Origin of the sequence: Thiohalocapsa halophila, from assembly GCF_016583825.1 — a bacterium.
GTDB classification, from domain to species: domain Bacteria; phylum Pseudomonadota; class Gammaproteobacteria; order Chromatiales; family Chromatiaceae; genus Thiohalocapsa; species Thiohalocapsa halophila.
Window position 1 is genome coordinate 1 of record NZ_NRRV01000003.1, and the last position, 56,282, is coordinate 56,282.

The following is a 56,282-nucleotide window of genomic DNA, read 5'->3' on the forward strand; positions in this document are numbered from 1 at the left end:
GCCTGGCGGCGGGCCTCCTGCTCGGCGCGGCGGCGGGCTTCTTCCGCCGCGCGACGGGCGGCCTCTTCGGCCACCTTGCGGCGCACCTCATCCTCGGCGCGGCGGCGGGCTTCTGCTTCGGCCTCGCGTTGGCGCTCTAGCTCGGCCTGGCGTTGGCGCTCCATCTCAGCTTGCTGCTGGCGCTCCAGCTCGGCTTGCTGCTGGCGCTCTAGCTCGGCTTGCCGTTCCAACTCGGCCTGGCGCTGACGCGCCCGCTCCGCCGCCTGCGCCATGGCCGCCTCTCGGTTGGCGTCAGCGGTGCGCTCGCTCTGCGGCGGCTCAGGTGTCGGCGGCGGTGGGGGCTCGGACTCGGTTGCCGTCGGCTGCGGGCCTGCGGCAGTAGCGCGCAGCTCCTCGATGCGGCGCTCGATGTCCGGTGTCACCGTCATCTGCGCCTGCACCATGTTCTCGAAGGCGCCCAGCTCCTGACTGCGCACCAGCCAGTCGATGCCGAAGAACATCACGGCGGCGAGCGTCAGATGCAGGAGCAGCGACCACAGGAAGGCCTTCGGGTACTGAGTCCAGATCTGCCACATGGCTCCCGGTCAGCCCGGCCCGCGGGCCGCCTCAGCGCCGGGTGGCGGCTGGGTCACCAGACCGACACTCGGGGCGCCCGCCGCCTGCGCTGCCACCATGGCATCCACCACCAGGCCGTAGTCGATGGACTGGTCCGCGCGCACCATGATGGGGGTCATGGGGGCCTCGTCCAGCACGTCCACCAGGCGCTCGAAGAGCAGCTGCTGGTCCACCGGCAGCAGCTCGTTGTCGCCGAGGTCCAGATAGGCATCGCCGAACTGGTCGATGTGGATCACCACCGGCAGCGCCCCCTCGCCCGGCTGTGGGTCCGCGTCCGCCTGCGGCAGATCCACCTTCACGCCCTGAGTAATGAGCGGCGCCGTGACCATGAAGATCACCAGCAGCACCAGCATGACGTCGATGTAGGGGACGACATTGATCTCCGCCATGGGCTTGCGGCGCTGGCGGCGCTCCTTGCGCTTCATGCCGCCTGACCCGTGGTGGCCGAGGCGCCGCGGCCCTGGCGCTGCAGCAGCGTCGAAAACTCCTCCATGAACTCTTCATAGCGGTTGTTCAGCCGCTCCACCTGATTGGAGTAGCGGTTGTAGGCAACCACCGCCGGGATGGCCGCGAACAGACCGATGGCGGTTGCCACCAGGGCCTCGGAGATACCGGGCGCCACCAATGCCAGCGTCGCCTGCTGAACGTTACCCAGCGCATGGAAGGCGTGCATGATGCCCCAGACGGTGCCGAACAAACCGACGTAGGGGCTCACGGAGCCGACCGTCGCGAGAAAAGGCAGGTTGTTCTCCAATCGGTCCATCTCCCGGCTCAGGGCCACGCGCATGGAGCGCTCGGCGCCCATGATCACGGCCATGGTGTCGTCGGGGTCGTTCTTACGCAGCCGGGCGTATTCGCGAAAACCATTACGGAAGATGGCGGCGAGGCCGGTGAGCCCCTTGCCCTCTCCCTGGCCCAGCTCGCGGTACAAGGCGCTCAGGTCACCGCCGGACCAAAAGCGGCCCTCAAAGTCGTCGGCGGCATTGCGCGCCCGCTGCAGCACCCGGGAGCGCTCGAAAATGGCGGCCCAGGACAGCACGGAGGCGAGCACCAGCACCACCAGCACCAGCTGCACCATCAAGCTGGCTTGCAGCACCAGGTCCAGCAGTGACAGCTCAGCGCCCATGGGCAGTACTCTCCGACAGAATGGCGGTCATGATGTCCTCGGGGATGCGCGCCGGGCGCAGCCGCTCGGCGTCCAGGCAGGCGATGTTGACGGCGGCCCGGCAGCAGGGGTGATTGTCATCCTCGCGCAGCACGGCTTGAGCGAAGTCCAGACTGGCGCGCCCGCGGCCCGTGACCGCCGTCTCCACCAATAGCCGGTCGTTGAATCGGGCCGGATACAGAAAACCGATATCCATTCGGCGCACGGCGAAGAGCACACCCGATTCGTCGCGCAGGCGGTCCTGCTCGAAGCCCAGCGCGCGCAGCCATTCGGTGCGTGCTCGCTCCATGAAATGCAGATAGCGGGCGTGGTAGACGACGCCGCCGGCGTCGGTGTCTTCGTAGTACACCCGCACGCCGAGGCGGCCCTGGGGGAGCAGGCCTGGATCCGGTGCCATGGGCTGGAAATCACCGCGATAAACCTCCGTATGATAACGCAATGCTCCGTTAGCGCCAGCACCGCACAGCCGCACCAGGCAAGACAGGGGGCGGACGGTCGGGCAATCTCGGACAGCTTGCAATGCGCAGCCTGCGGTGCTGAGATTCGCGCGCCGTGGCTGCGCCAGCCCGATGGCGGGTGGCAGACCGGCAGTCGCAACCAGCATCGCCGCGCTTTTCACCTACGCCATGCAGCATGCCAACCGGCTCACCCGCGCCGCACGCCGCCACCACCGGCTGCTCTGCACGCTGGTGCTGCTGCTGGCGGCGACCGATCTCGCCGCCGCCGCTCCACCGGACCCCCTGACCCTGGCCCATGCGCTGGACTTTGCGGACGGCCATCCGCGGGTGGAGGCTGCGGACGCTTCCTGGCTGCCGCCGCGCCCGCAGCCCCTGCACCTGGCCTGTCACACCTTGGCCTTCGCCAATGCACGGCCTGCGGATGCCGAGCGGGACACGGCCTGGGGGCGGCTGCTGCCGCCGGCAGCGGCGCAGCGGCTGGAGATCATGCAGCGCTTCTTCGACGTGCTGCTGGCGGATCTCAGCTACATGCGCGACAACGAGGCCATGGCCGTCGCCTATATCCAGTTCGACCGCGCCGAGAATCGCCGGGATCTCGGCCAGTACTCACCGCTGTCGGTGGCGGAGCTGGAGGCCGCCTATCAGGTGATCCGCCGCCGCCGCGCGGCCAGCGATGCCGCCCGCCGCGTGACCCGCTCGCTGCTGGCACAAGCCCTGGGCACACCCGAAGACCTGCCGAAGAACCTGGTGGACGCGCCGCCGGCGACAGACGCGCCGCTGCCAGAGCTCACCACCGTGGTGGAAACGGCTCTCGCCGACAACCCCCGCGTCCGCGCGCTGCGCGACGGCGCCGACACCGCGCAGGCCACCCTGGTGACCATGGCCGTGCGCCAGCAGGCGCTGGAGCTGCTGGAGCGCCTGGAGCTTCTGGCCGTGGCCGCCGAGCAGACCCGGATCGAGGCCGACTGGCGCGACCTCAAGCTGGACCAAAGCCGCACCATGTACGAGATGGAAGTAACCGCCGACCTCGGCTTTTCCATGAGCCGACAGACCAAGGCCCGCCGCGAGCGCATGGCCGTGGAGCTCTGCCGCACCCTGACCCGCGCGCAGCTGGACGCCCTGCAGGGCAAGCCGGTCGGCGTTGTGGACGCCGCCGGCACGCCGGAGAACGGCCAGTGACAAGCGCGCGCAACAGCCTGCGCGCCGCCGCCCTTCGTACCCTGCTGGCGCTACTGCTCTCGGCGAGCGCGGCCGCGGCGCAGGAGCTGAGCGCCCGGCTCGAATGGGTCGACCGCGTCGAGATGCGGGCGGTGGCCAACGGCGTGGTGGACAAGGTCTTGGTGACCATGGGCGAGCACGTCGAGGCCGGCGACCTACTGTTGCGCATGGACCAGCGCGAGGCCAGGGCGAGCCTCCTGGAGACCCAGGCGCAACTCGCGCGGGGCGTCGTGGCACTGGACGACGCCCGCCGCGAGCTCGACCGCGCGCAGGAGCTCTTCGATCGCGGGCTCATTGCCACAGAGGAGCTCAAGGACGCCGAGCTCGGCCACGCCGCCGCGCTGGCGGAGCACGAGTCCGAGCGGGCCGCCGTCGCCGCCGCCGAGGTGATGCTCGAGCGCACCGAGCTGCGCGCTCCCTTCACGGGCATCGTCGTCGAGCGCAACGCCTACGACGGCGCCGTCATCTACACCAGCCTGCAGCAGGCACCGCTGGTGGCCGTCGCCCCCACCGACCGCATGCTCGCCCGGGCGCTGGTGACCTCCGAGGTGCTGCGGCGCTATCGCCCGGGGCAAGAAGCCGCCGTCATCATTCGCGGTGAGCGCCGGCCGGCTGCGGTCTACAGCCTCGGCGTCGAAGCAGTGCGCATCGACCCGGCCGGCGCCGTCTACGAGTTGGATGTCGTCTTCGATGCCCGCCCGGACGAGATCCTGCGACCGTCGGAATTCGTCAAAGTCGTCCTGCCCTAGCCTCTGGCGCTTCCACGCCCGACCGAGCCATCGCGGACGCCGCCTCCCGTCTGCGCTGCCCTGCTCCTTGTCGTTGCCGGTGTCGGGCTTCGCCGGCGCTCAACCCCTCTACGCACCGCAGCGGGGCACGATCAATGACAGGCGGCGTCACACAGCCGACGAGCGGACCAATAATTCAAGCGCCCGTTTGAAAAACTTGGAACAAATACCCGACAGCAGAGTCTGAATATTCAGGCGCTGATCGGCGCAGGTCCGTCGGGCTTTCCCCCTCCCGGCGGACCTTTTCCCGAGCAATCGGGAAACGTTACCCCGGTGGCCTCCCCCGAGCACCGGGGTTTCTTTTGTCTGGGCTCTATGGTTGCGCAAGCGCGGGCCTTAACCGTCATCGCCCGCCGGCGGCAGCTTGAAGCCGGCCACGGAGTGGCGCAGCTCCAGCGCCAGGGCGGCCAGGGCCTCCACGGCCTCGGCGGTGGCGCGGCTGCCGCGGGTGCTCTCCTGGGTGATGGCCTGGATGGACTTGACGGTTTCGTTGACCCGGACGGCCTCGCGGGACTCGTGCCCGGCGGAGTCGGCGATGCGCCGCGTCAGCTCGGCGATGTAGCTGGAGACGTTCTCGATCTCCCGCAGCGCGCTGCCGGCGTTCTCGGCGACCCCGGCGCCGCTGTCCACGCCGCTCATGCTCGCTTCCATGGAGCGCACCGCCTCGTTGGTATCGCGGCGGATGGTGCGCACGATGGCATCGATCTGCTTGGTGGCGTTGCCGGAGCGCTCGGCCAGGCGCTGCACCTCGTCCGCCACGACGGCGAAGCCGCGGCCCGCCTCGCCGGCCATGGCCGCCTGCATGGCGGCGTTCAGCGCCAGGATGTTGGTTTGATCGGCGATGTCGTCGATGAGCTCCACCATCTCGCCGATCTCTTGGGAGCTGTCGCCGAGGCGGCGGATGCGCTTGGACGTCTCCTGGATCCGGCCGCGGATCTCGCTCATGCCGGTGATGGTGTCGCGTACCGCCTGCGCGCCGCGGCCGGCGACGTCGACGGAGCGGTTGGCGACGGCGGCGGATTCGGCGGCGTCGCGGGCGATGGTGTCGATGGCGCCGGTCATGGAGCTGATGGCCTCGCTGGCCTGCGCGATCTGCCACGCCTGGGCGTCGCTGCCCTCGGCGAGCTGCTTGGCGACGCCGCGGGTGTGCTGCGCGGAATCGTCCAGCCGCGCCGAGGTGTGCTTGATGGTGGTCACCAACCCGCGCAGCGCCCTGACACCGTAATTGACCGTCTCCGCCACGGCGCCCGTGGCGTCCGCGGTGACCTTGGCCTCCACGGTGAGATCGCCGTCGGCGAGGCCGCTCATCTCGTCCAGCAGCGCGTCGATGGCGCGGCGGTTGGCGATGTTCTGTGCCTGCAAAGCGTGCACACGCCGGCGCGCTCGCAGCAGCTGCTGGAGGACTAGGAGCCCAAGCAAGACCAATGCCACGGCCGCGAAGGCCAGTGCCGATTCGATTCCGGCATCGAGGCCCGTCACAGTCACCGGACCCGGCTCGCCGTGCAGACCGGCGATGAGCTGGTCCAGCGACGCGCGCAGCGCCTGCGCGTCCTTCGCGGCGGCGTCGGCGGCGGCCAATGCCGGGCGCACCTGCGGCACCGACGCCACCATGCGCTCGGTATCGACGCGCAGGGAGCGATACAGCTGCCACGCCGTATTTACCGCTTCGCGTCGCTGATCAGCCTCCGGGGCATCCGCGGCCGGCTGCGCCCGGCGCAGGGCATCCAGGGCCACCTCCATCTCGTGGGCCGCCGCGGCGGCCTGCTCCAAAGCAGCCGCGGCGCCGTCGCCGCCGCGCTGGAGCGCCGACAGCGCAGCGTGCATGCGCTGCAGCCGCGCCATCTGCAAGCCGGCATCCAGCACCTGCTGCGCGGGCGCACCGGCGGCGACGAGGGAGTCCGCGACGCTCCGCAGGGCGCTGCCGAGCTCGCGGATACGGGCGCGCAGGGCGCCGGCGCGCTCGTAGAAGCCGAGCACCGCCGCGCGCGCGTCGAGCATGCGCTCGGCGTCGGCACTGAGCCTGATCCGGGCCGCGTCGGCAGACTCCGCTAGGGCCCGGATTTGCGCCCCAGGAGGGCCGGGGAGTGCTTTAACCCTCGACGTCAAGGTCTCGTGGTGCAGCGCCTGCAGCGCGGCGCGGTGCTCGCGCAGGCGCCGGAAGCCGGGCGCCTCGCCGCGCGCGGCAACGGCGGCGGCGTCGGCGACTTGCCCGGCGACGCGGCGCTCCTGACCGAGCGCGCGCAGGTCGCGCTCTAGCTGCGGGCCGCCGCGCTCACGCTCCAGCAGCTTGGTGATGGCCAATCCGACGGCCACCAGCATGCCAAGGACGAGCAGAACGGTGATAAGGTGCTGCGGCCAGCTCGCTGCCGCAACCGCGTCGCCCGCCAGCGGGTCGCCGCCGGTCGGCGGCGAGCGAGTGCCCCGATCACGCATCGCGGCGGTCACGCCCGGCGGCCCACCCTTGCGGCGCGCCAGCGGACCCGGTGAGCGCGCCTGCCGCGAATGCCGGCAGCGATTCCACGGCCGCCGGATCGACGAGTGCCAGGGTGCCGTCCTCGCAGTCGCAGGCACCGATGACCAGTGCCGACAGCGCCGGCGCGTACCGGGGCGCCGCCGCCGACGCCGGCAGTGTTCGCCGCAGCCCGAGGACGGCGTCCACCACCGCACCGAAGGTGGCGCTTGCGCCCGGCACGATCAGCGCGATGCCGCGGCGCTGAACGCCCGCGTAGTAGGCCAACAGGAGGCCGCGCAGATCATAGAGCGGCAGGAGCTCGCCGCGATGACTGGCGACCCCGAGCACCCAGCGCGCGGTGCCCGGCACGGTGGTCACGGCCCGCGGCAAGGGCCAGACACCGAGCAGACGCTCGACGGGGGTCAGCAGCCGATAGTCGCCGAGCCGGAACAGCAGTCCGTGCTGGCGCTGCGGCGGGGCGTCGGCGGCCCGCAGCGCCGCCGCGCGCTCGCCGCCGCGCTGCTCGAGCTCGCGCAGGTGTGCACTCAGGCGGTCCGCCGCCGCGACGCTGTTCTGGCTCATGGATCGAGGGGGACTCGGGAATACGCGGTGCGCCCATGGCCGCCAGTGCGCTAACCTCGGGCGCCGGCGCGAGGTCGGGGAAACCCTCACCACCGACGAGGACCTTAGCAAGGGCTGTCACGAGCCGCAATGCGCTTCCGGCCGCAGCGCGGCGCCGCCGCTGCGGGCTGAGTCGTCCCGACGCTTGGGTTAGACTGGGCGGATGAAACGAGAAGTCGGCGTCGTCATGGACCCCATCGGCTCCATCAAGATCGCGAAGGACAGCACCTTCGCGATGTTGCTGGCGGCCCAACGCCGGGGCTGGTCCCTGTGGTACATGGAGCTTGCGGACCTGTGCCTGCTCGACGGCGCGGCCCAGGCGCGTATGCACCCACTGGCGGTCACCGACGACGCGGCCGGCTGGTTCACCCTCGGCGAGCCGGAGCGCCGACCGCTGCATGCGTTGGACAGCGTGCTCATGCGCAAGGACCCGCCCTTCGACATGGAGTATGTCTACGCCACCTATCTGCTGGAGCTAGCGGAAGCGGCCGGCTGCCTGGTGGTGAACCAGCCGCGCACGCTGCGCGACGCCAACGAGAAGGTCTTCACGGCTCGCTTTCCGGACTGCGCGCCGCCGCTGACGGTCACCCGCAGCGCCGCTGTCCTGCGCGAGTTCATCGCCGGGCACCAGGACACCGTGCTGAAACCGCTGGACGCCATGGGCGGGCGCTCTATCTTTCGCGTGCGCACCGGCGACCCCAATACCGGCGTCATCATCGAGACCCTGACCGACTACGGCCGGCGCTTCTGCATGGCGCAGCGCTACATCCCCGAGATCACCCGCGGCGATCGGCGCGTGCTCATGGTCGACGGCGAGCCGGTGCCCTATGTGCTGGCGCGGATTCCGTCGGCGGACGATGCGCGCGGTAACCTCGCCGCCGGTGCCCGGGCCGAGCCCGCACCCATCAACGACCGCGAGCGCGCAATCGCCGGCCGGGTCGGACCCGAGCTGCGCGCCCGCGGCGTGCTCTTCGCGGGCCTCGACGTCATCGGCGACTACCTGACGGAAGTGAACATCACCAGTCCCACCTGCATCCGCGAAATCGACCGCGCCTACGGCACAGACATCGCCGGCGATCTGATGGCCTGCATCGAGGCACGACTCGGTGCGCGCTGAGCGCCCGCGCACCGGCCCCATGCTCCGCTCGGCCGTACCTCCCGCTGCGCCGGCGCCGCCGGGGCCATTGCTCGCCGCAGTGGCGCTGGCCCTGCTGGTGGGCTGCCGGGGCGCCGAGACGCCGGTCTACACCACCCAGTTCGTCGCCTTCGACGCCGCGGTGGACTTGAGCATCGTCGGCAAGCTGAAGGAAGACGCCCAGGAGGCTTCTGCCGAAGTCGAGCAGGACTTCCTGTTTCTGGACTATGCCACCGATGCCTGGGACCCCGGTCCCATGACCCGGGTCAATGAGCTGTTACCCAAGGGCGAGCCCTTCGCCGCACCGCCGTCGCTGCTGCCGCTGGTGCGACAGAGCCAAGCGCTGGCGCTGAAGACAAGGGACCTGTTCAACCCCGCCATCGGCCATCTGCTGCGCCTTTGGGGCTTCGACGCGCCGGAGCCCGAATGCCGCCCGCCGCCGGCGGCTGCCGCCATCGAGCGCCTGGTGGCCCAGGCGCCGACCATGGCGGACCTCTATCTCGACGGCATCATGCTGCAGAGCGACAGCGCCGCGGTGCGGCTGGACTTCGACGGCATCGAAATCGGTTATGCCATGGACCTCGCCATGAGCAACCTCCGCGAGCGCGGTATCCGCCATGCCATGCTCAACCGCAGCGGCGACGTGCGCACCATGGGCGACCGCGCCGGCCGGCCCTGGCGGGTGCCGGTGCGCCGCGGCAGCGGCGCCGGCGTGCTCGGCATCATCGACGTGGTGGGCGACATGGCCGTGTTCACCAGCAGTATCCATGCGCGCAACTTCATCTACGACGGCCAGACCTATCACGATGTCATTGACCCGCGCAGCGGCCGGCCCGCCGCAGGCCTGCAGGCCGTGACGGTCATGCACGAGGGCTCCGCCGCCGTCGCCGACGCTGCGGCCGATGCGCTGATGGTGGCTGGACTCAAGGCCTGGGGCGACATCGCCCAGCGGCTCGACTTGCGCTATGTACTGCTCATTGACGACGCCGGGACCGTGCACATGACGCCGGCCATGGCCGAGCGCCTCAAGCTCATCGACGAGCGCACCGACGTCGCCCTCCTACGCCTGGAGACGCCCACGGACACGGGCGACGCCGGCGCCTGAGCCCGCCATGCAGGGCCTCGCACCCAGCACGGCGCTTGGTCATGGAGACGGAAAGGCCGCCAGGCTGCGCGGCGCCATGCCCTGGGCCGTGGCCGCTGCTTTGGCCGTCCATGTGCTGGTGCTGCTCGGCATCGGTTTCGAGCTGCCCGAGCCGCCGCCGTCCCCGGTGCGCACCCTGGAGCTGATGACCGTCGAGCGGCTGGCGCGCGTCGCCGCCGAGCCCCCGCCGGATGTCGTGCGCGCACAAGTAGACCGGGCCGGCGAGACCGCGGTGCCGCTACCGGAGGTAGCCGCGGGCACGACCGCGGAGGCACCGCCGGAGGTGCCCGATCTCCCGCCGACAGCCCATGAAGAGCCTCCCGCCGCAGACACCGCGACAGCCGCTGACGCAGCAGAGCTTGCTGCCCAGCCGCAACCTCAGCAGACTCAGCCCACGGCATCCCAACGCGGGCCGCGGGCGCCGGGCGCCGACACACCGGCGGATACGGCGCCCACCCGGCAGCTGCTGGAGAACACCCCCGAGACCATGGCCGGCATCCTCTCTGGCCTCGGCGAGTCGGTGCCCCTGCCGGACCTGCAGGCCCCGGCACCCGAGCCCGCCAGCGCACCGGACGCCCGCACACCGGACGCCAGCGCCATCTTCGCCAGCCGCGGCGACGAAATCGCGGCGCTGAACGCCCGCATCAGCGCCCGCAACGCCGCCGCCGGCCGCGAGCGGCGCAAGGCCATCAGCACCAGCACCAAGGAGTACCGCTATGCGTCTTACATGGAGGCCTGGCGGCGCAAAGTGGAGCGCATCGGCAATCTGAACTACCCGCAGGAGGCAAAAGAAAAGGCCCTATTCGGCAGCCTGATCCTGCATGTGGCGGTGCGCGCCGACGGCAGCCTGGAGGGGGTGCGCGTGGTGCGCTCCTCGGGGCACAGGGTGCTGGACGACGCGGCCGTTAACATCGTCCGCCTCGCGGCGCCCTTCGCGCCCTTCCCGGACGACATCGAGGCCGAGACAGACGTGCTGGACATCACGCGCGTCTGGCAATTCCAGCGCAATCATCGGCTCGGCTGGAACGATTGACCCCACGCCGCCGCGCGCGCTTGCCAGCGAGCGGGCACCCCAGGATACTAGGACCATGAGCTTTGCCACTTCACTGACCAACCATTTCCTGATCGCGATGCCGGGCCTGAACGACCCGAACTTCTCGCGAACGGTCACCTATGTCTGCGAGCACACCGAGCAGGGGGCCATGGGCATCATCATCAACCGCCCCATGGACATCAAGCTCGGCGAAGTGCTGGAGCAGCTGGATATCGCCCCCAGCGTCGCCGGCGTCAGCGACGCCCAGGTCTTCCTCGGCGGGCCGGTGCAGACGGACCGGGGCTTCGTCATCCACCCCGGCCCGGCGGAGTACGACTCCACGCTGACGGTCACGCCGGATCTGCGCGTCACCACATCCAAAGACGTCCTGGAAGCCATCGCCGACGGTCAAGGGCCGGCGCAGTGCCTGGTAGCACTGGGCTATGCCGGCTGGGGCGGTGGTCAGCTTGAGGAGGAGCTCAGCGCCAACGCCTGGCTGAGCGGGCCGGCGAACGCCCAAATCCTGTTCTCGCGGCCCCCAGGAGAGCGCTGGCTTGCCGCCGCGCAGCTCCTCGGCATCGACATGAACCTACTGAGCGGCGAGGCGGGGCATGCTTGAGGCAGGGTCGAGGGTCGAGGGACTAGGGGCTAGGCGGTTGCGCCGCAGCACCGGCCGGAGCGCCTAGAGCCGCCCCGGGGCGGGATGCGTTGGGCACGCTGCTCGGCTTCGACTTCGGCACCCGCAAGATCGGCGTCGCCGTGGGCCAGACGGTCACCGGCACCGCCAGCCCGCTGACGACGCTGCGCCACCGCGGCAGCAAGCCCGATTGGACCGCCATCGAGGCTTTGATCCGCGAATGGCGCCCGGAGGCCGCGGTGCTGGGCCTGCCGTTCAACATGGACGACACCGAAGAAGAGACCCTGGCGGAACCGGTGCGCCGCTTCGCCCGCCAGCTGACGGGGCGCTTCGCCATGCCGGTGCACCTGGTGGACGAGCGCCTCACCACCATCGCCGCCGAGCGCGCCCTCGGCAGTGAAGGGCGCTTCCCGGGGCCCAATGCCGGCCGCGGCAAACGCCGGCAGCACGGCAGCCGGGACAGGGACGCACTCGACGCCTACGCCGCCAAGCTCATCCTGGAAACCTGGCTCACCGACACGCGCCCATGACCGCCACCGATTCTCCGGACACTCCCAGTCCCGGCCCCGCCACCAGCCTGTATCGGGACACGGCCGCCGTGGAGGCCGCCATCACCGACATGGCGCAGGCGCTGGATACCCTGCTCTCGGCGCGCGGCGCTCACGCGCCGCTGATGATCGGCATCCACACCGGCGGGGTCTGGGTGGCCGAGCGCCTGCACGCTCTGCTCGGGCTCACCGAGCCGCTGGGGCATCTGGATATCTCCTTCTACCGCGACGACTTCACCCGCATCGGCATGCACCCACGGGTGCGCCCGTCGCATCTGCCGGTGGCCGTGGACGACCGTCACATCGTGCTGGTGGACGACGTGCTCCAGTCCGGGCGCACCATCCGCGCGGCGCTGAACGTGCTCTTCGATTATGGTCGCCCGGCCTCGGTGCTGCTGGCGGTGCTCGCGGAGCGCAGCGGCCGCGAGCTGCCAGTCGAGCCCAATGTCGTGGGCCTACACGCGGATCTCGCGCCGGGGGAGCACCTGAAGCTCGCCGGTCCCGACCCACTGACGCTCTACCGCGGCAGCCCGCCACCGGGGGGCCGCAGCGTTGCGGAGGATGCCGCGCCGTGATCGCTCCGACCCCCACGCAGCAGGAGCAGGCCGCGGCGCTGCAATTGGACGCGCAGGGCAACCTCAAGCATTTCCTCACCCTGGACGGGCTGGAGCGCTCCCTGCTGACGGACATCCTGGACCGCGCCGAGGGCTTTCTCGGCGTCGCCCGGCAGGCGGTCAAGAAGGTGCCGCTGTGCCGCGGCAAGATCATCGCCAATCTCTTTTTCGAGACCAGCACCCGTACCCGCACCACCTTCGAGCTCGCGGCCAAGCGCCTGTCCGCGGACGTGCTGAACCTCAACATCAGCACCTCGGCCACCGCCAAGGGCGAGACCCTGCTGGACACCCTGCGCAACCTGGAGGCGATGCACGTGGACATGTTCGTCGTGCGCCATGCCGACAGCGGGGCCGCGCACTTCATCGCGACCCATGCGGCAGCGCCGGTGGCCGTGATCAACGCCGGAGACGGCTGCTATTCGCACCCCACCCAGGCCATGCTCGACATGTTCACCATCCGCGCCCACAAGGGCGGCTTCGAGGGGCTGACGGTGGCCATCATCGGCGACGTGCTGCACTCGCGGGTGGCGCGCTCGCAGATCACGGCGCTCAACACCCTGGGCGTCGCCGAGGTCCGCGCCATCGGCCCGAGTACCCTGGTGCCGGCGCGCTCGGAGGAGGCGCTCGGCGTGCGTGTCTTCCACGACCTGCGCGCCGGCCTGCGCGGCGTGGACGTCATCATCCTGCTGCGCCTCCAGCACGAGCGCATGGACGGCGGCTTCCTGCCGAGCGAGCACGAGTACTTTCATCTGTTCGGGCTCACCGACAAGCGCCTGGGCCTGGCGGCGCCCGATGCCATCGTCATGCATCCGGGGCCCATCAACCGCGGCGTGGAGATGGACTCCAGCGTCGCCGACGGCGAGCGCTCGGTGATCCTGGAGCAGGTGAGCAACGGCCTCGCCGTGCGCATGGCGGTGATGTCCATGTGCATCGGCACCCAGAACCTGTGGCTGCACGCCGCCGGGCAGCAGCCGCCGGCGGAGGTCGGCGATGTCTGACACGTCCGCCGCCGCCCATCCCATCAGCATTCGCGGAGGGCGGATCATCGACCCCGCCGCCGACATCGACGCCGTCATGGACCTGCACCTGGCGGGCGGCGCCATTGCCGGCCTGGGCGAGGCCCCGGCGGGCTTCGATGCGCAGCAGGTCATCGACGCCACCGGGCTCGTGGTCTGCCCCGGCCTGGTGGACGTGAGCGCCCGGCTGCGCCAACCCGGGCAGGAGCACAAGGCCACCGTCGCCAGCGAGACCCGCGCCGCCGCCGCCGCCGGCATCACCACCCTGTGCTGCCCGCCGGACACCCTGCCGCCGGTGGACACGCCGGCGGTGGCCCAGCTGATCCGCCAGCTCGCCGAAGAGCGCGGCCACGCCCGGGTGCTGCCGGCGGGGGCGCTCACCCGCGGGCTGGACGGTGAGCACATCAGCGAGATGGCGGCGCTCAAGCTCGCGGGCTGCCCGGTCATGAGCAACGCCGACCGCCCGGTGCGCAACACCCGGGTACTGCGCCGGGCGCTGGAGTACGCCAGCACCTACGGCCTCGGCACCTTCCTACACCCGGCGGACGCCTATTTGAGCGAAGGCGGCATGGTGCACGAGGGCCTGGTGGCCACCCAGCTGGGCTTGCCCGGCATTCCGGAGGCGGCGGAGGTGCTCGGCGTCGCCCGCGACCTGGCGCTGGCGGAGCAGACCGGCGCTCGGGTGCACTTCCGCGGCCTCTCCACGGCCAGGGCCACGGCCATGCTGGCGGAGGCCCGCAGCCGCGGCCTGCCAGTGAGCGCGGACGTCGCCGCCCACCAGCTCTGGCTCACCGAAGACGCCGTGGCCGGCTTCAACGCCGACGCGCACCTTATCCCGCCGCTTCGCACCGCCGCCGACCGAGACGCCCTGCGGGCAGCAGTGGCCGCCGGCGAGATCACCGCCATCTGCTCCGATCACCAGCCCCACGAGCCGGACGCCAAGCTGAGCCCGTTTCCGCAGACCGAGCCCGGCATGTCCGCGCTGGAGACCCTGCTGCCGCTGGTGCTCGGCCTAGTGCGCGACGAGGTGCTGGACCTGTGCGACGCTATCGCCTGCGTCACCGCCAACCCGGCGGCCATCCTCGACCGACCGCTGGGCCGTCTACAGCCGGGCGCCGTGGCCGATGTCTGCGTCTTCGACCCACACGCCCGCTGGGTGGTGGGCGAGGACACCCTGGTGAGCCGCGGCAAAAACACCCCGCTGCGCGGTATCGAGCTGACCGGCCGGGTGCGCTGGACCCTGCTCGCCGGCCGGGTGGTACACGAAGGCTGAGGGCCGGGCGTCAGGCCCTGCCACCCGAATCGCGGGCCTGCCTGCGCTGTGGCATTACGCTGCAACGCGACACTTGCTACTGCCGGCTCCGGCGCAAGCCGGGGGAGCACGGGGCTACCGGCCGGGCCGACCCCCAGCCGAGCCCGACGCAAGCGGCTGGCTCCGGGCACCCAAGACCCATGTTGCGGACGCGTCGGGCCTCCTGTCGTCGGCACCGACCTACGTGCCCCCCGTAGGTCGGCGCTGAGCGGCAGCGAAGCCCGGCCTCCTGCACTGAGCCCGCGGCGCGCGGGCACTGCCCGCAAAAAAAACCTCCCCGGCGGTCGCAAACCTGCTATTGTCCGCCGTGAGGATAAGCCGCGGCGGCCCCAAGCTGCCCGGCGTAAGGCATCTGCCAGTTTCGACGAGACCGCCCGGCCGGTTGCCGGCACCCGACCCCGAACAGGGTCAGGCCGCCATCGCAACCCAGCCCGCATACTCCCCCCGAGATCCGTAGCTCCCTGTCTCCTCGCGCCGCCACCAGCACCCCGCGTCACTACCCGAGCGGGGCGTCGGCAGCGGTCCGCGCCTGCGCTGGTGCGCGCGTTCGTTCGGCCCTTGAACGGCCGGGCCACGAGCACGCGCCAACGCAGTTGCGGCAACGTCACCCCAAGCATCACTTTCCGCGAGACACTTCCATGAACATCTACGTTGGCAACCTCCCCTACAGCGTCACCGACAGCGATCTGCGTGAGACCTTCACCCAGTACGGCAGCGTTGACCAGGTCAACCTGATCACCGACAAATTCAGCGGTGAATCCAAGGGCTTCGGCTTCGTCGAGATGGGCAACAACGCCGAGGCGGACGCCGCCATCAAGGCGCTGAACGGCACCGACTATCAGGGCCGCAATATCACCGTCAACCAGGCCAAGCCGAAGAGCGACCGCCCGCGCGGCGGCGGTGGCGGCGGCGGGCGCCGCTGGTGAGCCCTGAGCCCCTGAGCCTAGAGCCCCAGAGCCCAGAGCCCGAGACACCCTTGAGCAGACAGCACGGACAGCATCGGTGAGACCGCCGCGGGACTGATCCCGGTTACAGGCTCCCTGCTTCTCACGGCCTCGGGCCCTTGGATGGGCAATCAGCCCGGCCCCGGCAACCGACATCGCGTCGGCGCCCGGGGCCGGGCTTTTTTCGTGCCTGACGCACCCTCGCGAGCCTTCCAGCGCTGGTCCAGCGGGCTTGATGTTAACCGCGAGCGGCGCACGAGTGATTGCGACGGCCACCCAGGATCGCTCGGGCATCGACTCGCGGCGCTCCGGCGCGGAATTCCCGGACGGACCCTGAAAACTCGCCGTCTTTGGCCCGACTGGCGGGCGAAGTGCTCTCTCGGGTCGTCGCGGCAAGGATGCCGCTCCCACGGGTCCTGCTGGTTGTGGGAGCGCCATCCTTGGCGCGACTGCGGCATCGGGCGCTCACGGGTTTTCGCGGCAGGGATGCCGCTCCCAGGGACTGGGCTGCGTGCGCAGCGCCGCTCTGGCGTCAGAGCTTCAGCTTCTGGTCCTTCGATGGCGGCTCGGGCTGCTGTTGGTCGCTATCCGGTTGGGTAATTTCCGACGGCGGCGCCTCGGTGGTGTCTTGGATGAAGGTGCTGTCTTCCTCGGGCCTGTCGTCCACCAGCGTGATCTTGTCGGCGGCCTCCGCGAGCCTGCGGGCGGGGTCCTTGGAGCCCTTCAGCTTCACCATGAGCCGCAGCTCGTTGGCGGAGTCCGCGTGCTTGAGGGCCTCCTCGTAGCTGATCTGGCCGTCCTGCAGGAGCTGGAACAGCGCCTGGTCGAAGGTGATCATGCCCAGCTCGTTGGAGTTGGCCATGACCTCCCTGAGCTTGTGCACCTCGCCCTTGCGGATCAGAGCCGCCACCAGCGGGGTGTTGAGCAGGAGCTCCACGACGGCTTGGCGCCCGCGCCCGCTCTTATGCGGCAGCAGCTGCTGCGCGACGATGGCGCGCAGGTTCAGGGACAGGTCCATAAAGAGCTGGCGCTGTGACTCGTCCGGGAAGAAATTGATGATGCGGTCCAGCGCCTGGTAGGCGTTGGTGGCGTGCAGCGTGGCGAACACCAGGTGCCCGGTCTCGGCGAACGACAGGGCGTACTCCATGGTCTCTCGGGTGCGGATCTCGCCGATGAGAATGACGTCCGGCGCCTGGCGCAGGGTGTTGCGCAGGGCGACCTCGAAGGAGGCGGTGTCCACGCCGACTTCGCGCTGGGTAATGATGCAGCCGTCGTGCTCGTGGATGTACTCGATGGGGTCTTCGATGGTGATGATGTGCCCCGTGGTCATGCGGTTGCGGTAACCGATGAGGGCCGCGAGCGACGTGGACTTACCCGTGCCCGTGCCGCCGACGAAGATGACGATGCCGCGCGCCTGCATGCCGAGCTCGCGCAGAATGCCCGGCAGACGGAGCTCTTCGATGGTGGGAATGCGCGTCTCGATGCGCCGCAGCACCAGGCCGGCCTGATTGCGCTGCTTGAAGGCGCTGACCCGAAAGCGCCCGGCGCCGCGGGCGTTGATGGCAAACTGGCATTCGTTGGTCTCTTCGAACTCCGCGAACTGCTTGCTCGTCATCAGCTCCTGCGCCGCCTGCATGGTCTGCTCCGCCGTGAGCGTCTCCAGGCCCACCGGCCGGATGCTGCCGTCGATCTTGATGCTGGGCGGCCGGCCTGCGGTGAGGAACAGGTCCGAGCCCCGTTCGTCGTTCATCATGTTGAGCAGATTCTTCAGGTCCATGGCAGCCGGACGGACGCTTGGGTGTTGGCAATGGCGGCGGCGTCAGCAGACCGATGCAGCAGGGCCTACAGGAAGGTCTCTTTGCTCTGCGCCTTGAGTCGGGCGTCCTTTTTGGTCACGAGGCCGCGCTTCACAAGCTCTTTCAGGTTCTGATCCAGCGTCTGCATGCCGCTGGCCTGGCCGGTCTGAATGGCGGAGTACATCTGCGCGATCTTGTCCTCGCGGATCAGGTTCCGAATGGCGGGGTTGCAGATCATGATCTCGTGGGCGGCGACACGCCCGCCGCTGATCTTCTTGAGCAAGGTCTGCGAAATCACCGAGCGCAGGGACTCCGAGAGCATGGAGCGGACCATGGTCTTTTCGGCGGCTGGGAAAACGTCGACGATGCGGTCGATGGTCTTGGCGGCGGAGCTGGTATGCAGGGTGCCGAATACCAAGTGGCCGGTCTCGGCGGCGGTGAGCGCGAGCCGGATGGTCTCCAGGTCGCGCATCTCGCCCACCAGGATGATGTCCGGGTCCTGACGCAGCGCCGAGCGCAGCGCCTCGCTGAAGCCGAGGGTGTCCCGGTGCACCTCGCGCTGGTTGACCAGGCACTTCTTGCTGGTATGCACGAACTCGATGGGGTCCTCGATGGTGAGGATGTGCGAGTAGTGGTTGTCGTTCATGTAGTCCATCATCGCCGCCAGCGTGGTGGACTTGCCGGAGCCGGTGGGGCCCGTCACCAGCACGAGGCCGCGCGGCACATCCACGATGTCCCTGAAGATCTGCGGCGCGTCCAGCTCCTCCAGCGTCAGCACCTTGGACGGAATGGTGCGAAACACCGACGCGGCGCCGCGCTTTTGGTTGTAGGCGTTCACGCGAAAGCGCGCGACGCCGGGGATCTCGAACGAGAAGTCCGTCTCCAGGAACTCCTCGTAATCCTTGCGCTGCTTGTCGTTCATGATGTCGTAGATCAGCGCATGCACCGTGCGATGCTCCAGCGGCGGCACGTTGATACGGCGCATGTCGCCGTCGACGCGGATCATCGGCGGCAGGCCGGCGGACAGATGCAGGTCCGAGGCCTTGTTCTTGACACTGAAGGCGAGCAGTTCGGCGATGTCCACAGCGACCCCCGGTTGGCATCGGGCAGATCGACCGTCGCCGCGTGAGGCTTCCCCCGCGGACGGCCAAAACTCAAGCTTAGCGCGAAGCCGCCGCGTCCATCCAAGAACGCACCAGGTCATTCCCGACCCATTACCACACAGAGTGTGTGAGCTTGTGGGAAGATGCGCCGCTGACAATGCGCCGCCAGCACCGGCCTGCTCCGTCCCCATCGGAGTGCGGTCCATATTGGGCTGCGCCGGCACCGGCCCCCGCGGCCGAGCCGGCGGCCCGCCTGACGACAGCGCGGCGGCTGCGCTTGCAGGGCCCGGGCGGCCCAGCGCTCGGCCGCTGCGGCCCGCAGCCGGCGAGCGTGCGCCAACCACTGCGCCGTCCATGTCCACAGCCAGGAGGTACCCTCTCATGCTCGGCTCGCGTTTTCCTTTCCCATCGGCCGTGGCCCTCCTGGGCAGCCTCTGGCCGAGCCTGTCACCCGCCGATGTCCCGTCGTCAGCCTGTCCCAGCGGCGTCACGGCCGGGTCCTGTTATGCCGGCGATTACAGCAACGACACCATCGTTAAGATCAGCGAGCCCGACAGCGGCGCCACGGGCGCATCCTTCGACGTCTACAGCAGCGCCGACCTGAGCAACGATGCCAGCGGCCCGGCAAAGCCCATCGAGCTCGACACCGAGGGCGGCTGGGGCGATGACGACAGCGGTGCCGCCGGCTCGGCCGGCAACATCACCTTGGTCAACGACGGCGCCCTCAGCTGGAGCGCCACCGGCACCGCCAACGAGGTGTTGGTGGTGTATGCCCTCTCCCGCGGCGGCGACGGTCAGGAGCCGAGCGAGCACGGCGGCGTCGGCGGCAACGGCAACAGCGTCCAGATCACCAACAACGGCGGCTTCACCGCCGCCGGCGGGGTCAGCGGCGCGGGCGTCTAGGCCAACAGCACCGGCGGCGATCACGCCTAAGGGCTGCTGGCCCAGACCAACGCCGGCGGCGGCGGGGCCGGCGGCATCGCCGACCGGGGATCTACGCGCTCGGCGGGGACGGCGGCAACGGGTGCAATGGCGGCGGCGTGACGCTGAGCTTCGGCGCGGATCTCGACACCGCCGGGCAGCGGGCCTTCGGCATCGTCGCCCAGTCCATCGGCGGCGGCGGCTTCGGCGGCATGAGCGGCCAGAGCTTCGCCGGCGGCGGCGCGGCCGGCGCGGACAACTCGGGCACCGGCGGCGGGGTGACGGTCAGCCAGCAGGGCAGCATCAGCGCCACCGGAGCCGGCTCGGTGGGCATCTTCGCCCAGAGCGAAGGACCCGAGGGCAATGGCACCGTCGCGGTCGCCGGCAGCGGGCGCATGGGCGCCACCGAGGTCGCCGGGGACCTGGTGCAGCAAGGCAGCGGCGTGCTCGCCATCGACCTGAGCCCGCGGCGCGCCGGCCGGTCCGACCAAGCGGACCGGCTGCACGTGGGCGGAGATCTGACCCTGGGCGGACAGGTGCGTATCGTGCTGGCGTACCCTTGGCAGCCGGCGCCGGGCCCAATCGGTGCGCGTCATCAGCGCGGACGGCGGAGTCGCCCTCGCGGACCCACAGGTGACCCGCTCGGCCGTGGCCGGCTACAACTTGGTGCCGGACGGCGAGGGCCTGCGGCTGGGTGCATGTTCAGCGCCGCGAGCTCACCCGCGACACCACCGCCGACAATCTGGGCTTCGGCGCGGACACCACGGAGCTCGCCGGCGGCGGCCGGCTCACCGTCGCGCCCGGCTGGCTGCTGGGCGGGGCGCTGGCCTACGAGCGGCGGAATCTCGACGTCGACGACAGCGCCGCCAACAGCGAGGGCGACCAGTTCCAGGGCGGTCTTTCGCTGACCCGCCGCTGGGGCGACACCGAGCTTGGGGGCGCCCTGAGCCTGGCCTACGGCAGCTTCGACATCGAGCGTGCGCCGTGGCCGGTTTCGGCTTCGCATCGACGATGCGAGTGACGCCTATTTCTTCGCACAACCGGCCGTGGAGCTGGGCGGCCGCTGGGTCGGCGCCGACGGCGTGCAGGTGCGCCCACACCTCTCACTGGGCGTAACTCAGTTCATCGGCAATGCGACCCCGACGGTGGACGCCCGCTTCGCCACCGGTAGCGCCGAGGTGCCCGCGTTCCGCACGGCCACCAGCCTGGATCGCACCCATGCCGACGTCAGCGCCCGGCTCGACGTGCTGACCCGCGGCTCGCTGGCGCTGCGCGCCGAGGCCTTCGGCAGCTTTTCATCCAACACCACGACCTACGGCGGCGGCATCAGCTTGGCAATGGGCTTCTAACGCGCGTTTGTTCGAGCGGCCTGGGAGCCCTGCCGATTGCCGGTGCAGCGGCGGCGGGGCGTCGCGGCAGGGATGCCGCTCCCACGTGCCGGGCTTCGATGGACCGGCGTCGTCCTGTCTGAGTCTGCGGTGGACTCAGCCTGCGGTGGGCTCGGGGTCCGGTGCCGTGGAGCTGGCGGCGAAGGTGATGCCCAGGCGCCGCAGCTCGGCCTTGCCGCGCACGGTCAGATCCGTGGTAAAGCGAAACTGCTGGCGGGCGTCGATGGGATAGGCGCGCAGCCGATAACGGGTGCCCCAGGGCTGTTCCTGTGCAACCACCGCAATGGGCTGGTCGAACGCCAAGTAAGGGCTCGTGAGGGCTACGTCCTGCAGCGCGGCGAGCACGCCTGCGGCGTCGTGCGCCGGGTGCAGGTGGAAGTCCGCCGTGCATTGGAGCTGCGGGCTGCCGTTGTTGGCGTTGCTGATGGCGCCGGACCAGAGCTTCAGGTGCGGAATGGTCACCAGGTTGTCGTCCGGGGTAACCAGGCTCAGGGCGCGCATGCCCACATGCGTGACCTCGCCGTAGATGCCGTCGATCTCCACCCAATCGCCGTTGCGGTAGGGGGCCTCACCAATGGCGACGATGCCGGCGACGAGGCTGCTGGCGTAATCCTTCAGCGCAAAGCCGAGCGCCAGGCCCAGGGAGCCCAGCACCGCCACCATGTTCTGGAAGGACGGCTCGATGATCTTCGGCACCATGAACAGGAAGGCGCCGACAATGATGATGAGCCGCAGCAGGGGCACCAGCGCCAGCAGCAGATAGCGCCGGCGCCCGCGCAAGCGGTTGGCGAGCCAGGGCAGCGCCTTTTGGGTGCTGACGATCAGGACGGCGGCGACGGCCAGGATGATGCCGAGGTCCAGCAGGACGCCGGTGTCCAGGTCCGCGAACAGGCGCGAGAGGTTCTGGTCCACAGCCTTCTCCATAGCTCAGAAGTCGTCGAGCAGAAAGCCCTGGGCCCGGAGCAGATCGCGGGCGGCGCTATAGGCCACCGCGTGGATGCGCCAGCGCCCATCCGCCCCGGCGACAACGGCGCCCAGGGCCGCGAGCCACTGCAGGCGCATTTGTACGCGGTAGGGCGGCAGCGGCAGCAGCTCGGCAAGGAGCGCCGCACTCAGCCCGTTGTGCAGCAGCAGCGCGTGCAGCAGCAGCGCGGCGGCTTCGTCCAGATCCGCGGTGAGCGCAGGCGCCGTCGGCGGCGCCGCGAGCCAGATGGTGGCGCCGGAGGCTTCGTCGTCCGCGGTTGCGGCATCGGCCTCGTCGGCACCCTCCGCCGAGTCCGGCTCGGCACGCAGACGGCGGCGCCAGAGCAGCCGGGCCAAACCGGCATTGCCGCGGGCACGGGCGGCGAGGTGCTGGAGCTCGGCGCCGCCGTCGCCGTCGTCCTCGCCGTCGACGGCGAGCACCAGCTTGCCCGTTTGCGCGTTGCGAAACTGCACCGGGCGGGGATTGTCGAGGGCTAGGAGATTCCGGAACAGCGCGGCCAGCCCCGGGCCGTCGAAGGCTTGGAGCGTAAGCACGCACTGCGTCGGCAGCGCCGCGACCCGCCGCAGGTAGGCCCAGGCCCAGCTGTCGCAGCCGATGACGCCGGGCCCGAGCCGCCCCGCCTGCACCCGCTCCAGCAGCTCGCGCACCAGTGCCAGGCCGGCGGCGTGGCGCAGCCAGCAGTGCTCCAGGCGCGGCAGCAGCCAGGGGCGGTCATCCTCCGGCCAGGCGTCCAGCCACGTGCGCCCGCCCGCCAGGATCTCATCTGCGCCGGGCGGCTCGAGAACCCGCGCCCCCGCAGCGCTGGCCCAGCGGTGCAGCAGCGCGACGTGGCCGCTGCGCGGCGGGCCGACGACGCAGGTCAGGGCGCCGGCGGCGTCGTCCTGCTCGCGCCGCTGTTGCAGGGCCTCAGCGGGGCCGGACCAATCCACCGGCGCCACCAGGGCGTCGAGCACGGGCTCGGGTAGGCCGCGCAGATCGGCCTCCGCGCGGGCGGGCGTCTCGGCGGGCTCACTGCCGCGCGCGAAGAGCCGGCGCAGAGACGTCCAGCGCGCACGGGCGGCACTGGCGGCCGGCGTTGGCGGCAGGCTGTAGTCGGTGAGCGGAACCAGCTCCCAGCGGGCGGCTTCGTCTTGCGCGTCGCGCGGGCTCGGATCTGGCTTTTGTCTGGTCATGCTGGCGACACATCCGGCGCGCCGGCGTGTGCCGGATCAGGAGCGGCGGCGCTGGGCGGGAGCCTAACATGCGCAGCCCGCATCGTGCCGCGTGCGGGTTGCACTTGCCCGTTGGCAGCACCAAGCTTGCGGGCGGGTCCTTGATGCACTCGCCGACCATCGGAATCTCAGCGCCCGCCGCGCCTGCCATGGCGAGCTGCGACAAGTCCAGCGCGCGGCCCAAAGCAACCAACGCATCGAAGGAGCGTCTTCCATGCCGCAGTCCAGACTCGCCCGGCTCGCTGCCACCGCCGCTGCGGTGTCGCTGCTCAGCAGCGTCGCCGCCACAGCAACGGCCCAAACCAACGCCCAAGCCCGCGCCCAGACCCTGATCGACGTCAATCCGCTCCTGAGCGGCCACGATATCCGCGTGGCGGCCGCCGATTCGGGGCTGCGCCTGGAGGGCACCGTGGCCGACACCGCCGAGCAGCGGCTCGCCGAAGCCCTGACGGCCCTGGTGGCCGAAGGCGCCGAGATCGACAACGCCCTGACGGTGGCCGCCGACCTGCCGGACGCAGTCGGGTCGCTGTTCCAAGAGGACGAAGACCAGACCACCGCGGCGCGCCTGCGCCAGACGCTGAGCTGGCAGCAGGACACGGCCGGCCTTGACATCGAACTGGAGGTGAACCGCGGCGAGGTACGGCTCAACGGCGAAGTGGGTACCACCGCCACCAAGGATCGCATCGCAACCCTGGCCGCCACCACCGAGGGGGTGGATGCGGTGTTCAACTACATCAGCGTGGACCCGGCCAACATACCGGCCATCCGCGAGCTTCAGGCCGAGCTGGAGCGTGCGGACCGCCCGGATGCCTGGATCGCGAGCCGAGTACGCCGGCTGCTGCAGTTCGACACCACGGTCAACGCCCACAGCATCGAGGTGGATGCCCGGGACGGCACGGCGATCCTGAGCGGCGCGGTCACCTCATCGGCGGAGCGCAAAGTGGCGGAGGACCTGGCCGCGAGTGTGCCCGGCGTGCGCGACCTGGATTCCCGGCTGGTGATCGAGCGCCCGCGCTGAGCCGGCGCCAGCGGGGTGCGGACCCGACCTCAAGGGCCCGAGTCGGCATCCTCGCCGGTGCGGCGAAAGCGCAGGTGGGCAATGTCCGGCGGGAAGAACATAGCCCAGTTCCACTCCAGATAGACCCGCACCTTGCGCGCCAGCGTGGGAATATAGAGCAGATAGAAGCCGCGCCACAGCAGCCAGGGCAGGAAGCCCGACAGGTTCAAGCCAAAGACGCGGGCCACGGCCCGATTGTGGCCGATGGCAGACATGAGCCCCTTGGGGTGGTAGCCGAAGGGCCGGGTGAGCTCGCCGCCTACCTGCCGGGCGATGTTCTGCGCCACCTGCGGTCCTTGGCGCAGCGCGAACTGGGCCGTCGGCGGCGGGGGCCTTGTCGGACATGCTGCCTCCGGCAGGTTTCGGCGCCGTCCCGCTCCGGCGCCCGCCGGAGCCGGACCCACGGCCGCCGCGCTGGGGCGGCGGCGGCGCACAAATGTTGCAATGCGTCTACCAGCCCGGACTCAGGCGACGGCGGATGTGTTTCACGTGCGACCCGCGGCCTGCCCGACGGCACCGATGCCCCTGGAAGTCCGGCGCATGCAGCTCGACCTTAAGGCCATGGGACAACACAGATCGACGAGCAATACTGATGGACTTGCGACGCTTCTCCGGGCTTGCCCGTCCCGTGGACACGGGCTATGCCAGCAACCGCCGCATCGCCGGCGCCAGTGCGGCGGTGCTGGCGGCGGTCTGGCTCATTGCCGGCATCGCCACGGGCCAATGGCTCGGCGCCCTGGGCACCGCGGCTCTGGCCGCATTGGCGTTTTTTCTCGCCTGGGCCCTGGGCCGGGAGCTGGACCCGGACGAGGACGCCGCCGCCCTGGCGGGGGCCGCGCTGACGCTGCCGGGGCTGGCGCTGGCCGGACTGCCGGATATCGGCGCGCTCTTTCTGGTGCTGCTGGCCATGCGGGTGCTGAACCGCACCACGGGTGTGGCGGCCACGGCGCTGGACGTCGGCCTGCTGCTGGTGCTGGGCCTGGTGGTGGCGCTGCCTGGTCAGCCGGTGTACCTGGCCGCAGCCGGCGCGGCGCTGCTGGTGGACGGCATCATCTCGCCGCCGAGCCGGCGGCGAGTGATCATCGGCCTCGGCGCCGGGGCCATCGCCGCCGCTGGGGTGATCGTGCTGATGCCGGACGGCCCGGCGCCGCAGCCAGAGCTGCTCGCCGGGCTGGTGGCCCTGGTGCTGGCGGCGGCCTTCCTGCCCGTGATCCAGGCGCAATCAGGGCTGCAGAGCGTCGCCGACGACACCGGCGAGCCGCTATCGGTGCAGCGGGTCCGGGCCGGGCAATTGCTGGCGGCAGGCACGGCGCTGGCCGCCGCCCTCTGGCAGGGCAGCACCGGCCTGCTCGCGCTGCTGCCGCTATGGGCGGCGCTGATCGCCGCGGCAGCCTGGCGGCTCAGTCGCGGCCTGCGCCGGTCGCAGGCCGGCGGCAGGGATTGACCGGCGTTGCCAGCGCTGGACAGGAAGCCAAAGGCTTGTCGGCCGCGGATGGTCAGTCATCGGCGCGTTCTCGTTCGGCGTCGGCCCGCGCCCGCTCGGCCTCGGCGCGCTCGTGCGCCGGCGCAGACGGCGCTACTCGACAGTGACGGACTTGGCGAGGTTGCGCGGCTGGTCCACGTCGGTGCCCTTGAGGGTGGCCACGTGGTAGGCGAGGAGCTGGAGGGGGATGGTGAAGACCAGGGGGTCGATGAGGTCATCGGTCTCCGGCAGGCGGATGACGGTGATGCCGGGCTCCTCCTGCATGGGGACCTGGGTGTCGGCGAACACGAACAGCTGGCCGCCGCGCGCGCGGACCTCTTCCAGGTTGGACTTGAGCTTCTCCAGTAGGGCGTTGTTCGGCGCCACGGCCACCACGGGCATGTCCTCGTCGATGAGAGCCAGCGGGCCGTGCTTGAGCTCGCCGGCGGGATAGGCCTCGGCGTGGATGTAGGAGATCTCCTTGAGCTTGAGCGCGCCTTCCATCGCGATGGGATATTCCTCGCCGCGACCAAGGAACAGGCAGTGGTGCTTCTCGACGAAGCGCTCGGCGAGGGCCGCGATCTGCGGGTCGATGGCCAGCACCTCTTCGAGCTGACTGGACAGCCCGCGCAGCAGCCCGACGGCGTGGGCCTCGGCCGCCGCGTCCATGCCGCGGGTGCGGGCGAGGTTGACGGTGAGCAGCAGCAGCGCCACCAACTGGGTGGTGAAGGCCTTGGTGGAGGCGACGCCGATCTCCGGGCCGGCATGGGTCAGCAGCACCAGGTCGGATTCGCGCACCAACGAGCTTTCCGGCACATTGCAGATGGCCAGCGTTTTGGCATAGCCGCTGTCCTTGGCAATGCGCAGCGCCGCCAGGCTATCGGCGGTCTCCCCTGACTGGGAGATGGTGACGAACAGCGCATTCGCCGGCACCACGTGCTTGCGGTAGCGGTACTCGCTGGCCACCTCCACCCGGCAGGGCAGGTCGGCGAGGGCCTCGATCCAGTACTTGGCGACGAGCCCGGCGTGATAGCTGGTGCCGCAGGCGACGATGGTCACGGCCTCCACCCGCGCCAGCACGGCCTCGGCCTCCGGGCCGAAGGCCTCGGGCAGCACATGCTCGGCGGCGAGCCGGCCTTCCAGGGTGTCGGCGATGGCGCGCGGCTGCTCGAAGATCTCCTTCTGCATGAAGTGGCGGTACTCGCCGCGCTCGGCGGAGTCCGCGGCAACGGAGGACTCGCGCACCGGGCGCTCCACCACGCGGCCGTCGCGGTCCCAAATGGTGACGCCGTCGAGGCGCAGCTCCGCGAGATCCCCTTCCTCCAGGAAGATGAAGCGGTTGGTAACCGGCAGCAGGGCGAAGACATCGGAGGCGATGAAGTGCTCCTGAAAGCCGACGCCGATGACCAGCGGGCTGCCCTGGCGGGCGGCGATCAGCTGGCTCGGGTCTTCGGCGTCGATGACGCCCAGGGCATAGGCACCGTCCAGTCGCGCCGTGGTCCGGCGCACGGCGTCGGTGAGTCCGTGGCCGGCGGCGAGCGCGTCGTAGACGGCGTGGACGACGACCTCGGTATCGGTCTGCGACGTGAAGGTGTGGCCGGCGGCGAGCTGCTCGGCGCGCAGCGTGGCATGGTTCTCGATGATGCCGTTGTGGACGATGGCGCAGCGCTCACCGGAGAGGTGCGGATGGGCGTTCTCCGTGGAGGGCTCGCCGTGGGTGGCCCAGCGGGTATGGGCGATGCCGATGCTGCCGGGCATGGGCTCGGCGGCGACGGCCTCGGCGAGCTTGGAGACCTTGCCGAGGGTGCGCAGGCGATGCATGCCGCGCTCGGTGCTCAGCACGGCGAGGCCGGCGGAGTCGTAGCCGCGATATTCCAGGCGCTTCAAGCCCTCCAACAGAATGGCCGCGACCGGCCGCTGCGCGATGGCGCCGACGATGCCGCACATAAGGCGAAGGTCTCTTTGGGTGTTTAGGGGAGAGTTTCGAGTTACGAGTGGCGAGTTACGAGTATCGAGGGGCTAGGGGCTAGCCGAAAGCCAGACAAAGGCCCACACGGCGAACGAAGGCCCTCGATGCTCGCCACTCGCCACTCGCCACTCGCTACTCGTTACTTCTTCCGCGGCCGCTCCCACCCTTCGATGGTCACCTGCTTGGCCCGGCACACGGTGAGCTGCTCGGCGGGGGCGTCGCGGCTGACCACGGAGCCGGCGCCGATGGTGGCGCCGGCGCCCACGGCCACGGGGGCCACCAGCGCGGTGTTGGAGCCGATGAAGGCGCCATCGTCGATGACGGTGCGGTGCTTGTTGGCGCCGTCGTAGTTACAGGTGATGGTGCCGGCGCCGACATTGACGCCGCTGCCGATCACGGCATCGCCGATGTAGCTCAGGTGATTGACCTTGCTGCCCGCGGCGATCTGCGCCTTCTTGACCTCCACGAAGTTGCCGATGTGGCAGTCGCGGCCGATGTCGGCAGCGGGCCGCAGCCGTGCGAAGGGACCGATGCGGGCACCGGCGCCTACGTGCGCGCCCTCGATGACGCTGTTGGCCAGCACCTCCGCGCTCGGGCCGATGTCGCAGTCTTTGAGCAGGCAGTTCGGCCCGATGTGCGCGCCGGCGCCGATGCGCACCTCGCCCTCGCAGATCAGGTTGATATCCAGCACCACATCGCGCTCGCATTCCAGCCGGCCGCGGATGTCGATGCGCGCCGGGTCCGCGATGCTGGTGCCGCGGCGCATCAGGCACTCGGCGGTGCGGCGCTGATGGTAGCGCTCCAGCTCCGCCAGCTGAAGGCGGTCGTTGACACCGGCGACTTCTTCCAGGGTCTCGGGCTGGGCGGTCACCACCTCGACGCCGTCGGCGGCGGCGAGTCCGATGACATCGGTGAGGTAGTACTCGCGCTGAACGTTGTCGTTGTCGACGCGCCCGAGCCACTGCGCAAGGCGCTCGCGCTCGGCGGTGATGATCCCGGTGTTGACCTCGGTGATGGCACGCTCGGCCGCGCTGGCGTCCTTCTGCTCGACGATGCGCTGCACCCGCCCGGTGTCGTCTCGAACGATGCGCCCGTAGCCGCTGGGATCGGCCAGGGTCATGGTGAGCAGGCCCAGCGCGGTCTCGCCGCTGTCGGCGATGAGGCGGTTCAGCGTCTCCGCCTCGATGAGCGGGACATCGCCGTATAGCACTAGGACGCGGTCCACGTCCGCCATGGCCGGGAGGGCCTGCTGCACGGCATGACCGGTGCCGAGGCGCTCGGCCTGCTCCACAAAGGTGCAGTCGGCATCGGCCAGGGCTTGGGGCACCAGCTCGCCGCCGTGGCCGTAGACCACGCAGATGCGGGCGGCACCGACGGCCTCGGCGGCGTCGAGCACGTGGCGCAGCAGCGGCCGACCGGCGAGGGGATGGAGCACCTTGGGCAGCGCCGAGCGCATACGGGTGCCCTTGCCGGCGGCGAGGATGACGACACCGAGTGTCATGGCGCGGGAACCTTATCGAGAATGCCGTCAGTGACGGAGATGAGCTTACCGGCGAAGGCGCGAGCGGACATGGGCAATGTTGGGCTTACTCAACAGCGCCGAGAATAGCTCAACGCGCGTCCGCTCAAAAGCCTTCGAGCGCGCAAGGATAAACGCCGGCGACGCGACACCGCCAAAGAGCGGGCGGCGCGTCAGCTGCCCCGCATCTTGCGCAGCTTCTCGATGGCGCGCAGCTGCGCGATGGCCTCGGCGAGCTCGGCCTGTGCCTTGGCGTACTCGAACTCCGCGGTCTGGCCGGCGAGGGTGTCCTCGGCACGGCGCTTAGCCTCCAGGGCCTTGGCCTCGTCGATGTTCTCGGCACGGATGGCGGTGTCGGCGAGCACGGTGATGACGTCCGGCTGCACCTCGAGCATACCGCCGGAGACGTAGAAGTGCTCCATCTCCCCGTGCTCGTCCTCGACCCGGACATCGCCGGGCTTGAGCCGGGTGATCAGCGGGGCGTGGCGGGCGGCGATGCCGAGCTCGCCCATCTCCCCGGGGGCGTAGAGCATGGTCGCGCTGCCGGAGTGGATGGCTCCTTCGGCGCTGACGATGTCCACGTGAATCTGCATTGCCATGTTGGCGGGCTCCGATGATCTCTGCGAGCGGACAGCGGGCGGGGCCGCGGCTGATGCCGCCGGCAGCCCTGCCCGGGGCCGGTTTACATCTTCTGCGCCTTCTCGACCGCCTCGTCGATGGAGCCCACCATGTAGAAGGCCTGCTCCGGCAGCGCGTCGTGCTCGCCGTCGACGATGGCCTGGAAGCCGGCGATGGTGTCCTTCAGCGATACGTACTTGCCGGGCGAGCCGGTGAAGACCTCCGCCACGAAGAAGGGCTGCGACAGGAAGCGCTGAATCTTGCGCGCCCGGGCGACGATCATCTTGTCCTCGTCGGAGAGCTCGTCCATGCCGAGGATGGCGATGATGTCCTTGAGCTCCTTGTAGCGCTGCAGCGTGCCCTGCACCGCGCGGGCGGTGTCGTAGTGCTCCTGGCCGACGACATTCGGGTCCAGGATGCGGCTGGTGGAGTCCAGCGGGTCCACGGCCGGGTAGATGCCGAGCTCGGCGATCTGGCGCGAGAGCACCAGGGTGGCGTCCAAGTGCGCGAAGGTCGTCGCCGGGGACGGGTCGGTGAGGTCGTCCGCCGGCACGTACACGGCCTGGAAGGAGGTGATGGAGCCGGTGCTGGTGGAGGTGATGCGCTCCTGCAGGGCGCCCATCTCCGAGGCCAGGGTGGGCTGGTAGCCCACGGCGGAGGGCATGCGGCCCAGCAGCGCCGAGACCTCGGTGCCGGCGAGGGTGTAACGGTAGATGTTGTCGATGAACATCAGCACGTCACGGCCTTCGTCGCGGAAGAACTCGGCCATGGTGAGGCCGGTCAGCGCCACGCGCAGGCGGTTGCCGGGGGGCTCGTTCATCTGACCGTAGACCAGGGCGACCTTGTCCAACACGTTGGACTCGGTCATCTCGTGGTAGAAGTCGTTGCCCTCACGGGTGCGCTCGCCGACGCCGGCGAACACCGAGTAGCCCGAGTGCTCGACACCGATGTTGCGGATCAGCTCCATCAGGGTGACGGTCTTGCCCACGCCGGCGCCGCCGAACAGCCCGACTTTGCCGCCCTTGGAGATGGGCATGATGAGGTCGATGACCTTGATGCCGGTCTCCAGCACCTCGGTGGCACCGGACTGCTCCTCGAAGGTCGGCGGCTTGCGGTGGATGGACCAGTGCTCCTCGGCGCCGACGTCGCCCTTCTCGTCGATGGGGCGCCCGAGCACGTCCATGATGCGCCCGAGGGTCGGCTGGCCCACCGGCACGCTGATGGGCTTGCCGGTGCTGGTGACCTCGACGCCACGCTGAAGCCCGTCGGTGGAGCCCATGGCGATGGTGCGCACAACACCGTCGCCGAGCTGTTGCTCGACTTCCAGTGTCAGACCGTTCTGGTCGATCATCAGTGCGTCATAGACCTTTGGCATCTCGCCGCGGGGGAATTGGACATCGACGACGGCGCCGATGATTTCCACGACCTTACCGGAGCTCATAGTGTTTTCCTCGTCTGCTGCTGCGCGCGCAAGCGCGCAACGGATCGATTTGTCGGATGGGGAATTCGGTCGGTCCGGCTGCGCTGCTACACCGCAGCGGCACCGCTGACGATCTCGGAGAGCTCCTGCGTAATCGCCGCCTGGCGGGCCTTGTTGTAGACCAGCTGAAGCTCGTCGATGAGGCCGCCAGCGTTGTCGGTGGCGGCCTTCATGGCCACGCGCCGGGCGGCCTGCTCCGAGGCACCGTTCTCGACCACGGCCTGGTAGACCAGGGATTCGATGTAGCGCGTGAGCAGGTTGTCCAGCACCAGGCGGGCGTCGGGCTCGTAGAGGTAGTCCCAGATCGGGCCCGTGGGGCCGTCGTCGTCGGCCTGGATGGGCACCAGCTGCCGGATGATCGGCTGCTGGGTCATGGTGTTCACGAATTCGTTGTAGGCGATGTAGATGGCATCGATCTCGCCCTGCTCGAAGGCGCTCAGCATCACCTTAACAGTGCCGATGAGATCTTCGATGTGGGGCGTGTCGCCGAGATGGGTGACCTGCGCCTCCACCCGGCCGCCGAAGCGCCTGAAGAACCCGAGCGCCTTGTTGCCGATGGTGCAGAACAGGGCGTCGACGCCGGTCTCCTGGTGCACCCGGATCTCACCCACCAGCTTGCGGAACAAATTGGCATTGAGGCCGCCGCAGAGCCCGCGGTCGGAGGACACGACGATGTAGCCCACCCGCTTCACTTCTCGCTCGGTGGCGAGAAAGCTGTGGTGGTATTCCGGCGACGCCTTAGCCAAGTGGCGAATGACCTGGAGCATCTTCTCGGCGTAGGGGCGCGAGGCACGCATGCGCTCCTGCGCTTTGCGCATCTTGGAGGTCGCGACCATCTCCATGGCCTTGGTGATCTTTTGCGTGCTCTTGATGCTCGAGATCTTGGTGCGGATTTCTTTGGCGCCTGCCATGGAGGGCTCCGATCTGTGTTCTAAGCTGCGTCTGTGCGCTCACGATGCCGGGGGGCACGACAGCGGCACGCTTGTCAGGGCTGAGGGCGGAGGGCTGAGGTTTTCCGTGGCCGCGCCCTTGGCCCTCAGCCCTCCGCCCTGCTCGCGATTTGCGCCAGTGCAGGCAGCAGCCTGCCAGGAGCGCCATGCGAGGGCTCCTGCGAGGCACTTACCAAGTATTGTTGGCCTTGAAGTCCTTCAGCGCGGCGTGCAGCGCTTCCTTGATGTCGTCGCTGTAGTCGCCGGAGGTGTTGATCTTGTCCAGCAGCTCCTTGTGCGCCGAGGCCATGTAGCTCTGCAGGGCGCGCTCGAAGTCGACGACCTTCTTGACCTCCACGTCGTCGAGGTAGCCCTCGTTGACGGCGAACAGCGAGGCGGCCATCTGCGCGACGCTCATGGGCTGATACTGCATCTGCTTCATGAGCTCGGTGACGCGCTCGCCGCGCTCGAGCTGCTTGCGGGTGGCCTCGTCCAGGTCGGAGGCGAACTGCGAGAAGGCCGCCAGCTCGCGGTACTGGGCCAGCGCCAGGCGGATACCGCCGCCGAGCTTCTTGATGATCTTGGTCTGGGCCGAGCCGCCGACGCGCGACACCGACAGACCCGCGTTGATGGCGGGGCGGATGCCGGCGTTGAACAGGTCGCTCTCCAGGAAGATCTGGCCGTCGGTGATGGAGATGACGTTGGTCGGCACGAAGGCGGAGACGTCACCGGCCTGGGTCTCGATGATGGGCAGCGCCGTCAGCGAGCCGGTCTTGCCCTTGACATTGCCGTTGGTGAGCTTCTCAACCTCGTGGGCGCTGATGCGCGCGGCGCGCTCCAGCAGCCGGGAGTGCAGATAGAAGACGTCGCCGGGGTAGGCCTCGCGGCCCGGCGGGCGGCGCAGCAGCAGCGACACCTGGCGGTAAGCCCAGGCCTGCTTGGTGAGGTCATCGTAGACGATCAGCGCGTCCTCGCCCTTGTCGCGGAAGTACTCGCCCATGGCGCAGCCGGCGTAGGGGGCGATGAACTGCATGGCAGCCGAGTCCGAGGCGCCGGCGTGGACGATGATGGTGTGCTCCATGGCGCCGTGCTCTTCGAGCTTGCGCTGCACGCCCGCCACCGAGCTGTTCTTCTGGCCGACCGCGACGTAGATGCACTTAACGCCGGTGCCCTTCTGGTTGATGATGGCGTCGATGGCCACCGCGGTCTTGCCGGTCTGGCGGTCGCCGATGATGAGCTCGCGCTGGCCGCGGCCGACGGGCACCATGGCGTCGATGGCCTTGATGCCCGACTGCATCGGCTGGTCCACGGACTGACGGGCGATGACGCCGGGCGCGATCTTCTCGATGGCGGAGGTGCCATCCCCCTGCACCGGTCCCTTGCCGTCCACGGGCTGACCGAGAGAGTCCACCACGCGGCCGAGCAGGCCGTCGCCCACCGGCACCTCCAGCACGCGTCCGGTGCAGCGCACCCAGTCGCCCTCGGACAGGCTGGTGTAGTCGCCGAGCACCACGGCGCCGACGGAGTCGCGCTCCAGGTTCAGGGCCAGGCCGTAGATGTTGTTCGGAAACTCCAGCATCTCGTAGTACTGGGCATCCGAGAGGCCGTAGATGCGCACGATGCCGTCGGTGAGGCTGACGATGGTGCCTTCGGCGCGCGCCTCGGTCTTGAGATCGAACTGCTCGATCTTCTGTTTAATCAGGTCGCTGATTTCGGAGGGATTCAGTTGCATGGGGATGCTCCGATGAAGGGCTGCCGATGAGCGCCCGTCGCCGAGCGCTGGACTTGGCCGCCGTCAGAATTGCAAGTCGTTGGACAGCCGCTCCAGCTTGCCGCGCACCGAGCCGTCGATGACGACATCGCCCGCGCGCACCTTGACGCCGCCGATGAGATCCGGGTCCTCTTCGATGGTCAGGTCGACGTCGCCGCCGAAGTGGGCCTTGAGCCGCGCCGCGAGCTCGTCGCGCTCGGCGTCGCCCACCGGATAGGCGCTGGTGACCTCGATCTGGCGCAGACCGTCGTAGAGGGTCTTCATTTGCGTGAACAGTCGGGCGATGTCCGGCAGCACGATGAGGCGCTTGTTCTGGGCGAGCAGCCGAACCAGGTTCTGGACGTGCTCGCTCAAGCCCTCGCCGGCGACGCCGAAGATCAGATCCCGCAGCTGCTCCGAAGAGGCATTGGGGCTGCCGATCTGGGCGCCGACTTGCGGGTCTTCGACGATGGCGCCGAGCAGCGCGAGCTCGTCGGCCCAGGCGTCCAGGGTGCCCTCCGCCTTGGCAACCTCGAAGGCCGCCTCGGCATAGGGGCGGGCGATGGTGGTGGTGTCTCCGGCCATGCGCTGCCCCTAGATCTGCTTCGCGAAGGACTCGACGAGGTCCTTGTGCGCGTTGGCGTCGACCTCTTTCTGGAGGATCTTCTCGGCCGCAGCGACCGCCAGCTGCGCCATGCGCTCGCGCAGCTCCTCTCGCGCCCGGTTGGTCTCCTGCTCGATCTCGGCGTGGGCCGCCGTGCGGATGCGCTCGGCCTCCGCAGTGGCGTCGCGCTTGGCCTCGTCGAGGATCTCGTTGTAGCGCTTCTGCGCTTGGGAGACGATGTCCGCGGCGTTGCCCTTGGCCTCTTTCATGACCTCCAGCGCGCGCTGCTCGCCCAGCTCCTGCTCTTCCTTACCGCGCTCAGCGGCGGCGAGCCCCTCGGCGATCTTCGCCGTGCGCTCTTCCAGCGCCTTCATGATCGGCGGCCAGACGTACTTCATGCAGAAGGCGACGAACACGCCGAAGGCGATCATCTGCACGAGCAAAGTAAGATTGATGTTCATCCGTCTGCCTTTCTGACTTGTGCCTCTAGTGTGAAACGGCGGTCACCGGCTGCCTTATCTGACGCAGGGCCGCCGACCGCCCGCTGTGGGCTCCCGCGATGGGGCTCGGGGACCAGAGGACAGCTCAGAGGGCGAACATCGCGTACAGGCCCATCGCGATGGCGATGACGGGCAGGGCGTCGGTCAGGCCCATGACGATGAAGAACTGGGTGCGCAGCATCGGGATCAGCTCCGGCTGGCGCGCGGCGCCTTCCAGGAAGCGGCCGCCGAGCACGCCGATGCCGACACCGGCGCCGATGGCGCCGAGACCCAGCATCAGACCGGCGGCGACGTAGACGAGTGCTTGTGCGAGTTCCATGTTGTTCCCCTCGGGATCTGTTTGGTTGGATGGTCAGGGTTTTCGGTATCCGCGCCCCGCAGGCTGCACTGCTCGGGGGCGTGCTTGGTGGGCGCGCGGTGCCGCCGGGCCTCAGTGGTGCTGGTGAGCCATGTCCAGGTAGACGATGGTGAGCACCATGAAGATGAAGGCCTGCAGCGTGATGATCAGGATGTGGAAGATGGCCCAAGCCAGCTGCAGCGTCATGCCGGAGATGTCCAGCAGCAGGTTGTGGCCGTACATCAGCGCGATGAGGATGAAGATCATCTCGCCGGCGTAGAGGTTGCCGAACAGCCGCAGCGACAGCGACAGAGGCTTGGAGAGCAGGCTGATGCCCTCGAGCACGAGGTTGGCGGGCATGCCGAGCTTGCCGAAGGGCTGCATGGTCAGCTCCGCCGCGAAGCCGGCCGCGCCCTTGATCTTGAAGCTGTAGTAGAGCACCAGCAGGAACACCGACAGCGACATGCCGAAGGTGATGTTCGGATCGGTGGTGGGGACGACGCGCATGTAGACGTGATGCGGATCGGCGCCGAACAGGCTCATGAGCTGCGCAAAGCCGTGCGGGATCAGGTCAACCGGGATGAGGTCCATCAGGTTCATCAGGAAGACCCAGACGAACACCGTCAGCGCCAGCGGCGCGACCATGTCGTTCTTGGCACTAAAGGAGCCGCGGACGTTCTCGTTGACGAAGTCGACGATCCACTCCAAGAAGTTCTGGCTGCCGGTGGGTACCCCGGCGGTGGCCTTCTGCGCGACACCGCGCATAAAGCGATAGGCGAGATAACCGAGACCGAAGGACCACAGCAAGCTGTCGACGTGCAGTGCCCAGAAGCCCATCGCCGAGGCCTCTTCGGCGTTGTGGGCGAAGGTGAGCCCGTGCTCGGGGTGGAAGCCCAGCGTGAGGTTGGTCAGGTGGTGCGAGATGTAGTCCTGGGCGGTGAGCGTATCTGCAGCCATCGATCAGTCCCGGTTGGCGGCCGTGCTAGTGCGCCGGCCGCGATGCAAACAGCGCGGGCAGCACCTGCACCGCGAAATAGGTGCCGAGCAGCGCCGGCAGATTGAGATTCGCGAGGGTAGCGAACGCAAGCGCGAAAAGGCCGAGGATCAACACTACCTTGATGATCTCGGCCGAGTAGATCCGCAGCGCGAGCTCCGTCGGCGCCTGGGCGCGGTACTGACGGAAGACCCTCAGGGCGAACACCCAGTTGGCGAGGAGGCATACGCCGGCGCCGATGGCGGCCGACTTGAAGGCGGTGACGCCGAACGGCGCGGCCAGCATGAGCGCCACGAGCGCGAAGGCCACCTGCCAGAGCAGCAGGCGGCGCAGCTGTGCGCGATCACGCGGGCCGAGGCCACGGGAATCCCCCGAAATCACCTGCCCCCCGCAAAGACACGGAAGTATAAGCGTGTCCGAATATTCTGGTCAAATCCCTGACCAGACCGCGCATATGTTGCCATAAGCTTGACGAATCGGCTTTACGGATTGATGTCTGGGCGGCTTGGGGAAATCACCGAATATGGCCCAGGATGCCGTCCAGCTCGTCCAGGCTGTTGTAGGCGATGACCAGCTTGCCGGCCCCCTTGGCGCCGTGCTGGATGGCGACCCGGGCGCCGAGGCGCTCGGCGAGGTCGTCCTGGAGGCGGCGGATGTTCGGGTCTTGGGCGGGCTCGCGCGGGCGCTCGGCGCCGGCGTCCTCGCTCTGGAGCCGGCGCACCAGGCGCTCGGTCTCGCGCACCGACAGCCCGCGTGCCACCACTTGCCGGGCGGCCAGGGTCTGGGCATCGCCCTTGAGGCCGAGCAGCGCGCGGGCATGGCCCATGTCCAGGCGCCCGGCGTCGAGCAGCGCGCGCACCTCGGCCCCGAGCTCCAGCAGCCGCAGCAGGTTGGTGACCGTGGTGCGGGACTTGCCGACGGCCTCGGCCACCTCCTGATGGGTGAGGCCGAACTCTTCTTGCAACCGGTGCAGGGCGCCGGCCTCTTCCAGCGGGGCGAGGTTCTCGCGCTGGATGTTCTCGATCAGCGCGATGGCGAGCGCCGTCTGCTCGTCCACCTCCCGGACCACCACCGGGATGTCGGCGAGACCCGCCTGCTCGGCGGCGCGCCAGCGCCGCTCCCCGGCGACGATCTCGTAGCGCCCGGCGCCCGCAGGCCGCACCACGATGGGCTGCAGCACCCCCTGGCGGGCAATGGAATCGGCGAGCTCGCGCAGGGCATCCGGATCGAACTCCCGGCGCGGCTGGTAACGGCCGCGCTCAATGCGCTCCAGGGGCAGCTGCTGGATCGCTTCGCCGGGCGCCGCCTGGGTCAGCGGCGCCGCGTCAGGGTGGGCGACGGCTTCGGCGTCGTCCTCGTGCGCCCCGCCGAGCAGGGCGTCCAGGCCGCGGCCGAGGCCGCGCTTCTTGGCGCTGGTCATGCTGTGCACGCCCTCCGCGGCGGCAGCGCCCGAGTCCGGCTCGGGCGGCTCGGGATGGCCTGGGTCCGGGTCCGGCGTTGGCTGCGGCTCCGGCTGTGCGCCGCCGTCCGCCGAGTCGGCCGCTCCTGCCGCGGCGCTGATGGCCGGCGACGGCGTTGGGGTTGTCGGGGCATCGGCAGTGGCTGGCGCGTCGGCGTAGCGGTCGAGTTGGGGATCGAGCTGAGGCTCGATCAAAGATAGAGCGTTTCTCACGGCGTCCCGTATGGCGTGGTCCCCTGTGGCCCGATCAGGGTCATGCGGCGTTCGGTGCGGGCTCGCGGCGGCGTAGCACCTCGCCCGCCAGGGCGACATAGGCCAGGGCGCCGCGGGAGCTGCCGTCGTACTTCAGCACCGGCAGCCCGTGGCTCGGCGCCTCCGCCAGCCGCACGTTGCGCGGCACGATGGTGCGGTAGACCTGACCCTTGAAATGCGTGACCAGCTGGGTGGAGACCTGGTTGGACAGATTGTTGCGCGGGTCGTGCATGGTGCGCAGGATGCCGTCGATGCGAAGCGCCCGGTTGCGGCTGGTGCGGATCTGCTCGATGGTGTCGAGCAGGGCGGACAGCCCCTCCAGCGCGTAGTACTCGCACTGGATCGGGATCAGCACGCCGTCTGCGGCCACCAGCGCATTCACCGTCAGCATGTTCAGCGACGGCGGGCAGTCCAGCAGGATGACCTCGTAGGCCGCCGCCTGCGCCTCGAGCCGTACCGCCAGGGTGCGCTCGCGGGTCTCACCCTGCATCAGCCCCACCTCGGCGGCGGTCATGTCGCCGTTGGACGGCAGCAGGTCGAAGCCCGGCGCCGGCTCCGCCACCCGCTGCACGCATTGCGAGAAGGGCGTGTCGTTCAGCAGCAGGTCGCAGCCGGTGGTCTCCAGGGCGTTCTTGTCGACGCCGACGCCCATGGTGGCGTTGCCCTGGGGGTCCATGTCCACCAGCAGCACGCGGCGGCTCATGGAGGCCAGCGAGGCAGCGAGGTTGACGGCGGTGGTGGTCTTGCCGACCCCGCCCTTTTGGTTCGCGATGGCGATGATGCGGGCCATGTGGTTGCTGGGCAGGTTTCGGGGAGGTTCCTGGGTGCTTGTGTCGGCGCCTCGCGCCGCCAGCGAGCGGGTGATGCGGATGCGCTCCCCGCGCGTGGCTTGCGTGGCGGGCCCGGTGCTGCATGCTCGCGGACATCGCATCGGGGCAGGCGGCGGTCAGTCAGTCGAACGGCACCACCACCAGAGAGCGCTCGGCATCGAGCCCGGGGACCGCAAGCCGATGCACCGCCGCGGCGTCTGCGCGCACGCGCGGCAGCGCCGCCTCGGCCAGATCGCCCAGCTCCGCCGCCGGGTTGCGCCCCTTGAGTGCCAGCAGCACACCCCCGGGCGCGAGCAGCGGCGTGCAGTCGGCACAAAGCTCGCTGAGCGTCGCCACCGCGCGCGCCGTTATGGTAGCGAAATTCGCAGGCCCCCGGTACGCCGTGATGCGCGCCTGCACCGGCGTGACGTTGCTCAGGCCGAGCTCCAGCACCGCCTGGCGCACGAACCGGACCTTCTTGCCGTTGCTGTCGAGCAGCGTGAAGGCCAGCTCCGGGCGCAGGATCGCCAACGGCAGCCCGGGCAGACCGGCGCCGGTGCCCACGTCCAGCACGGGGCCGCGGCGCACGCAGGGCAGCACCGCGAGGCTGTCCAGCAAATGGCGCGGGATCATCTCCGCCGGATTGCGCACGGCGGTGAGGTTGTAGGCGCGGTTCCAGCGCGCGAGCAGCGGGATGATGGCGCTCAATTGCGCCCGCTGCGCCGCGCTGGCGTCGACGCCGAGGGCGACCAGGCCGGCGTCGAGCCGGGCACCCAGCGCTGATGGACCGTCGCCGCCCGGTGGAGGCGATACCTCGGCAGCTGCCATCAGGTGCACCGCCACTTGGGCTCCAACCGATACTCGGCGCAGCTCATGTTCATGTGGTCGAGCACAGTGTTTGGCATGGATGGCAATCCCCGCACGGCTAGTAAGGTAGGGTGCCGCGAACGAGGCGGTTGTTGCGCCACAGTTTACCCAGTTCAGCACTCAACGGTGCCCATCATCCGTCGGCCCCGGGCACGGGATCGCAATATCGCAAGGCCGAGAAGCGTGTCGCGGCGCCGGATGGCAACCACAACACTGAAAATCCTAGACCGCGGTCGCGGTCCGGAGATCGCCGGTACGCGCATCACCATCTATGACGTGATGGACTACCGCAAGCTCGGGTGACACCGAGACAGGATCCCCGCCCTCTTTCGGCTCGGCTCGGCCGACATTCAGGCAGCGATCGACTACATTGACGCACACTTGGACGAAGTCGAGACGAAGTACGCCAAAATCTTGGAGCGCACGGCAAACCCTCAATACCCCCCGGATGTTGAGCAGATTGTGAAGGCAACAAAGGGCTCCGCGCGCCGGAAGATTGCCGGAATTCGGGCGACAGGTAACCGGACCACGAAACCATGACGCGGCGAGTCAGGAAGGACTTGCGCCATCAGGCGCTTTGGCGCTTCAGGTGGATCAGCAGCAGCGACACCGCCGCCGGCGTCACCCCCGGAATGCGCGCCGCCTGGCCGATGGTGGCCGGGCGCACCCGCTGAAACTTCTCGCGCACCTCCGCCGAGAGCCCGCGGACATTGCCGTAGTCGAAGTCCTCGGGCAGGGCCCGGGCATCCTCGGCCTGTTGCCGCGCCACCTCGTGCTGCTGGCGCTCCAGGTAGCCGGCGTATTTGGTCTGGATCTCGATCTGCTCGGCCACCCGGGCATCGTCCACACCCGGTCCCAGGCCGTCGGCGGCCATCAGCTCCGCGTAGCCGACCTTGGGGCGGGCGAGCAGATCCAGGGCGCGGGCCTCGCGGGCGATGCGCTCGCCGGTGGTCCGCGCCAGACTCTCCGCCGCCGGCGTGTCCGGGCGCACCCAGCGCTCGCGCAGGCGCTGGCGCTCGCGCTCGATGGCCTCGCGCTTGGCCCCGAAGGCCCGCCAGCGCGCCTCGCCTACCAGGCCGAGCCGGCGGCCGGTCTCCGTTAGGCGCAAGTCGGCGTTGTCCTCCCGCAGCATCAGCCGATACTCGGCGCGGCTGGTGAACATGCGGTAGGGCTCGCTGGTGCCGCGGGTGATGAGGTCGTCCACCAGCACGCCGATGTAGGCCTCGTCGCGGCGGACGCTCCAGGGCTCGCGGCCCTGCACCGCCAGCGCCGCGTTGGCGCCGGCGAGCAGGCCCTGGGCGGCGGCCTCCTCGTAGCCGGTGGTGCCGTTGATCTGCCCGGCGAAATACAGGCCGGGCACGAAGCGGGTCTCGAGCGTCGGCTGCAGATCCCGGGGGTCGAAGAAATCGTACTCGATGGCGTAGCCGGGGCGGGTGATGTGCGCCTGCTCGAAGCCCGGGATGGAGCGCACCAGGTCCAGCTGCACCTCGTAGGGCAGACTGGTGGAGATGCCGTTGGGGTAGAGCTCATTGACGTCGAGCCCCTCCGGCTCGACGAAGATCTGATGCGAGGCCTTGTCCGCGAAGCGCACGATCTTGTCCTCGATGGACGGGCAGTAGCGCGGCCCGACGCCCTCGATGACCCCGGTGAACATGGGCGAGCGCGACAGCCCGCCGCGGATGATCGCGTGGGTGCGCTCGGTGGTGCGGGCGATGTGGCAGCTCACCTGCCGCGGATGCTCGGCGGCGTCGCCGAGGTAGGAGAGCACGGGCACCGGCGTGTCGCCGGGCTGCTCCTCCAGGCGGGCGAAGTCCACACTGCGGGCGTCGATGCGCGGCGGCGTGCCGGTCTTGAGCCGGTCCACGGTGAACGGCATCTCCCGCAGCCGATCCGCCAGGGCGATGGACGGCGGATCGCCGGCGCGGCCGCCGCGATGGTTGCTCAGGCCCACGTGGATACGCCCGCCGAGGAAAGTGCCCACCGTCAGCACCACCGCCGGGGCGTGAAACTCCAGGCCCATTTGCGTGCGCACGCCGGCGACACGCTCGCCGTCACCCGTGGATTGCACGATCAGGTCGTCCACCGCCTGCTGGAACAGCCAGAGATTGGGCTGGCGCTCCACGGCGCTGCGCACGGCAGCCTTGTACAGCGCCCGGTCCGCCTGGGCGCGGGTGGCGCGCACCGCCGGCCCCTTGCGGCGGTTCAGCACCCGGAACTGGATGCCGGCGCGGTCGGCGGCGCGGGCCATCAGCCCGTCCAGGGCATCGATCTCCTTGACCAGATGGCCCTTGCCGATGCCGCCGATGGCCGGGTTGCAGCTCATCTGGCCGATGGTCTCGATGTTGTGCGTCAGCAGCAGCGTGCGCGCGCCGGCGCGGGCCGCGGCGAGCGCCGCCTCGGTGCCGGCGTGGCCCCCGCCGACGACGATGACGTCATATGATTGATTGCTCGACATGGTTCGCAGTCTCGCCGGATCACACCCATATACTACAGAATTGCCTGGGATTAATTCCCGACCGCACCGCCCTTTTCAAACGCCTAGCCTAAGCGGTGGGGCCCATAAGCTGGGACCTATAAGCTTGGGATTAAGCCCCACAATGGGCCCCGGCTGGACACTGACACCGGCGGCCAGAAGCCCCAAGCGGCCCAGATAGAACGGACGCATGCTCCAAACCCTGCGCAACTCCGACACCCATGGCCCGATCCAGGCGGTGCTCGACACCGCCGATGCCGTCATCCTCGGCAAGCGCGACGAGCTCCGCCTGGCGCTCGCCTGCCTGCTCGCCCGGGGTCACCTGCTCATCGAGGACGTGCCCGGTGTCGGCAAAACCACGCTGGCCCACCTACTGGCCCGGCTGCTGGGGCTGGAGCACGCCCGCATCCAGTTCACCAGCGACATGCTGCCGGCGGACGTGGTGGGCGTCTCCGTCTACGACCGGGGGCGCGAGCGCTTCCGCTTCCACAACGGCCCGATCTTCTCGCAGGTCGTGCTCGCCGACGAGATCAACCGGGCCACACCCAAGGCCCAGAGCGCCCTGCTGGAGGCCATGGAAGAGCGCCAGGTGACGGCGGAGGGCGAGACACGGGCCCTGCCCGAGCCCTTCTTCGTCATCGCCACGCAGAATCCGTTTTACCAGATCGGCACCTTCCCGCTGCCGGAGTCACAGCTGGATCGCTTCCTGATGCGCCTGGCCCTGGGCTACCCGGCGGCCGCGGAAGAAAAGGCCCTGCTGGCGGGCCAGGATCGCCGCGAAATGATCGCGGATCTGAAGCCCGTGCTGGATCCGGCGAAGCTACTCGCCGCCCAGCGTGACGTACAGACCGTGCATACCGCCGTCGCCGTCATCGACTACTGCCACGCCGTTTTGCAATTCACCCGCCGCAGCGAGCGCTTCGTGCACGGCCTGTCGCCGCGGGCCGGACTCGGGCTGCTGCGGGCCGCACGCGCCTGGGCCCTGCTGGACGGCCGGGATTTCGTACTGCCGGAGGATATCCAGCGCGTGCTCCCCGCCGTGGTGCCGCATCGGCTCATGACCGGCGATGACGACAGCGACGGCGGCCACGCCGCCACCGCCGAGCTGATCCTGGAGTCCGTCCCTGTCCCCTGAGCGTACATCCACCAAACAGGAAGCAGCGCTGGAGCGCAACCGCATGAGCACCTCGGCCACGGACAGCGTAGACAGCATCGGGGTTGGCGCCGCCGCCGGCCTGCGGGCGCAGGTTGCCCGTGCCGTCTCACGCCTGCGGCGCAAGCGAGCAACGGAGCCGAGCAGCGCCGTCGCTGCCACCCACCACCGCAGCATCTACATCCTCCCCACCAAGGCCGGCATCGGCTACGGGCTGGTGCTGCTGGCGACGCTGCTGGGCGCGCTCAACTACCAGAACAATCTGGGCCTGCTATTGACCTTTCTGATGATCGCCATCGCGCTGGTGGGCATGCACCACTGCTGGTTTCAGCTGCTCGGGCTCGAAGTCCGGGCCCGCGACGGACTGGCGGTATTCGCCGGCGAGACGGCCCGCTTTCCCGTCACCCTGGCGGACAAGGCCGACAAGCCGCGGCCGCAGCTGGCGATCGTGGGGGCGGCGCCCGTGTCGCTGGCCGCCGGCGGCGAAGCCCAACTGGAGCTGCCGCGTGCGGCCGCGCGCCGCGGCGTGCTGACGCTGCAGCGCGTGGTGCTGGAGACACGCTATCCCTTCGGCCTCTTCCGGGCCTGGGCCGTGCTGCGCCCGCAGGCACGAGTCCTGGTGTACCCCAAGCCGGCGCCGCGCGCGCCGCAGCCGCCGATGCTGGCGCGGTTCGACCAACAGGCCCGCGGCGATCTGGGCACCGGCGCCGAGGATTTCGTCGGACCCCGCGCCTACCGCCGCGGGGACTCGCCGCGGCAGCTGGACTGGAAGGCCTTCGCCCGCGAGCGCGGACTCGTCGTCAAGCAGTTCGGCGGCGACCAATCCGCCCGTGTCTGGCTGGACTGGGACGCGCTGCCGGCGCCCGACCCCGAGCAGCGCCTGTCTCTACTGGCCCGGCAGGTGCTGGATGCCGACGCACTCAACTACAGCTACGGACTGCGTCTGCCGGGGGTCAGCATCGACCAGGGCCGCGGCGGCCGCCACAAGCACCGCTGCCTCGGGGCACTCGCGCGGCTTGCGACACCGGAGCAAACGCGCCATGGCTGATGAGCACGCCGCCGCAGACAGATTCGACCATGCCATCGCCTGGGCGCGGCAGCGCCTGGCCCAGGCGATGCGCCGCCGTCGGCTCGGCCCACTGACCGCCTCCGGCGCCGCCAAGACAGGGCGCCCTGCGGCGCCGGCGGCCGAAGCGCCCGACACGGCGCAGCTCGTAGCGGCCACCCTGCTGCTAGGCGTTTGCGCCCTGCCGCTAATGGCGGCCTTGGACCCCCAGGTGGGCGGCTTCATCCTAGGCGTGTTGGCCCTGCGGGTGATCGCCATTCGCTGGCCCGGCTTACAGCCGGGGATGCTGGTGCTGGCTCTGCTGACCCTGGTCGGCGGACTCAACGTGCTCGATGCCTACCGCGGCGTCGCCGGTCAGGAGCCGGGCACGGCGCTGCTGCTCTCCATGGTGGCGCTGAAGCTGCTGGAGGTGCGCAGCAAGCGGGATCTGCGGGTCCTGCTCTTGGTGCTGGGCTTCGTGCTGGTGGTGCAGTTCCTGTTCGACGAGTCGCTGTGGCGCGCACTGCTGATGGTCGCGCTGGCGGTGGCGAGCTTCGCGCTGCTGCGCGACCTGGGCCTGCCAACCCATTCGCCTTCACTGCCGCGGCGCATCCGCGAGGGGCTCGGCAGCACCGGCGTCATGGCCGTCCAGGCCTTGCCGCTGACGCTGGTGCTATTCTTGCTTTTCCCGCGGCTGGACACCCCGCTGTGGGACCTTGGGCTCGACAACCCCCACGCCATTACCGGCCTCAAGGACTGGCTGGAGCCCGGCTCCATCACGGATCTCGTGGTGTCCGGCGAGCCCGTGATGCGGGTGCGATTCGACCGCGAGCCCGCCCTCTCGCCCGAGGCGATGTATTGGCGCGGGCCCGTGCTCTGGCACGCCGAGGGCAACCGCTTCGAGCCCGCGGCGCCCGGCGACTTCCCGGCGGCGGACGTCAGCGTCGAGGCCCTCTCCGAGCCGGTCACCTACACCGCCCTGCTCGAGCCGAGCGACCAGCGCTGGATCACGGCGCTGGACATGCCGATCAGCGCCCCGCGCGGCGCGGCGCTGACCAGCGACCTGCAGCTGCTCGCGGACCGGGCCATCGACGAGCGCGAGCTGTATCGGCTGCGCTCGGCGGTGGAGTACCGCGCCGACGGACTGACCCTGGATGAGGAGCTGGCGGCGACCGCGCTGCCCGCGAACAAGGTGACCCCGCGCATGCGCGAGCTGGTGGCGCGCTGGATCGCCGATGACCCGCCACCGGCGACCGTCGTCCAACGCGCCCTGGACCATTTCAATCGGCAGCCCTTTCGCTACTCCCTGCTGGCACCGAACATGGGCGAGAAGGCCATGGACGGCTTCCTGTTCGAAGAGCAGGTGGGCTTTTGCGAGCACTATGCCGCGGCCTTCACGCTGCTCATGCGCATCGCCGACATCCCCACCCGCATCGTCCTCGGCTACCTCGGCGGCGAGCGCAACCCTTACAGCGGCGACTACCTGGTGCGCCAGTCCGAGGCCCACGCCTGGACCGAGGTCTGGCTGCCGGAGCAGGGCTGGACCCGGGTGGACCCCACCGCGGCCGTCGCCGCCGAGCGCGTGGACCCCGACGGCGGCATCGCCGCCCTGGGTGCAAACGCCCCGGCGCGCTTTCGAGTCGACGACGGCTCGCTCGTCGGGCGCGCCATCCGCAACCTGCACCTGGCCGCGGACGCCTTCGACGCCGCCTGGCAGTCCTGGGTGGTGGGCTTCTCGCGGTTCAAGCAGCAGCGCCTGCTGTCGGGCCTCGGCCTCGGGCGCTTCCGGGACTTCGGTCTGGTCGCGCTGATGGCGCTGGCCGGCGCCGGGGTCATGCTCGCCTGGGCCCTGTGGCTCGCCCGCCCGACACCCGAGCGAGATCCGGTGGCGGCCGCCTACAAGGAATTTCAGCGCCGACTCAGGCGCATCGACCCGGTGCTGGCCAAGCACCCAGATGAAGGCCCGCTGGACCACCACGCCCGCCTCGTCGCCGCCCGGCCCGACCTCGCCGGCGATGCCGATGCCGTGGTAGATGCCTATGTGCGGCTGCGCTACGCCGGCGGCGAGGCCGGCGACGATACGCTCGGGCGTCTACAGCGGGCGATCCGCGACTTGCGCGTGCGCCGGCGCCCGGGACCGCCGGCTCCCAGCCGGCTTGGGCGGCGCTAGCCGCGCTCCCGACCCTTGCCGAGACAAAGGCACCGTCATGAGCGGGTGTTCCCGCCAGCACTCAGCTGCACACTAGCGAAGAAGCCGATCGGCGGGCGGGCCCAGGAAGCTCCAGCGCTGCCCGCCGATCAACAGAGCGGGTGCCTCCCGGCTGCGCTTGCCGCCATCAAGCCTGCGGATGACCCCAACAACCCACCACCTATCCCCCCATTCGTCTTGCGCGATTTACGCGCTAGAGCTCGCCGTGCTAGCGTTCGAGATACTCGTTTCGGCCACGCAATACGGAGGTGGAAGGTGCCGTTCACTCACGAAATCCGCAGACTCGCAGTACGGCCCTGCGTGCCGCACCATTGGGCCACCTCGGTCTTAGCCCTGTTCTTCGTGACGCTCACGCTAGGGGTTACAGTTGGTGCCAACGCGGCTCCCATCGGTACAGACGACGGCATCGACGATTGGGCGTCCACGCGGGCGTCCGTCTTGCGGTTTGAGGATGACCAGTTCATCGAAAGGCCGGCGCTCGACCAAAAAACCGGCGCCGACACGGTAAGCAGTGTAGAGCACGAAGACCCTAGCAACGGGCTCGAGAACGCCCGTGCCAAGGCGGAGCCCTATTCCATGCAGGTTGCCGGTACGACCGACTCAGACGTCTATGACTGGCGCGCCATAGCACGGTTCCGGGATGAGTTGTCGGTCATGTCCGCGAACGCTGATGACTTAGTGCTTGATTTTGTCTTCGATGTCACTGGCATATTGGACCCCGCCGACCCGACAGGTTCTTTCGCTATCAACCTGCTGTGGTTCGAGGACGCTAGCACCTTTGACGTACTGGACGGTTTTGCGATTACCAGCGATGAAGTAGGCGCAGAGGGGGAGGTGGATACCAGCGTGACGCTGAGCACCGGCGACCCGGTGGCCAGTGGCAGCCTGCTGCCCATACACATAACCGGCATCCTGAACTCGAGCAACGGTGCCCACGACTTCTTCGGCACGGCGGCGCTCACCAAGCTCGTGCCTCGCGATACCCTCGGCAACGAGCTTGGCCAAGACCAGTTCCGCATTACCAGCACGGCCTCGCCGGACAGTGCTCTGGTCAATATCGGCACCGCACCCGTGCCAGCCAGCACCGCCCTTGTCACTCTCGGGCTGTCTGTTCTTGGTCTTGTACGAGCGCGGAAGGCACGAAGCATGTTAGGAGGCAGGGCGAGGGTAGATGCGGCAGTAACCCAAGGTCCACATAGTTGGTAGCGGCGCATCAAGCCTGTACCAACACCCAACGCAACAACCGCCAGGCATAGGCCGACAAGGCCGCAAAGGGCTTTGGCTCGGGCCCAACGCCGCATGCCCGGCATCGAGCCGGGCATGCGGCGAACCGGCTGGAAGCCGGCGGCCTCAGTCGCAGCGCGCTGAGGGCTAAGCGGCCGCCACCGCCTCGGCAATGCGCTCGGCGTCCTCGGCGGACAGGTAGGGGTGCATGGGCAGGCTGAAGACGCGGGCAGCGGCGCGGTCGGCATGCGGCGTGCAGTCCGGGCAGCAATACTGGGCGTAGGCACCCTGGCGGTTCAGCGGAATCGGATAGTGGACCGCGGTGGGGATATCCTGAGCCTTGAGCTTGGCAACGACGGCGTCGCGGTCGTCCGCTTGCAAGGTGTATTGGGCGAAGACGCTAGTGTAGCCGGGCGCGACGTGCGGGGTAAGCAGGCCGTCGCTTGCGTCCTTGACGCTGCGGGCGCCGCGGGCCTGTAGGAGCTCGGTGTAGCGGTTGCCGACGACGGCGCGGCGCTCGACTTCGTCCGGAAAGATCGCGAGCTTGGCCAGCAGCACGGCGGCCTGGAGGGTATCCAGGCGGCCGTTGATGCCAAGACGCGGATGGCTGTAGCGCTGGTCCTGGCCGTGATTCATGGCCTGGCGCATGCGCGCGGCGAGCCTGTCGTCTTCGGTGAAGCAGGCACCGCCGTCGCCGTAGGCGCCGAGCGGCTTGGACGGAAAGAAGGAGGTGCAGCCGATGGTGGAGAGCCCGCAGGAGCGCCGGCCCTTGTAGCGGGCGCCGAAGCTCTGGGCGGCGTCCTCGATGACAGGCAGACCGTGGCGGTCGGCGACGGCGTTGATGGCGTCCATGTCGGCGCACTGCCCGTAAAGGGAGACCGGCATGATGGCGCGGGTTTTGGGGCCGATGGCGGCCTCGATGCCTTGGGGCTCGATGTTGTAGGTAACCGGGTCGATGTCGACAAGCTTGGGCACTGCGCCGAGCAGCGCGATCATCTCCGCGGTGGCGACGAAGGTGAAGGGCGTGGTGATGACCTCGTCCCCCGGCCCGATGTCGAGCGCCATCAAGGCCACCAACAGGGCGTCGGTGCCGCTTGCGACACCGATGCAGTGGCGCACGCCGACGTAGTCCGCCAGGCGCTCTTCCAGCTCCGCGACCTCGGGGCCCAGGATGTAGCGCCCGTGGGCCAGCACGGCCTTGATGCGCACCTCGACGTCCGCGGCGATGCGCGCCTGCTGTGCTTGGAGGTCGATGAACTGCATGGCGCTGGCCTTGAGTGGCTGTTTGATAGGGGATTGTTGAAGATTCAGGGCCTAGGACCGAGTAGCGAGTCCTGCGTAGCGCTTACCTACCTCGCCCCGCGCTACTCGACACTCGACACTCGCCCCTCACTTCTGCACCACGCCGACCACGCCGGTGTCATCCACCACCACCAGCAGCGTGATCCGGTGCTTAGCCATGAGCTCGATTGCGGTTTGCATGTTGCTGTCGGCACCGATGGTGACCGGGTCGGGGGTCATCAGGTCACGGGCGGTCTTGTGGAAGAAGGCCTCGCGGTGCGCCTGCACGGCTCGGCGCAGGTCGCCGTCGGTGATGATGCCGTCGGCGCGGCCGCGGTCGGCGCTCACCAGCGCGATGCCGAGCCCGCCGTCGCTCACCGCCGCCAGCACCGCATCGGCATCGGCATCCGGGCGCACGAAGGGAAGTTGCTCACCGCGCATCTCTTCGCGCACCGTGTGCAGCAGCCGACGGCCCAGGCTGCCTCCCGGATGGAAGCGCGCAAAGTCGCCCGACTGAAAGTCCCTCGCCCGCATCAGCGCCACCGCCAAGGCATCACCCATAGCCAGCGCCGCGGTGGTGGAAGCGGTGGGGGCCAGCTGCAGCGGGCAGGCCTCCTGCTCCACGCGCACCGACAGATGCAGGTTGGCATGCGCCGCGATGGTGGAGCGGGCGTTGCCGGTGAAGGCGATGATGCAGTTGCCGTTGTCGCGCAGGAAGGGCAGCAGCTTGACCAGCTCCTCGGTCTCGCCGGAATTGGACAGGGCAATGAAGGTGTCCGCCGGCGTCACCATGCCGAGGTCGCCGTGGAAGGCCTCGCCGGGATGCATGAAAAAGGCCGGTGTGCCCGTGCTCGCCAGGGTCGCGGCGAGCTTCTTGCCGATGATGCCGGACTTGCCCATGCCGCAAACGATGACCCGCCCGCGGGTGGCGAGCACGGCCTGCACCGCGGCAGTGAAGGCGCCGTCGAGGTTACGGGCGAGACCCAGCACGCCGGCGGCCTCGATCTCGAAGACCTCACGCGCGACCGCAGCACAATCGACGCGACAGGTGGGTGTTGCAGGGCCGGCGGTATCTGGCATTGCGTCGGAGTCAGGGGCGCACGGCGCACGTCGGCTGTGGGGTTTTTCTGGCTGAAGCTCAGAATGTTGTGTCGAGATTACGGACTTTCTCTCGAAAGTCCCGAGTGACAGTCTCGATATCGCTGTCACTGGCGATCACCCGCGGCGTCAGTACCACCACCAGCTCGGTGCGTGTCGCCTGGCGTCGGGTCTCGCCGAACAGCGGCCCGATGATAGGCGCGCGATACAGACCGGGGACACCGGACTTGTTCTCGGAGGAGTTGTCTTGAATGAGCCCGCCGAGCACGACGGCCTGACTGGAGCGCACCGAGACGTTGCTGGTGATGGTGCGCTCGCGGAAGCTCGGCGAGTCGACACCTGCGATCTGCTCCGGCGACACGCTGCTGACCTCCTGCTCGATCTCCATCTGCACCAAGCCGCCGGGGGTGACCCGGGGCTTGACCGAGAGCTTGACGCCGGTCTGGCGGTACTCGATGTTGTTGACCACCCGGTCGGTGGTGGCCGTCCCCTGCTGTTGCGTGGTCAGCACCGGTACGTCCTCGCCGACGAAGATCTCGGCCGTCTGATTGTCGCGCACCATCACCGACGGCGACGACAGCACGTTGACCAGGTCGTCCGAGGCCAGCGCCGAGAGCGTGGCGCGGATGGTGTCCGGGCGCAGCACTACGGACCAATTGAAGCCGGGGAAGCTCTGTGACGGACCGTCCGCCGAATCTCGCAGAGAGATGTCGCTGCGGTAACCGCCCTGGTTGCGTCCGCCCTCGAACTCGCCGCCCTCGGCGAGACCGAAAAAGCGCCATTGCACGCCATAGCGCAGGTCGCCGGTGAGCCGGATCTCGACGATGGTCGCCTCCACCAATACCTGCAACGGCACGATGTCCAGCTGCTTCAGCGCATCCAGGATCTTTTTGTAATCCTTGGGACTGGAGCGCACCAAGAGCGAATTGTTCACCGTATCCGCGACAATGCTCACCTCCGAGGAGAGCTGCACCTGGCTCGCCGTGGCCCGCCGCATGGCGGTCCCGCCCTGGTCCCCGCCTTCGCCGTTACCACCGATGCTCGCCTGCTGCATGCCGGGTGCCACACCGCCGACGCTGCGTGACTGGCCGCCCTCGCCGTCGCCGGCGAAGAGCTTGGTCAGCACGTCCGCCAAATTCTCGGCATCGCCGTGGCGCACCCGGTAGACGAACAGCCGCTGGGCGCTGCTGCCGCTGGCCTCGGCGCGGTCGAGGCGGTCGATCCAATCCCGCATCTGCGCCAGATAGTTCTCCTGCGGCGACACCACGAGCACCGCATTGGCGCTCTCCACCGGGATGAACCGAAACAGTCCTTTGAACGGATTCGCGCCCTCGCCGTCGGCCAGCAGGGTCTCCATCTGCGTGACCACCTCCGAGGCCTTGGCATACTCCAGCACGAAGAAGCCCACAGACAGCCCGGACATCCAGTCCACATCGAACACCTGGATGGTATCCAGCAGGTTGCTCATGGCCGGGCTGGTGCCGGCGACGACGATCAGGTTGCGCAGGCTGTCCGTGCGCACGATGCTCCCTTCGGGCGCCATGGGCTCGAGGATACTCGCCATTTCTTCGGCGCCAATGTATTGCAGCGGCACCACTTGCACGCTGTAGCCCTGCGGCAGCGCCCGGGAGGATTGGCCGAGCTGCGGCACGATGCGCCCTTCGACGGCGTTGTTCAGTGGAACCACCTCGTAGGTGCCGGCGTTGTCCACCAGCGCCGCGTTGTTCATGCGAAGCAGCATCTCCAGTGTCGGGATCAGCATGTCGCGGCGCAGCGGCCGGCCGGTCTGGAGCGACACCGAGCCGGACACGGCGGGATCCAGCACATAATTCACGCCGAGCAGATCGCCGAGGATGACCTTCACCACCTCGCGGATATCCGTGCCATCGAAATTGAGCGTCACGTCGCCTGGTGTGGTGTCCACATCGGGCGGCGACACCCGCCGCACGAATGTGCCGGTACCCGGGCGCACCGAGTCCCCTGTCTGCGGCAGGTCGTCGTCCAGGGCGATGCTGCCGGGCTGCCGCGCGGTCACGCCCGTCGGCGACGCCCGCCGCTCGGGGTCGGTGATATGGCCCTCCGGCGAGCCGACACGCTTACTCGGGTCGAACACCAGGCCGCCGCTGCCGCAGCCGGCGGCGGCGAGCACCAACAGGACGAATGCGAGCCATAGGGCCCAGCGCCGAAGTGACAGCCGCCGGGGTCGGCGAGCCCGGTGGAGGCCCCTGGAGGGTGCGATCGGTGTGCCCGGTCCCTGCACGCGGCGTTTGCTCTGTTGATATTGCATCGCGTCAGCGGCTCGGTGCCCGCCGCGGGGGCTCGCGGCGAGGTGGTGTGCTGGTGTCACGCGCCGGGCGTCGGCGCGGCTGGCGGACAGGCGTACCGGCCTCGCGCTGGCGGCTGGCGTCGGCCGCTTTGGACTCGCCGGCACCGCGGCGGGCGGCGGCAGGCTGCCCCGGGGCGTTGTCAGCCGTCCCACGGGAGGGGGGCAGCCGGGTCGGGGGTATCTGCGGCGGCGCATTGGCGTAGTCGCGCAATGGTAGCTCATTGGTTTCCCCCTGTCGCTCCAGCACCAGCCTGGCGGGCTCGATGGTCTTGACGGTCCAGCCCTGGAAATCTTCCCCGAGCCGCAGGCGCTTGACCTCGTTGGCGTCGGTGGTTCGCACCCACGCAGACACCACCGCGGGTGTGATCACCACGGCGGTGAGATCCACGCCATCGAGCTCCGGCAGGGGCTCGTCGTCGATCACGGGGCCGTCTTCCGGCTCATCCGGGGGCGGGCGGCGCTCCGGCAGAAAGAGCGGCCGCTCGGTGACCGACGCATAGGCCTCTTTCGGCGGCGGCTCCAGCGCCATGGGGTCCACATCGGTGGGGCCGACTTCGATCCCGTCGACGGCGTTGGCAGGGGCCGGCGGCGGCGCGGTGAGCCCCGCCTCGGGCCCCCACCCCCGCCACTGCAAAGTCAGGACGCCCGCCAGCAGCAGCGACAGCACGAGCAGTATCGGCTTCATGGGCTGGCTCCGAGGATGTAGCCGAAGATGTCCAACCGGACGGTCAGCATCCCCACCTCGCGCTGGCTGCTGCGCCGGGATACGCGCCGACGAACGTTGCTCCGGCGGGGAGTCGTCGAGCGAATGGACATTTGATCGACGAACAGGAACGGACGGGCGCTCTCGATGCGATAGAGCAGGTCCAGCAGCTCGTCGGTGGTGCCCTGGAGCTGGGTGCGAATACGCACGCGCTGAGGCTGCTCCTCCTCGTCCACCGGCAAGATCTGCGTGCTGATGGGGCGGGCGCCGGCGCCGCGAACCATCTCCTGCACCTCGCTTTGCAGGCGCGCGCCCGCCAGTGCCGGGGTCTCGGCGTCGAAGTAGAAGGCTTTGAAGTCGTCGTTGGCCTGCTCCCGCGCCAGCTCCGCACGCAGGGACGGCAGCGTCGCCACCAGCCGCTGATAGCGCACGAGCTGATCGAGACCGCGCTCGTAGTCCGCATCCAGCACCTGCAAGTGCTGCCACCAGGGCAGGATCACGGCGATCACCAGCAGGGTCGGGATGAGCACTGCCGCCGTCCAGGCCAGGATGCAGCCCCAGGGCAGTGCGCCGAGGCCGGCTCGGCGCGCGGGCATGTCGGCGGCGGCCGCGGGCTCGGCTGGTGCCGCCGCGACCGCAGCTGCTGTCAGCTGGGGCCTGTGCTCCGCCGACTCGGCGCTCATGGAGGCCTGCGGCTGTGTCATGGCGGTGTCATGCGGATTCTCGGTGCCGGCTGCGCCGAGCGAGGTCATTCCGCCTCCGGTCGGGTATAGACGAAGGATAGGTGGAAACGCTCCTGGCCGGTGCTGGCCACCTGCATCACCGGCGAGCGAAAGCGTACCGCGTCGATGCCGGGACCCTGCTCCAGCAAGCCGATCAGGGCGGTGGCCTGGTCGGACTCGCCGCGCGCATCCACCTCGCCGTCGCGAAAGTTCAACGTCTGCACCCAGGTGCCGTCCGGCAGTAGGTCGGTGAGCTCACGCAGCAGATCGGTCATGCGCGGCTGCTCGCGCTTGCGGTTCAGCACCTCCATGCTGCCGAGGCGCGCGCGCTCCAGGGCCTCGCGGACCTCCTCCACCTCGATGGCGGCACTGCGCAAGTCCCGCAGCTCGGCATCCAGGGCCTCCAGCGCGCGCTGCTTCTGCCACAGCGGGGTCACCAGCGCACCAGCAAGCAGCGCCAACGCCAGGAGCCAAAGCAGCTGCGTCAACAGCGAGCCGAAGCGTTTGAGCTTTGGGCGCTCCTCCCGCGGTAGCAGATTGGCGCCGGGCCAAGCGCCCACCCAGGCCAGCCGCGCCGCCGGCGAGTGCGCCTCGCGCAGGCGCTCCAGCCAATCCGCGGCGGCATCTCGCCGAGCGACCGCGACCTCCACGTCGAGCTTGGTGCCGCGGGCCACCGGGCCCAGCGCGCGCGCATCGAAGTACACATCCTTGGCGGCAAAAGGCGTGAGCCGATCCAGCTCGAAGCTTACCACCTGGCTCAGGTTGTCCCGCACCTGGGCCGGCAGGGTGGTGCGCCGCAGCAACACCTGATCCGCCGGCAGCTCCAGCCAGGTTTCGCGCCAGCCCTGCTTCGGCGGATGCGCGAGGGCGGCGGCGACGGTGCCGCCGGTGCGCAGATCGAGACCGCCCACCGGCTCGCGGTCGGCGCCGATCTGCAACAGCAGCTGGGCATCGTCGCCGTGGGGCTGCACCACCAGTCGAGGATGGCGCAGCGCAAGCCAGCGCCGCGCGCGCCTCGGTAGGCAGTGCACTAGAGTGTCGCGCCAGTGCCCCAGCAGGTCGGCACCCGGCAGCGCCGACGGCGCCGGCAGCCGCAGCCCGGCCAGGGGCCCGGAGCGCGTCAGTGTCGCCATGATTGCTCCCCCCTCTCTTGGCCGCTGCGGACAATGCTGGGTCTGGCCGCACGGGCCAGCCGGGAGCCAGTAGCGGATGCCAGGCGCACAGCGGCGTGCGCGCCAAACGCGAGACGACAGGCCGATTCCGACGGCGCCGCGCGCGGCGACCTGCGGCAGCACCCGCTGTAGAGACTTGGCATCATAGGGTTCGGGAAGACTCTATTGTGCCTCAATGGGCATTGTTGCCGTGTACAGGTGTGCCCGGAAGAATAGCGCGACGGATCTGCATCCGTCCGTCACTCGTCCGCGGCGGGCGTTGTGGCCGGCGCACTGCTCGGAGCCAGGAGTCCGAACCTGCGCCACAGCACCTGGTAGGGCGGCTGCCCGCCCCGCTGGACGCGCAGCAGGGCCTCCATGCGGCGGCCGCCGCCGTCGCCGCGCTCCGCCGCGACACGCACGCGGTACAGCGGCCCGCCGCGGTTGCCGAACTGCATCTGCTGTCCGTCAGGGAGCAGCGGCTGGTCGCGGCGGGTCACCAGATCCACGGCGTCTTCCAGCGCGATGCCCTGGATAGCAGCCAACACTTCCGGCGCGGCGAAGCGCTGCTCCACCCGGCCCGTCTCATTATGCACCGTCAAATGCGGCGCGATACGCTGGTAGAGCTCGCGGGTCATCCCCAGCACCTGTCGCAGCTCCTCGACGCTGTTGAAGGGTCCGTCGCCGGCGCCATAGGGCAGACCGGCGTCTTCGTAATCGCCATCCTCGGCACCGTTTAGCTGGGCCAGGTCGTCCTGGTCGCGCCAATCGACGATGGCATCGGCCAAGGCATCGCGCTGGACCTCGTCGAAGCCCTCCTCGCCCTGGGCGAGCTCGATGAGCATTGCCAGCTGGTCCCGGGTGGCGGCATTGAGGTCGATGCGGGAGGCCTCGTTCGTCAGGGTGACGCTGAGCTCGACGCCGTCGGCGATCAGGGGGTAGGCCGTGCCATTCGGCAGCCAAACGGCCCCCGGGTCGGTCGCCTCCGTCGGCGTGGACAGGAGGTTCAGCGCCGTCAGCGACAGGGCGGTCTCGGCATGGGCGCGAAAGCGTGCGGCGTCGATCTGATTGCGCGTCAGTGCGGTCTCGGTGCGCTGGGTGGTAGTGAGCCCCAGCGCCATAATGGTGAGCAGGGCGATGATCCAGAGCACCAGCACCAGGGCGATACCCCGTTGGGGAGATCGCCG

General features: G+C 69.4%; 54 protein-coding genes. 20 read left to right on the top strand and 34 right to left on the bottom strand.

What is annotated here, in order from left to right; translation table 11 throughout:
• The 4 genes from tolA to ybgC form a co-directional block, all read right to left on the bottom strand.
• Window positions 1–575 (bottom strand): cell envelope integrity protein TolA (gene tolA, locus CKO31_RS01845; protein ID WP_200233511.1); only part of this gene is annotated, 575 nt, incomplete at its 3' end.
• A 9-nt stretch (window positions 576–584) separates the two neighbouring features.
• On the bottom strand, window positions 585–1,040 hold the full coding sequence (tolR, locus tag CKO31_RS01850; RefSeq protein WP_200233513.1) for a protein TolR: 456 nt from the start codon (window positions 1,038–1,040) through the stop codon (window positions 585–587).
• Window positions 1,037–1,741: a protein TolQ gene (gene tolQ, locus CKO31_RS01855; protein ID WP_200233519.1), complete on the bottom strand. Its 705-nt coding sequence runs from the start codon at window positions 1,739–1,741 to the stop codon at window positions 1,037–1,039. The genes tolR and tolQ overlap by 4 nt, the downstream gene beginning before the upstream one ends.
• Window positions 1,731–2,177, bottom strand: a complete 447-nt coding sequence (ybgC, locus tag CKO31_RS01860) for a tol-pal system-associated acyl-CoA thioesterase (RefSeq protein WP_200233522.1) — start codon at window positions 2,175–2,177, stop codon at window positions 1,731–1,733. The genes tolQ and ybgC overlap by 11 nt, the downstream gene beginning before the upstream one ends.
• A 229-nt stretch (window positions 2,178–2,406) precedes the next feature.
• Here ybgC and CKO31_RS01865 point away from each other — a divergent pair, with 229 nt between their 5' ends.
• Both CKO31_RS01865 and CKO31_RS01870 read left to right on the top strand, forming a co-directional pair.
• A complete protein-coding gene (locus CKO31_RS01865; protein WP_242475071.1) occupies window positions 2,407–3,417 on the top strand; it encodes a TolC family protein in 1,011 nt (336 codons plus the stop codon).
• Complete coding sequence (locus CKO31_RS01870) at window positions 3,414–4,205, top strand: efflux RND transporter periplasmic adaptor subunit (RefSeq protein WP_322789071.1); 792 nt, start codon at window positions 3,414–3,416, stop codon at window positions 4,203–4,205. The genes CKO31_RS01865 and CKO31_RS01870 overlap by 4 nt, the downstream gene beginning before the upstream one ends.
• Before the next feature lie 375 nt (window positions 4,206–4,580).
• Here CKO31_RS01870 and CKO31_RS01875 read toward each other — a convergent pair whose 3' ends face one another.
• Both CKO31_RS01875 and CKO31_RS01880 read right to left on the bottom strand, forming a co-directional pair.
• Window positions 4,581–6,677, bottom strand: coding sequence for a methyl-accepting chemotaxis protein (locus CKO31_RS01875; RefSeq protein ID WP_200233524.1), 2,097 nt, complete (start codon window positions 6,675–6,677; stop codon window positions 4,581–4,583).
• A complete protein-coding gene (locus CKO31_RS01880; protein ID WP_200233525.1) occupies window positions 6,670–7,278 on the bottom strand; it encodes a chemotaxis protein CheW in 609 nt (202 codons plus the stop codon). The genes CKO31_RS01875 and CKO31_RS01880 overlap by 8 nt, the downstream gene beginning before the upstream one ends.
• A gap of 202 nt (window positions 7,279–7,480) precedes the next feature.
• Here CKO31_RS01880 and gshB point away from each other — a divergent pair, with 202 nt between their 5' ends.
• From gshB to rbp, 9 genes are all read left to right on the top strand, one after another.
• The gene (gene gshB, locus CKO31_RS01885) at window positions 7,481–8,434 is read left to right on the top strand and encodes a glutathione synthase (RefSeq protein WP_200233526.1); all 954 of its coding nucleotides are present in this window, start codon (window positions 7,481–7,483) and stop codon (window positions 8,432–8,434) included.
• 19 nt (window positions 8,435–8,453) lie between these two features.
• Window positions 8,454–9,557, top strand: a complete 1,104-nt coding sequence (locus CKO31_RS01890) for an FAD:protein FMN transferase (RefSeq protein ID WP_200233529.1) — start codon at window positions 8,454–8,456, stop codon at window positions 9,555–9,557.
• Window positions 9,558–9,564: 7 nt separating this feature from the next.
• On the top strand, window positions 9,565–10,629 hold the full coding sequence (locus CKO31_RS01895; protein WP_200233531.1) for an energy transducer TonB: 1,065 nt from the start codon (window positions 9,565–9,567) through the stop codon (window positions 10,627–10,629).
• Between the two features lie 55 nt (window positions 10,630–10,684).
• Window positions 10,685–11,248 (top strand): YqgE/AlgH family protein, encoded by a 564-nt coding sequence (locus tag CKO31_RS01900; protein WP_200233537.1) that lies wholly within the window; start codon window positions 10,685–10,687, stop codon window positions 11,246–11,248.
• Window positions 11,249–11,337: 89 nt separating this feature from the next.
• Entirely contained in the window at window positions 11,338–11,796 is a 459-nt protein-coding gene (gene ruvX / locus CKO31_RS01905) for a Holliday junction resolvase RuvX (RefSeq protein WP_200233538.1), read from the top strand.
• On the top strand, window positions 11,793–12,389 hold the full coding sequence (gene pyrR / locus CKO31_RS01910) for a bifunctional pyr operon transcriptional regulator/uracil phosphoribosyltransferase PyrR (RefSeq protein ID WP_200233540.1): 597 nt from the start codon (window positions 11,793–11,795) through the stop codon (window positions 12,387–12,389). The genes ruvX and pyrR overlap by 4 nt, the downstream gene beginning before the upstream one ends.
• The gene (locus CKO31_RS01915) at window positions 12,386–13,426 is read left to right on the top strand and encodes an aspartate carbamoyltransferase catalytic subunit (protein ID WP_322789072.1); all 1,041 of its coding nucleotides are present in this window, start codon (window positions 12,386–12,388) and stop codon (window positions 13,424–13,426) included. The genes pyrR and CKO31_RS01915 overlap by 4 nt, the downstream gene beginning before the upstream one ends.
• Window positions 13,419–14,717 carry a dihydroorotase gene (locus tag CKO31_RS01920; protein ID WP_200233542.1) on the top strand — a complete coding sequence of 433 codons (1,299 nt, stop codon included), beginning with the start codon at window positions 13,419–13,421 and terminating at the stop codon, window positions 14,715–14,717. Before CKO31_RS01915 ends, CKO31_RS01920 begins: the two co-directional genes overlap by 8 nt.
• 677 nt (window positions 14,718–15,394) lie before the next feature.
• Entirely contained in the window at window positions 15,395–15,682 is a 288-nt protein-coding gene (gene rbp, locus CKO31_RS01925; protein ID WP_200233544.1) for an RNA-binding regulator, read from the top strand.
• A gap of 550 nt (window positions 15,683–16,232) precedes the next feature.
• On the opposite strand, the gene CKO31_RS01930 is transcribed toward rbp, so the two are convergent.
• A complete protein-coding gene (locus CKO31_RS01930) occupies window positions 16,233–17,477 on the bottom strand; it encodes a PilT/PilU family type 4a pilus ATPase (protein WP_200233546.1) in 1,245 nt (414 codons plus the stop codon).
• 65 nt (window positions 17,478–17,542) lie between these two features.
• Complete coding sequence (locus tag CKO31_RS01935; RefSeq protein ID WP_200233548.1) at window positions 17,543–18,580, bottom strand: type IV pilus twitching motility protein PilT; 1,038 nt, start codon at window positions 18,578–18,580, stop codon at window positions 17,543–17,545.
• 400 nt (window positions 18,581–18,980) lie between these two features.
• Between CKO31_RS01935 and CKO31_RS01940 the strand changes: the two genes are divergently transcribed.
• Window positions 18,981–19,502, top strand: coding sequence for a hypothetical protein (locus CKO31_RS01940; protein WP_200233550.1), 522 nt, complete (start codon window positions 18,981–18,983; stop codon window positions 19,500–19,502).
• A gap of 26 nt (window positions 19,503–19,528) precedes the next feature.
• Here CKO31_RS01940 and CKO31_RS01945 read toward each other — a convergent pair whose 3' ends face one another.
• The gene (locus CKO31_RS01945; protein ID WP_200233552.1) at window positions 19,529–20,116 is read right to left on the bottom strand and encodes a hypothetical protein; all 588 of its coding nucleotides are present in this window, start codon (window positions 20,114–20,116) and stop codon (window positions 19,529–19,531) included.
• 98 nt (window positions 20,117–20,214) lie between these two features.
• Between CKO31_RS01945 and CKO31_RS01950 the strand changes: the two genes are divergently transcribed.
• Window positions 20,215–20,541, top strand: a complete 327-nt coding sequence (locus CKO31_RS01950; RefSeq protein ID WP_200233554.1) for an autotransporter domain-containing protein — start codon at window positions 20,215–20,217, stop codon at window positions 20,539–20,541.
• On the top strand, window positions 20,498–20,869 hold the full coding sequence (locus CKO31_RS01955; protein WP_200233557.1) for an autotransporter domain-containing protein: 372 nt from the start codon (window positions 20,498–20,500) through the stop codon (window positions 20,867–20,869). The genes CKO31_RS01950 and CKO31_RS01955 overlap by 44 nt, the downstream gene beginning before the upstream one ends.
• A 135-nt stretch (window positions 20,870–21,004) precedes the next feature.
• Here the strand turns inward: CKO31_RS01955 and CKO31_RS01960 are convergent, their stop codons facing one another.
• Window positions 21,005–21,820 (bottom strand): mechanosensitive ion channel family protein, encoded by an 816-nt coding sequence (locus CKO31_RS01960; protein WP_322789073.1) that lies wholly within the window; start codon window positions 21,818–21,820, stop codon window positions 21,005–21,007.
• Between the two features lie 15 nt (window positions 21,821–21,835).
• Complete coding sequence (locus CKO31_RS01965) at window positions 21,836–23,065, bottom strand: hypothetical protein (protein WP_200233565.1); 1,230 nt, start codon at window positions 23,063–23,065, stop codon at window positions 21,836–21,838.
• Between the two features lie 253 nt (window positions 23,066–23,318).
• On the opposite strand from CKO31_RS01965, the gene CKO31_RS01970 reads away from it, so the two are divergent.
• Window positions 23,319–24,122, top strand: a complete 804-nt coding sequence (locus tag CKO31_RS01970; protein WP_200233567.1) for a BON domain-containing protein — start codon at window positions 23,319–23,321, stop codon at window positions 24,120–24,122.
• Window positions 24,123–24,151: 29 nt separating this feature from the next.
• On the opposite strand, the gene CKO31_RS01975 is transcribed toward CKO31_RS01970, so the two are convergent.
• Window positions 24,152–24,448, bottom strand: coding sequence for a hypothetical protein (locus tag CKO31_RS01975; protein ID WP_200233569.1), 297 nt, complete (start codon window positions 24,446–24,448; stop codon window positions 24,152–24,154).
• Between the two features lie 305 nt (window positions 24,449–24,753).
• On the opposite strand from CKO31_RS01975, the gene CKO31_RS01980 reads away from it, so the two are divergent.
• Window positions 24,754–25,605 (top strand): hypothetical protein, encoded by an 852-nt coding sequence (locus CKO31_RS01980; protein WP_200233571.1) that lies wholly within the window; start codon window positions 24,754–24,756, stop codon window positions 25,603–25,605.
• Between the two features lie 132 nt (window positions 25,606–25,737).
• Here CKO31_RS01980 and glmS read toward each other — a convergent pair whose 3' ends face one another.
• The 15 genes from glmS to mnmG form a co-directional block, all read right to left on the bottom strand.
• Window positions 25,738–27,570, bottom strand: a complete 1,833-nt coding sequence (glmS, locus tag CKO31_RS01985) for a glutamine--fructose-6-phosphate transaminase (isomerizing) (protein ID WP_200233573.1) — start codon at window positions 27,568–27,570, stop codon at window positions 25,738–25,740.
• Between the two features lie 161 nt (window positions 27,571–27,731).
• Window positions 27,732–29,093 (bottom strand): bifunctional UDP-N-acetylglucosamine diphosphorylase/glucosamine-1-phosphate N-acetyltransferase GlmU, encoded by a 1,362-nt coding sequence (gene glmU / locus CKO31_RS01990; protein WP_200233575.1) that lies wholly within the window; start codon window positions 29,091–29,093, stop codon window positions 27,732–27,734.
• Between the two features lie 191 nt (window positions 29,094–29,284).
• Window positions 29,285–29,710, bottom strand: a complete 426-nt coding sequence (locus CKO31_RS01995) for a F0F1 ATP synthase subunit epsilon (protein WP_200233576.1) — start codon at window positions 29,708–29,710, stop codon at window positions 29,285–29,287.
• 83 nt (window positions 29,711–29,793) lie between these two features.
• Window positions 29,794–31,170 (bottom strand): F0F1 ATP synthase subunit beta, encoded by a 1,377-nt coding sequence (gene atpD, locus CKO31_RS02000; RefSeq protein ID WP_200233578.1) that lies wholly within the window; start codon window positions 31,168–31,170, stop codon window positions 29,794–29,796.
• A gap of 86 nt (window positions 31,171–31,256) precedes the next feature.
• Complete coding sequence (gene atpG / locus CKO31_RS02005) at window positions 31,257–32,120, bottom strand: F0F1 ATP synthase subunit gamma (protein WP_200233580.1); 864 nt, start codon at window positions 32,118–32,120, stop codon at window positions 31,257–31,259.
• A gap of 208 nt (window positions 32,121–32,328) precedes the next feature.
• A complete protein-coding gene (gene atpA / locus CKO31_RS02010) occupies window positions 32,329–33,870 on the bottom strand; it encodes a F0F1 ATP synthase subunit alpha (RefSeq protein WP_200233582.1) in 1,542 nt (513 codons plus the stop codon).
• A gap of 63 nt (window positions 33,871–33,933) precedes the next feature.
• Window positions 33,934–34,473, bottom strand: coding sequence for a F0F1 ATP synthase subunit delta (locus CKO31_RS02015; protein WP_200233584.1), 540 nt, complete (start codon window positions 34,471–34,473; stop codon window positions 33,934–33,936).
• A 9-nt stretch (window positions 34,474–34,482) separates the two neighbouring features.
• Window positions 34,483–34,953: a F0F1 ATP synthase subunit B gene (locus CKO31_RS02020; protein WP_200233586.1), complete on the bottom strand. Its 471-nt coding sequence runs from the start codon at window positions 34,951–34,953 to the stop codon at window positions 34,483–34,485.
• Window positions 34,954–35,077: 124 nt separating this feature from the next.
• Window positions 35,078–35,311 carry a F0F1 ATP synthase subunit C gene (atpE, locus tag CKO31_RS02025; RefSeq protein WP_058557788.1) on the bottom strand — a complete coding sequence of 78 codons (234 nt, stop codon included), beginning with the start codon at window positions 35,309–35,311 and terminating at the stop codon, window positions 35,078–35,080.
• Between the two features lie 111 nt (window positions 35,312–35,422).
• A complete protein-coding gene (gene atpB, locus CKO31_RS02030; RefSeq protein ID WP_200233588.1) occupies window positions 35,423–36,286 on the bottom strand; it encodes a F0F1 ATP synthase subunit A in 864 nt (287 codons plus the stop codon).
• Between the two features lie 25 nt (window positions 36,287–36,311).
• A complete protein-coding gene (locus tag CKO31_RS02035) occupies window positions 36,312–36,704 on the bottom strand; it encodes an ATP synthase subunit I (protein WP_322789074.1) in 393 nt (130 codons plus the stop codon).
• A gap of 133 nt (window positions 36,705–36,837) precedes the next feature.
• A complete protein-coding gene (locus tag CKO31_RS02040) occupies window positions 36,838–37,743 on the bottom strand; it encodes a ParB/RepB/Spo0J family partition protein (RefSeq protein ID WP_200233752.1) in 906 nt (301 codons plus the stop codon).
• Window positions 37,744–38,035: 292 nt separating this feature from the next.
• Window positions 38,036–38,824 carry a ParA family protein gene (locus CKO31_RS02045; protein WP_200233589.1) on the bottom strand — a complete coding sequence of 263 codons (789 nt, stop codon included), beginning with the start codon at window positions 38,822–38,824 and terminating at the stop codon, window positions 38,036–38,038.
• A gap of 160 nt (window positions 38,825–38,984) precedes the next feature.
• Window positions 38,985–39,671: a 16S rRNA (guanine(527)-N(7))-methyltransferase RsmG gene (rsmG, locus tag CKO31_RS02050; protein WP_200233590.1), complete on the bottom strand. Its 687-nt coding sequence runs from the start codon at window positions 39,669–39,671 to the stop codon at window positions 38,985–38,987.
• Between the two features lie 607 nt (window positions 39,672–40,278).
• Window positions 40,279–42,165, bottom strand: a complete 1,887-nt coding sequence (gene mnmG / locus CKO31_RS02055; protein WP_200233591.1) for a tRNA uridine-5-carboxymethylaminomethyl(34) synthesis enzyme MnmG — start codon at window positions 42,163–42,165, stop codon at window positions 40,279–40,281.
• A 208-nt stretch (window positions 42,166–42,373) separates the two neighbouring features.
• Here mnmG and CKO31_RS02060 point away from each other — a divergent pair, with 208 nt between their 5' ends.
• The 4 genes from CKO31_RS02060 (at window position 42,374) to CKO31_RS02075 (ending at window position 47,796) form a co-directional block, all read left to right on the top strand.
• Complete coding sequence (locus tag CKO31_RS02060; protein ID WP_200233592.1) at window positions 42,374–43,318, top strand: AAA family ATPase; 945 nt, start codon at window positions 42,374–42,376, stop codon at window positions 43,316–43,318.
• Between the two features lie 43 nt (window positions 43,319–43,361).
• Window positions 43,362–44,384 carry a DUF58 domain-containing protein gene (locus CKO31_RS02065; RefSeq protein ID WP_200233593.1) on the top strand — a complete coding sequence of 341 codons (1,023 nt, stop codon included), beginning with the start codon at window positions 43,362–43,364 and terminating at the stop codon, window positions 44,382–44,384.
• Window positions 44,377–46,551, top strand: coding sequence for a transglutaminase TgpA family protein (locus CKO31_RS02070; protein WP_200233594.1), 2,175 nt, complete (start codon window positions 44,377–44,379; stop codon window positions 46,549–46,551). The genes CKO31_RS02065 and CKO31_RS02070 overlap by 8 nt, the downstream gene beginning before the upstream one ends.
• Before the next feature lie 294 nt (window positions 46,552–46,845).
• Complete coding sequence (locus CKO31_RS02075; RefSeq protein WP_200233595.1) at window positions 46,846–47,796, top strand: hypothetical protein; 951 nt, start codon at window positions 46,846–46,848, stop codon at window positions 47,794–47,796.
• A gap of 165 nt (window positions 47,797–47,961) precedes the next feature.
• Here the strand turns inward: CKO31_RS02075 and CKO31_RS02080 are convergent, their stop codons facing one another.
• The 7 genes from CKO31_RS02080 to CKO31_RS02110 all read right to left on the bottom strand — a co-directional run bounded on the left by CKO31_RS02080 (window position 47,962) and on the right by CKO31_RS02110 (window position 56,252).
• The gene (locus tag CKO31_RS02080; protein WP_200233596.1) at window positions 47,962–49,077 is read right to left on the bottom strand and encodes a DegT/DnrJ/EryC1/StrS family aminotransferase; all 1,116 of its coding nucleotides are present in this window, start codon (window positions 49,075–49,077) and stop codon (window positions 47,962–47,964) included.
• A 126-nt stretch (window positions 49,078–49,203) separates the two neighbouring features.
• The gene (locus CKO31_RS02085; RefSeq protein WP_200233597.1) at window positions 49,204–50,175 is read right to left on the bottom strand and encodes a KpsF/GutQ family sugar-phosphate isomerase; all 972 of its coding nucleotides are present in this window, start codon (window positions 50,173–50,175) and stop codon (window positions 49,204–49,206) included.
• Window positions 50,176–50,233: 58 nt separating this feature from the next.
• Complete coding sequence (gspD, locus tag CKO31_RS02090) at window positions 50,234–52,342, bottom strand: type II secretion system secretin GspD (RefSeq protein ID WP_322789077.1); 2,109 nt, start codon at window positions 52,340–52,342, stop codon at window positions 50,234–50,236.
• Between the two features lie 142 nt (window positions 52,343–52,484).
• On the bottom strand, window positions 52,485–53,204 hold the full coding sequence (locus tag CKO31_RS02095) for a hypothetical protein (protein WP_200233599.1): 720 nt from the start codon (window positions 53,202–53,204) through the stop codon (window positions 52,485–52,487).
• On the bottom strand, window positions 53,201–53,974 hold the full coding sequence (gene gspM, locus CKO31_RS02100; RefSeq protein ID WP_242475072.1) for a type II secretion system protein GspM: 774 nt from the start codon (window positions 53,972–53,974) through the stop codon (window positions 53,201–53,203). Before gspM ends, CKO31_RS02095 begins: the two co-directional genes overlap by 4 nt.
• Window positions 53,971–55,077 (bottom strand): PilN domain-containing protein, encoded by a 1,107-nt coding sequence (locus CKO31_RS02105; RefSeq protein ID WP_200233600.1) that lies wholly within the window; start codon window positions 55,075–55,077, stop codon window positions 53,971–53,973. Before CKO31_RS02105 ends, gspM begins: the two co-directional genes overlap by 4 nt.
• Before the next feature lie 278 nt (window positions 55,078–55,355).
• Window positions 55,356–56,252: a type II secretion system minor pseudopilin gene (locus tag CKO31_RS02110; protein ID WP_322789075.1), complete on the bottom strand. Its 897-nt coding sequence runs from the start codon at window positions 56,250–56,252 to the stop codon at window positions 55,356–55,358.
• Window positions 56,253–56,282: the final 30 nt, after the last annotated feature.

Coding starts and splice junctions, on each gene's coding strand:
- tolR (WP_200233513.1), bottom strand. CDS start 1,040: ATGAAGCGCAAGGAGCGCCGCCAGCGCCGCAAGCCCATGGCGGAGATC.
- tolQ (WP_200233519.1), bottom strand. CDS start 1,741: ATGGGCGCTGAGCTGTCACTGCTGGACCTGGTGCTGCAAGCCAGCTTG.
- ybgC (WP_200233522.1), bottom strand. CDS start 2,177: ATGGCACCGGATCCAGGCCTGCTCCCCCAGGGCCGCCTCGGCGTGCGG.
- CKO31_RS01865 (WP_242475071.1), top strand. CDS start 2,407: ATGCAGCATGCCAACCGGCTCACCCGCGCCGCACGCCGCCACCACCGG.
- CKO31_RS01875 (WP_200233524.1), bottom strand. CDS start 6,677: ATGCGTGATCGGGGCACTCGCTCGCCGCCGACCGGCGGCGACCCGCTG.
- CKO31_RS01880 (WP_200233525.1), bottom strand. CDS start 7,278: ATGAGCCAGAACAGCGTCGCGGCGGCGGACCGCCTGAGTGCACACCTG.
- gshB (WP_200233526.1), top strand. CDS start 7,481: ATGAAACGAGAAGTCGGCGTCGTCATGGACCCCATCGGCTCCATCAAG.
- CKO31_RS01890 (WP_200233529.1), top strand. CDS start 8,454: ATGCTCCGCTCGGCCGTACCTCCCGCTGCGCCGGCGCCGCCGGGGCCA.
- CKO31_RS01895 (WP_200233531.1), top strand. CDS start 9,565: ATGCAGGGCCTCGCACCCAGCACGGCGCTTGGTCATGGAGACGGAAAG.
- CKO31_RS01900 (WP_200233537.1), top strand. CDS start 10,685: ATGAGCTTTGCCACTTCACTGACCAACCATTTCCTGATCGCGATGCCG.
- pyrR (WP_200233540.1), top strand. CDS start 11,793: ATGACCGCCACCGATTCTCCGGACACTCCCAGTCCCGGCCCCGCCACC.
- CKO31_RS01920 (WP_200233542.1), top strand. CDS start 13,419: ATGTCTGACACGTCCGCCGCCGCCCATCCCATCAGCATTCGCGGAGGG.
- rbp (WP_200233544.1), top strand. CDS start 15,395: ATGAACATCTACGTTGGCAACCTCCCCTACAGCGTCACCGACAGCGAT.
- CKO31_RS01930 (WP_200233546.1), bottom strand. CDS start 17,477: ATGGACCTGAAGAATCTGCTCAACATGATGAACGACGAACGGGGCTCG.
- CKO31_RS01940 (WP_200233550.1), top strand. CDS start 18,981: ATGCTCGGCTCGCGTTTTCCTTTCCCATCGGCCGTGGCCCTCCTGGGC.
- CKO31_RS01945 (WP_200233552.1), bottom strand. CDS start 20,116: ATGACGCGCACCGATTGGGCCCGGCGCCGGCTGCCAAGGGTACGCCAG.
- CKO31_RS01965 (WP_200233565.1), bottom strand. CDS start 23,065: ATGACCAGACAAAAGCCAGATCCGAGCCCGCGCGACGCGCAAGACGAA.
- CKO31_RS01970 (WP_200233567.1), top strand. CDS start 23,319: ATGCCGCAGTCCAGACTCGCCCGGCTCGCTGCCACCGCCGCTGCGGTG.
- CKO31_RS01980 (WP_200233571.1), top strand. CDS start 24,754: ATGGACTTGCGACGCTTCTCCGGGCTTGCCCGTCCCGTGGACACGGGC.
- glmS (WP_200233573.1), bottom strand. CDS start 27,570: ATGTGCGGCATCGTCGGCGCCATCGCGCAGCGGCCGGTCGCGGCCATT.
- glmU (WP_200233575.1), bottom strand. CDS start 29,093: ATGACACTCGGTGTCGTCATCCTCGCCGCCGGCAAGGGCACCCGTATG.
- CKO31_RS01995 (WP_200233576.1), bottom strand. CDS start 29,710: ATGGCAATGCAGATTCACGTGGACATCGTCAGCGCCGAAGGAGCCATC.
- atpD (WP_200233578.1), bottom strand. CDS start 31,170: ATGAGCTCCGGTAAGGTCGTGGAAATCATCGGCGCCGTCGTCGATGTC.
- atpG (WP_200233580.1), bottom strand. CDS start 32,120: ATGGCAGGCGCCAAAGAAATCCGCACCAAGATCTCGAGCATCAAGAGC.
- atpA (WP_200233582.1), bottom strand. CDS start 33,870: ATGCAACTGAATCCCTCCGAAATCAGCGACCTGATTAAACAGAAGATC.
- CKO31_RS02015 (WP_200233584.1), bottom strand. CDS start 34,473: ATGGCCGGAGACACCACCACCATCGCCCGCCCCTATGCCGAGGCGGCC.
- CKO31_RS02020 (WP_200233586.1), bottom strand. CDS start 34,953: ATGAACATCAATCTTACTTTGCTCGTGCAGATGATCGCCTTCGGCGTG.
- atpE (WP_058557788.1), bottom strand. CDS start 35,311: ATGGAACTCGCACAAGCACTCGTCTACGTCGCCGCCGGTCTGATGCTG.
- atpB (WP_200233588.1), bottom strand. CDS start 36,286: ATGGCTGCAGATACGCTCACCGCCCAGGACTACATCTCGCACCACCTG.
- CKO31_RS02040 (WP_200233752.1), bottom strand. CDS start 37,743: ATGACCAGCGCCAAGAAGCGCGGCCTCGGCCGCGGCCTGGACGCCCTG.
- CKO31_RS02045 (WP_200233589.1), bottom strand. CDS start 38,824: ATGGCCCGCATCATCGCCATCGCGAACCAAAAGGGCGGGGTCGGCAAG.
- rsmG (WP_200233590.1), bottom strand. CDS start 39,671: ATGGCAGCTGCCGAGGTATCGCCTCCACCGGGCGGCGACGGTCCATCA.
- mnmG (WP_200233591.1), bottom strand. CDS start 42,165: ATGTCGAGCAATCAATCATATGACGTCATCGTCGTCGGCGGGGGCCAC.
- CKO31_RS02060 (WP_200233592.1), top strand. CDS start 42,374: ATGCTCCAAACCCTGCGCAACTCCGACACCCATGGCCCGATCCAGGCG.
- CKO31_RS02065 (WP_200233593.1), top strand. CDS start 43,362: ATGAGCACCTCGGCCACGGACAGCGTAGACAGCATCGGGGTTGGCGCC.
- CKO31_RS02070 (WP_200233594.1), top strand. CDS start 44,377: ATGGCTGATGAGCACGCCGCCGCAGACAGATTCGACCATGCCATCGCC.
- CKO31_RS02080 (WP_200233596.1), bottom strand. CDS start 49,077: ATGCAGTTCATCGACCTCCAAGCACAGCAGGCGCGCATCGCCGCGGAC.
- CKO31_RS02085 (WP_200233597.1), bottom strand. CDS start 50,175: ATGCCAGATACCGCCGGCCCTGCAACACCCACCTGTCGCGTCGATTGT.
- CKO31_RS02095 (WP_200233599.1), bottom strand. CDS start 53,204: ATGAAGCCGATACTGCTCGTGCTGTCGCTGCTGCTGGCGGGCGTCCTG.
- gspM (WP_242475072.1), bottom strand. CDS start 53,974: ATGACCTCGCTCGGCGCAGCCGGCACCGAGAATCCGCATGACACCGCC.
- CKO31_RS02105 (WP_200233600.1), bottom strand. CDS start 55,077: ATGGCGACACTGACGCGCTCCGGGCCCCTGGCCGGGCTGCGGCTGCCG.